The 54,979-nt window shown below is 69.3% G+C and carries 53 protein-coding genes and 8 pseudogenes (1 of these 61 cut by a window edge); 21 read left to right on the forward strand and 40 right to left on the reverse strand.

Going from position 1 to position 54,979, the window contains the following annotated elements; genetic code table 11:
* Positions 1–842, reverse strand: an 842-nt coding sequence (locus ACNPQM_RS20710) for an IS110 family transposase (RefSeq protein ID WP_418085192.1), incomplete at its 3' end; no start/stop codon positions are given.
* Between the two features lie 439 nt (positions 843–1,281).
* Here ACNPQM_RS20710 and ACNPQM_RS20715 point away from each other — a divergent pair.
* Positions 1,282–2,496 (forward strand): IS110 family transposase, encoded by a 1,215-nt coding sequence (locus ACNPQM_RS20715; protein WP_418085193.1) that lies wholly within the window; start codon positions 1,282–1,284, stop codon positions 2,494–2,496.
* 123 nt (positions 2,497–2,619) lie between these two features.
* Here the strand turns inward: ACNPQM_RS20715 and ACNPQM_RS20720 are convergent, their stop codons facing one another.
* Together ACNPQM_RS20720 and ACNPQM_RS20725 are read right to left on the reverse strand one after the other, a co-directional pair.
* Positions 2,620–3,087 (reverse strand): SRPBCC family protein, encoded by a 468-nt coding sequence (locus ACNPQM_RS20720; protein WP_418085194.1) that lies wholly within the window; start codon positions 3,085–3,087, stop codon positions 2,620–2,622.
* A 211-nt stretch (positions 3,088–3,298) separates the two neighbouring features.
* Positions 3,299–3,460: pseudogene (locus ACNPQM_RS20725) on the reverse strand (ATP-binding cassette domain-containing protein); the annotation flags it as partial.
* 184 nt (positions 3,461–3,644) lie between these two features.
* On the opposite strand from ACNPQM_RS20725, the gene ACNPQM_RS20730 reads away from it, so the two are divergent.
* The 4 genes and pseudogenes from ACNPQM_RS20730 (at position 3,645) to dpgD (ending at position 6,333) form a co-directional block, all read left to right on the forward strand.
* Entirely contained in the window at positions 3,645–4,073 is a 429-nt protein-coding gene (locus ACNPQM_RS20730) for a cold-shock protein (RefSeq protein WP_418085195.1), read from the forward strand.
* A 349-nt stretch (positions 4,074–4,422) separates the two neighbouring features.
* Positions 4,423–4,974 (forward strand): annotated as a pseudogene (locus tag ACNPQM_RS20735) (MBL fold metallo-hydrolase); the annotation flags it as partial.
* A gap of 94 nt (positions 4,975–5,068) precedes the next feature.
* Positions 5,069–5,530: pseudogene (locus tag ACNPQM_RS20740) on the forward strand (enoyl-CoA hydratase/isomerase family protein); the annotation flags it as partial.
* A complete protein-coding gene (gene dpgD, locus ACNPQM_RS20745; RefSeq protein WP_418085268.1) occupies positions 5,527–6,333 on the forward strand; it encodes an enoyl-CoA-hydratase DpgD in 807 nt (268 codons plus the stop codon). The pseudogene ACNPQM_RS20740 and the gene dpgD, both read left to right, overlap by 4 nt.
* Positions 6,334–6,603: 270 nt before the next feature.
* Here the strand turns inward: dpgD and ACNPQM_RS20750 are convergent, their stop codons facing one another.
* Positions 6,604–7,935, reverse strand: a complete 1,332-nt coding sequence (locus ACNPQM_RS20750; protein WP_418085196.1) for an endonuclease domain-containing protein — start codon at positions 7,933–7,935, stop codon at positions 6,604–6,606.
* 566 nt (positions 7,936–8,501) lie between these two features.
* On the opposite strand from ACNPQM_RS20750, the gene ACNPQM_RS20755 reads away from it, so the two are divergent.
* Entirely contained in the window at positions 8,502–9,179 is a 678-nt protein-coding gene (locus tag ACNPQM_RS20755; protein ID WP_418085197.1) for an HdeD family acid-resistance protein, read from the forward strand.
* 562 nt (positions 9,180–9,741) lie between these two features.
* Here the strand turns inward: ACNPQM_RS20755 and ACNPQM_RS20760 are convergent.
* Entirely contained in the window at positions 9,742–10,479 is a 738-nt protein-coding gene (locus ACNPQM_RS20760) for a VOC family protein (protein ID WP_418085198.1), read from the reverse strand.
* 233 nt (positions 10,480–10,712) lie between these two features.
* Here ACNPQM_RS20760 and ACNPQM_RS20765 point away from each other — a divergent pair, with 233 nt between their 5' ends.
* Positions 10,713–11,183, forward strand: a complete 471-nt coding sequence (locus ACNPQM_RS20765; protein WP_418085199.1) for an aldo/keto reductase — start codon at positions 10,713–10,715, stop codon at positions 11,181–11,183.
* 129 nt (positions 11,184–11,312) lie between these two features.
* Here the strand turns inward: ACNPQM_RS20765 and ACNPQM_RS20770 are convergent, their stop codons facing one another.
* Positions 11,313–12,200 (reverse strand): helix-turn-helix transcriptional regulator, encoded by an 888-nt coding sequence (locus ACNPQM_RS20770; RefSeq protein WP_418085200.1) that lies wholly within the window; start codon positions 12,198–12,200, stop codon positions 11,313–11,315.
* Positions 12,201–12,433: 233 nt separating this feature from the next.
* Here ACNPQM_RS20770 and ACNPQM_RS20775 point away from each other — a divergent pair, with 233 nt between their 5' ends.
* The 4 genes and pseudogenes from ACNPQM_RS20775 to ACNPQM_RS20790 form a co-directional block, all read left to right on the forward strand.
* A complete protein-coding gene (locus ACNPQM_RS20775; RefSeq protein WP_418085201.1) occupies positions 12,434–13,450 on the forward strand; it encodes a zinc-dependent alcohol dehydrogenase family protein in 1,017 nt (338 codons plus the stop codon).
* Positions 13,451–13,513: 63 nt separating this feature from the next.
* Entirely contained in the window at positions 13,514–13,678 is a 165-nt protein-coding gene (locus ACNPQM_RS20780) for a hypothetical protein (protein WP_418085202.1), read from the forward strand.
* A 64-nt stretch (positions 13,679–13,742) separates the two neighbouring features.
* A complete protein-coding gene (locus ACNPQM_RS20785; protein ID WP_418085203.1) occupies positions 13,743–14,063 on the forward strand; it encodes a carboxymuconolactone decarboxylase family protein in 321 nt (106 codons plus the stop codon).
* A 39-nt stretch (positions 14,064–14,102) separates the two neighbouring features.
* Positions 14,103–14,333, forward strand: a pseudogene (locus ACNPQM_RS20790) (cupin domain-containing protein); the annotation flags it as partial.
* A gap of 252 nt (positions 14,334–14,585) precedes the next feature.
* On the opposite strand, the gene ACNPQM_RS20795 reads toward ACNPQM_RS20790, so the two are convergent.
* Entirely contained in the window at positions 14,586–14,879 is a 294-nt protein-coding gene (locus tag ACNPQM_RS20795) for a hypothetical protein (RefSeq protein ID WP_418085279.1), read from the reverse strand.
* Between ACNPQM_RS20795 and ACNPQM_RS20800 the strand changes: the two genes are divergently transcribed.
* The 3 genes and pseudogenes from ACNPQM_RS20800 (at position 14,779) to ACNPQM_RS20810 (ending at position 16,871) form a co-directional block, all read left to right on the forward strand.
* Entirely contained in the window at positions 14,779–15,849 is a 1,071-nt protein-coding gene (locus ACNPQM_RS20800) for an MFS transporter (RefSeq protein WP_418085269.1), read from the forward strand. The two genes, ACNPQM_RS20795 and ACNPQM_RS20800, sit on opposite strands and share 101 nt — an antisense overlap.
* 81 nt (positions 15,850–15,930) lie before the next feature.
* A pseudogene (locus ACNPQM_RS20805) lies at positions 15,931–16,092 on the forward strand (transposase family protein); the annotation flags it as partial.
* A gap of 200 nt (positions 16,093–16,292) precedes the next feature.
* Positions 16,293–16,871 carry a GNAT family N-acetyltransferase gene (locus ACNPQM_RS20810; RefSeq protein ID WP_418085204.1) on the forward strand — a complete coding sequence of 193 codons (579 nt, stop codon included), beginning with the start codon at positions 16,293–16,295 and terminating at the stop codon, positions 16,869–16,871.
* Between the two features lie 163 nt (positions 16,872–17,034).
* Here the strand turns inward: ACNPQM_RS20810 and ACNPQM_RS20815 are convergent, their stop codons facing one another.
* Positions 17,035–17,286: a hypothetical protein gene (locus ACNPQM_RS20815; protein ID WP_418085205.1), complete on the reverse strand. Its 252-nt coding sequence runs from the start codon at positions 17,284–17,286 to the stop codon at positions 17,035–17,037.
* A 167-nt stretch (positions 17,287–17,453) separates the two neighbouring features.
* Between ACNPQM_RS20815 and ACNPQM_RS20820 the strand changes: the two genes are divergently transcribed.
* Complete coding sequence (locus ACNPQM_RS20820; RefSeq protein WP_418085206.1) at positions 17,454–18,134, forward strand: phosphatase PAP2 family protein; 681 nt, start codon at positions 17,454–17,456, stop codon at positions 18,132–18,134.
* 7 nt (positions 18,135–18,141) lie between these two features.
* Here the strand turns inward: ACNPQM_RS20820 and ACNPQM_RS20825 are convergent, their stop codons facing one another.
* The 21 genes from ACNPQM_RS20825 to ACNPQM_RS20925 form a co-directional block, all read right to left on the reverse strand.
* Positions 18,142–19,515 (reverse strand): glutamate-1-semialdehyde 2,1-aminomutase, encoded by a 1,374-nt coding sequence (locus ACNPQM_RS20825; RefSeq protein ID WP_418085207.1) that lies wholly within the window; start codon positions 19,513–19,515, stop codon positions 18,142–18,144.
* Positions 19,516–19,522: 7 nt separating this feature from the next.
* Positions 19,523–20,074 (reverse strand): dTDP-4-dehydrorhamnose 3,5-epimerase, encoded by a 552-nt coding sequence (rfbC, locus tag ACNPQM_RS20830; protein ID WP_376345352.1) that lies wholly within the window; start codon positions 20,072–20,074, stop codon positions 19,523–19,525.
* Entirely contained in the window at positions 20,071–21,303 is a 1,233-nt protein-coding gene (locus ACNPQM_RS20835; protein WP_418085208.1) for a polysaccharide pyruvyl transferase family protein, read from the reverse strand. Before ACNPQM_RS20835 ends, rfbC begins: the two co-directional genes overlap by 4 nt.
* The gene (locus tag ACNPQM_RS20840) at positions 21,300–22,247 is read right to left on the reverse strand and encodes a glycosyltransferase family 2 protein (RefSeq protein WP_418085209.1); all 948 of its coding nucleotides are present in this window, start codon (positions 22,245–22,247) and stop codon (positions 21,300–21,302) included. Before ACNPQM_RS20840 ends, ACNPQM_RS20835 begins: the two co-directional genes overlap by 4 nt.
* Entirely contained in the window at positions 22,244–23,533 is a 1,290-nt protein-coding gene (locus ACNPQM_RS20845) for a hypothetical protein (protein WP_418085270.1), read from the reverse strand. Before ACNPQM_RS20845 ends, ACNPQM_RS20840 begins: the two co-directional genes overlap by 4 nt.
* Positions 23,534–23,538: 5 nt before the next feature.
* Positions 23,539–24,861 carry a DUF4910 domain-containing protein gene (locus ACNPQM_RS20850; RefSeq protein ID WP_418085210.1) on the reverse strand — a complete coding sequence of 441 codons (1,323 nt, stop codon included), beginning with the start codon at positions 24,859–24,861 and terminating at the stop codon, positions 23,539–23,541.
* On the reverse strand, positions 24,849–25,874 hold the full coding sequence (locus ACNPQM_RS20855; RefSeq protein WP_376345359.1) for an NAD-dependent epimerase/dehydratase family protein: 1,026 nt from the start codon (positions 25,872–25,874) through the stop codon (positions 24,849–24,851). Before ACNPQM_RS20855 ends, ACNPQM_RS20850 begins: the two co-directional genes overlap by 13 nt.
* Positions 25,875–25,877: 3 nt before the next feature.
* Positions 25,878–26,525, reverse strand: coding sequence for a PIG-L deacetylase family protein (locus tag ACNPQM_RS20860; RefSeq protein ID WP_418085211.1), 648 nt, complete (start codon positions 26,523–26,525; stop codon positions 25,878–25,880).
* On the reverse strand, positions 26,522–27,352 hold the full coding sequence (locus tag ACNPQM_RS20865; RefSeq protein WP_358859127.1) for a glucose-1-phosphate cytidylyltransferase: 831 nt from the start codon (positions 27,350–27,352) through the stop codon (positions 26,522–26,524). The genes ACNPQM_RS20860 and ACNPQM_RS20865 overlap by 4 nt, the downstream gene beginning before the upstream one ends.
* Positions 27,349–28,623, reverse strand: coding sequence for a class I SAM-dependent methyltransferase (locus ACNPQM_RS20870; protein ID WP_358859128.1), 1,275 nt, complete (start codon positions 28,621–28,623; stop codon positions 27,349–27,351). Before ACNPQM_RS20870 ends, ACNPQM_RS20865 begins: the two co-directional genes overlap by 4 nt.
* On the reverse strand, positions 28,620–29,894 hold the full coding sequence (locus tag ACNPQM_RS20875) for a glycosyltransferase (protein WP_418085212.1): 1,275 nt from the start codon (positions 29,892–29,894) through the stop codon (positions 28,620–28,622). The genes ACNPQM_RS20870 and ACNPQM_RS20875 overlap by 4 nt, the downstream gene beginning before the upstream one ends.
* A gap of 2 nt (positions 29,895–29,896) precedes the next feature.
* Positions 29,897–31,129 carry an O-antigen ligase domain-containing protein gene (locus ACNPQM_RS20880; protein ID WP_418085213.1) on the reverse strand — a complete coding sequence of 411 codons (1,233 nt, stop codon included), beginning with the start codon at positions 31,127–31,129 and terminating at the stop codon, positions 29,897–29,899.
* A 1-nt stretch (position 31,130) separates the two neighbouring features.
* A complete protein-coding gene (locus ACNPQM_RS20885; RefSeq protein WP_418085214.1) occupies positions 31,131–32,651 on the reverse strand; it encodes a right-handed parallel beta-helix repeat-containing protein in 1,521 nt (506 codons plus the stop codon).
* A gap of 8 nt (positions 32,652–32,659) precedes the next feature.
* Entirely contained in the window at positions 32,660–34,612 is a 1,953-nt protein-coding gene (locus ACNPQM_RS20890) for an alginate lyase family protein (protein ID WP_418085215.1), read from the reverse strand.
* Positions 34,609–36,789, reverse strand: a complete 2,181-nt coding sequence (locus tag ACNPQM_RS20895; protein WP_418085216.1) for a bi-domain-containing oxidoreductase — start codon at positions 36,787–36,789, stop codon at positions 34,609–34,611. Before ACNPQM_RS20895 ends, ACNPQM_RS20890 begins: the two co-directional genes overlap by 4 nt.
* A 25-nt stretch (positions 36,790–36,814) precedes the next feature.
* Entirely contained in the window at positions 36,815–38,743 is a 1,929-nt protein-coding gene (gene asnB, locus ACNPQM_RS20900) for an asparagine synthase (glutamine-hydrolyzing) (protein WP_418085217.1), read from the reverse strand.
* A gap of 2 nt (positions 38,744–38,745) precedes the next feature.
* Positions 38,746–40,266, reverse strand: a complete 1,521-nt coding sequence (locus tag ACNPQM_RS20905) for a Wzz/FepE/Etk N-terminal domain-containing protein (RefSeq protein WP_418085218.1) — start codon at positions 40,264–40,266, stop codon at positions 38,746–38,748.
* Positions 40,263–41,660 carry a Wzz/FepE/Etk N-terminal domain-containing protein gene (locus ACNPQM_RS20910; RefSeq protein ID WP_418085219.1) on the reverse strand — a complete coding sequence of 466 codons (1,398 nt, stop codon included), beginning with the start codon at positions 41,658–41,660 and terminating at the stop codon, positions 40,263–40,265. The genes ACNPQM_RS20905 and ACNPQM_RS20910 overlap by 4 nt, the downstream gene beginning before the upstream one ends.
* Complete coding sequence (locus ACNPQM_RS20915; RefSeq protein WP_418085220.1) at positions 41,657–42,922, reverse strand: glycosyltransferase family 4 protein; 1,266 nt, start codon at positions 42,920–42,922, stop codon at positions 41,657–41,659. The genes ACNPQM_RS20910 and ACNPQM_RS20915 overlap by 4 nt, the downstream gene beginning before the upstream one ends.
* Complete coding sequence (locus ACNPQM_RS20920; protein WP_418085221.1) at positions 42,912–44,231, reverse strand: nucleotide sugar dehydrogenase; 1,320 nt, start codon at positions 44,229–44,231, stop codon at positions 42,912–42,914. The genes ACNPQM_RS20915 and ACNPQM_RS20920 overlap by 11 nt, the downstream gene beginning before the upstream one ends.
* Before the next feature lie 73 nt (positions 44,232–44,304).
* Positions 44,305–45,783 (reverse strand): sugar transferase, encoded by a 1,479-nt coding sequence (locus tag ACNPQM_RS20925; RefSeq protein ID WP_358859139.1) that lies wholly within the window; start codon positions 45,781–45,783, stop codon positions 44,305–44,307.
* A gap of 599 nt (positions 45,784–46,382) precedes the next feature.
* Here ACNPQM_RS20925 and ACNPQM_RS20930 point away from each other — a divergent pair.
* The gene (locus ACNPQM_RS20930; protein WP_418085271.1) at positions 46,383–46,601 is read left to right on the forward strand and encodes a hypothetical protein; all 219 of its coding nucleotides are present in this window, start codon (positions 46,383–46,385) and stop codon (positions 46,599–46,601) included.
* Positions 46,522–47,256, forward strand: a pseudogene (locus ACNPQM_RS20935) (PP2C family protein-serine/threonine phosphatase); the annotation flags it as partial. The gene ACNPQM_RS20930 and the pseudogene ACNPQM_RS20935, both read left to right, overlap by 80 nt.
* Positions 47,257–47,418: 162 nt before the next feature.
* Here the strand turns inward: ACNPQM_RS20935 and ACNPQM_RS20940 are convergent.
* From ACNPQM_RS20940 to ACNPQM_RS20980, 9 genes are all read right to left on the reverse strand, one after another.
* A complete protein-coding gene (locus ACNPQM_RS20940) occupies positions 47,419–47,592 on the reverse strand; it encodes a CsbD family protein (RefSeq protein WP_418085222.1) in 174 nt (57 codons plus the stop codon).
* Between the two features lie 16 nt (positions 47,593–47,608).
* A complete protein-coding gene (locus ACNPQM_RS20945; RefSeq protein WP_418085223.1) occupies positions 47,609–48,016 on the reverse strand; it encodes a gas vesicle protein K in 408 nt (135 codons plus the stop codon).
* Entirely contained in the window at positions 48,006–48,254 is a 249-nt protein-coding gene (locus ACNPQM_RS20950; RefSeq protein WP_418085224.1) for a gas vesicle protein, read from the reverse strand. The genes ACNPQM_RS20945 and ACNPQM_RS20950 overlap by 11 nt, the downstream gene beginning before the upstream one ends.
* Positions 48,251–49,066, reverse strand: a complete 816-nt coding sequence (locus ACNPQM_RS20955; RefSeq protein ID WP_418085225.1) for a GvpL/GvpF family gas vesicle protein — start codon at positions 49,064–49,066, stop codon at positions 48,251–48,253. The genes ACNPQM_RS20950 and ACNPQM_RS20955 overlap by 4 nt, the downstream gene beginning before the upstream one ends.
* A complete protein-coding gene (locus ACNPQM_RS20960) occupies positions 49,063–49,509 on the reverse strand; it encodes a gas vesicle protein (RefSeq protein ID WP_418085226.1) in 447 nt (148 codons plus the stop codon). Before ACNPQM_RS20960 ends, ACNPQM_RS20955 begins: the two co-directional genes overlap by 4 nt.
* Before the next feature lie 82 nt (positions 49,510–49,591).
* On the reverse strand, positions 49,592–49,843 hold the full coding sequence (locus ACNPQM_RS20965; protein WP_259930026.1) for a gas vesicle protein GvpG: 252 nt from the start codon (positions 49,841–49,843) through the stop codon (positions 49,592–49,594).
* Between the two features lie 9 nt (positions 49,844–49,852).
* Positions 49,853–50,566 (reverse strand): GvpL/GvpF family gas vesicle protein, encoded by a 714-nt coding sequence (locus ACNPQM_RS20970; protein ID WP_418085227.1) that lies wholly within the window; start codon positions 50,564–50,566, stop codon positions 49,853–49,855.
* 3 nt (positions 50,567–50,569) lie between these two features.
* The gene (locus ACNPQM_RS20975) at positions 50,570–51,034 is read right to left on the reverse strand and encodes a gas vesicle structural protein GvpA (protein WP_418085228.1); all 465 of its coding nucleotides are present in this window, start codon (positions 51,032–51,034) and stop codon (positions 50,570–50,572) included.
* A gap of 87 nt (positions 51,035–51,121) precedes the next feature.
* Positions 51,122–51,517 (reverse strand): gas vesicle protein, encoded by a 396-nt coding sequence (locus ACNPQM_RS20980; RefSeq protein ID WP_418085229.1) that lies wholly within the window; start codon positions 51,515–51,517, stop codon positions 51,122–51,124.
* Between the two features lie 465 nt (positions 51,518–51,982).
* Between ACNPQM_RS20980 and ACNPQM_RS20985 the strand changes: the two genes are divergently transcribed.
* The 3 genes and pseudogenes from ACNPQM_RS20985 (at position 51,983) to ACNPQM_RS20995 (ending at position 52,861) form a co-directional block, all read left to right on the forward strand.
* Entirely contained in the window at positions 51,983–52,138 is a 156-nt protein-coding gene (locus ACNPQM_RS20985; protein WP_418085272.1) for a DUF6131 family protein, read from the forward strand.
* Between the two features lie 73 nt (positions 52,139–52,211).
* Positions 52,212–52,433: pseudogene (locus tag ACNPQM_RS20990) on the forward strand (LLM class F420-dependent oxidoreductase); the annotation flags it as partial.
* 143 nt (positions 52,434–52,576) lie between these two features.
* Positions 52,577–52,861: a Rieske 2Fe-2S domain-containing protein gene (locus ACNPQM_RS20995; protein WP_418085230.1), complete on the forward strand. Its 285-nt coding sequence runs from the start codon at positions 52,577–52,579 to the stop codon at positions 52,859–52,861.
* Between the two features lie 34 nt (positions 52,862–52,895).
* Here the strand turns inward: ACNPQM_RS20995 and ACNPQM_RS21000 are convergent, their stop codons facing one another.
* Positions 52,896–53,285, reverse strand: coding sequence for a VOC family protein (locus ACNPQM_RS21000; protein WP_418085231.1), 390 nt, complete (start codon positions 53,283–53,285; stop codon positions 52,896–52,898).
* A 158-nt stretch (positions 53,286–53,443) separates the two neighbouring features.
* Here ACNPQM_RS21000 and ACNPQM_RS21005 point away from each other — a divergent pair.
* Positions 53,444–53,805, forward strand: a pseudogene (locus ACNPQM_RS21005) (LysR family transcriptional regulator); the annotation flags it as partial.
* Between the two features lie 673 nt (positions 53,806–54,478).
* Here the strand turns inward: ACNPQM_RS21005 and ACNPQM_RS21010 are convergent.
* A protein-coding gene (locus tag ACNPQM_RS21010; RefSeq protein WP_418085232.1) for an SRPBCC family protein crosses the window boundary here: on the reverse strand, positions 54,479–54,979 show its 3' end. 567 nt of this gene lie beyond the right edge of the window; the window shows 501 of its 1,068 coding nt (coding positions 568–1,068); the start codon falls outside the window, past its right edge — the gene reads right to left on this strand; it ends in the stop codon at positions 54,479–54,481.

The following is a 54,979-nucleotide window of genomic DNA, read 5'->3' on the forward strand; positions in this document are numbered from 1 at the left end:
CGGTCGGACGAGTGCACCAACGCCACCGCGTCAGCCCGGAACTCCGCCGGATACCTGTATGTCCCCACTCGGGACCCCTCTTCTCCCTGGACCACCCATGATCCAGCCTCCGAGATGTCCACGATCAGGGGGGAGGCCCCGACAGCCTCGGCTATCCGCTTTTGGAGTTCGTCGATCTCCTCGGTCAGGTGCCGGATGCGGCGGGCCAGCAGCCTCAAGGTGTGACGGGCGGCCCCGGCCGGCCCGCTCGCGTGCTGGGTGTCGAGGTTGGCACACCGCTTGAACAGGTGAGGGTTGCTCAGCCCGGCCAACGACTCGCGTAGGGCGGAGTCAGCTGAGACCAGGACGCTCTTGAGCTGGTTGATCGCCTGGGTCCTGGACTTGATGGCGGACCCCTTCGCCAGCTTGAACAGGCGGAGCATCTCGACTGGACCGTCGCCGGTCTTCGCCGCTGCGGTGGCGCGTCCGGTCAGCACGGCGCGGGCGGCGGCCTCGGCATCGATGGCGTCGGTCTTGCCGTGGCGGCGTCGGGCGGCCTTGTCAGGCTGGTTGACCTCGGTCACTTCGATGCCCTCGGCGCGCAGGTGACGGGTCAGAGCGGCTCCGTAGGAGCCGGTGCACTCGACGCCGGCCCGCCTCAGCACGCCGAATGACTGTGTCCAGTCGAGGAGTTGCCGATAGCCATCGGCGGTCGCGGGGAAGCTGCGACCGTCCAAGGCGGCGCCGAGCACGGTGATGACGGCTGCGGCGTGGACATCCTTGTGAGTGTCCACGCCGAGCAGGACGTCCTCGGCGACTGCTGGAACGTGACATGGGGCGGTGGACTGCGTGATGCTGGTCAAGGTTGCCTGCCTCCTGATCGCCTCGGGAACCGGTGGCCGTCGCCGGGCCGGCGGTGGTCAAGACTGTGACGGTGCCTGTCGCGAAGGCGCCTATCGGGACACATCCCCTGCCCGGCGGCAGCGATTACCGCCCCGAGCAGTGGCTGACAGATCAAACTCAAGGCACCAGGGCCAGTCGTATCGCGAGTCAGGCCACCGCCCGGAGCGGCACCTGAACATCCTCCTTACCTTCTTACTTGGGTTCGTCCTGGTCCTTCGTATGATCGGGAGGCCCAGGGGTTCCGGGTGTGGCTGCCATCCTCATGCCGTTGGTGTGGCTCACTGTGATTGGCCGCCCGGAACCCCGCGACGACTCGGCCGCTCATTGGGATGCGCGAACTGGATCGCTGTGTAAGGACACGTCGGCGAGGTCGTCTGCTGGGACATGTGACGGACGGCGATGGAGGTGGACGTGCCCAGACTGTGGGCCGGTACGGACGCGGGCAAGGCAGAGCATCACTGCACGGTGATCGACGCGAATGCCCGAGTGCTGCTCTCGCGACGCGTGGCGAACAATGAGCCCGAGCTGCTTGAGCTCATCGGCGACGTGCTCGGCCTGGGCCGAGACGTGACCTGGGCGGTCGACCTGAACTCCGGCGGGGCCGGGCTGCTGATCGCGCTCCTGGTCAGCCACGGGCAGACGGTCCTCTACATTCCCGGACGCACCGTTCACCACGCCTCCGGAGCCTACCGGGGCGACGGGAAGACGGACTCGAAGGACGCCTTCATCATCGCCGACCAGGCCAGGATGCGGCATGATCTGCAACCGCTGGCCGCGGAGGACGAGATAGCGATGGACCTGCGGATCCTCACCGGGCGCCGCTTCGACCTGACCGCCGATCGCACCCGTGCCATCAATCGTCTGCGGTCCCAGATGCTGACCTACTTCCCAGCCCTGGAACGCGCCTTCGAGTACAAGACATCGAAGGGGGCACTGGTGCTACTGACCGGCTTCCAGACCCCGGCCGCCCTGCGCAGAGCCGGCAAGTCGCGTCTTGCCACCTGGCTGAAGAATCGCAAGGTCCGCAATTCCGCGGCCATCGCGGCCACCGCACTGGAGGCCGCCGAGTCCCAGTACACCGCTGTCCCTGGCGAGAAGATGGCTGCCGCGATGGTGGTCCGTCTGGCTAAGGAGGTGATGGCCCTTGACGAGGAGATCGCTGACACCGACCGGCTCATCGAGGGCCGGTTTCGCGAGCACCGGCACGCCGAAGCCGTCCTGAGCATGCCCGGCATCGGCACCCTGCTCGGCGCCGAGTTCATCGCCTTGACCGGCGGGGACATGGACGTTTTCGGCAGCCCCGACCGGCTCGCCGGCGTCGCGGGACTCGCCCCCGTTCCCAGGGATTCCGGGAAGGTCAGCGGCAACCTGCGCAGGCCGCACCGCTACAACCGACGACTCCTGCGGCTCTTCTACCTCTCCGCCCAGGTGGCAGCCCGCTGCTGCCCCGTCTCGAAGACCTTCTACGACCGCAAGAGAAGCGAGGGGAAGAACCACAAACAGGCCGTCCTTGCCCTCGCCCGCCGACGCCTGAACGTGCTCTGGGCCCTCATACGAGACCATCGGACGTTCGAGGTCGCCCCACCTCAACACACCGTCACAGCAACACCATGACGCGATCACGAATCGTCAGCCACCCGGCTTGACAACCTGATTGGGAATCACAGTCGTATCGGGCTGCGACGGCACGGTGCCTGGTGAGCCGGTTGGCTGGCCCCCGGTCGCAGCCGACCTGAGTCAGCCGGCCCCTTCGACGTAGGACGCCAGGTTGGCCAGTGAGGAGGCGATCCCGGCCTCGTGTGCCGCTGGGTCGATGCCGGGTGGCACGTCCGTGGCGGTGACGGTCACCTCGGTCCCGTCACCGGCGGCAGCAAGGTGCCAGGTCATCGTCATGGTGCCCGCGTACGACGGGTCATCGGCCTCGAACACCGCTCGCTGCACCACGCGCTCCGGTGGCACCAGGTCGGCGAACGCGACATTGACGACATCCGTCGCATCTGAAGTCTTGCCGGGGCTGTCGGTGGGGTCGAGGTAAGTGAGGACCATCCGGAACCCGCCACCGGGCCGGGGATCCCACCGCTCGACCTGTCCGCGCATGCCGTCCGGCGGCAACCAGGCCTCGAGGGACTCCCGGTCGACGAGGGCGCCGTAGACAGTCGCCGGTGGTGCGGCGATCACCCGGCTGGCGCGGTCGGTCCTGTCCATGGCCCGAGTCTAGGGCCGAGGAGGCTCTCTAGGCCCATCCTCATCGAACGACAAAGAAACCAGCGCCAGGCGTCAGGACGGGACCAACAAGCTGCATGACACGCCGATCCACAGGTCTTGAGTATTCCTCTCCCAGGTCTGCTGGTAAGCCTTGTCAGACCATTGGGCGGGTAGCCGCAGGAAGGCGCGGTTGTTCCGATCGTTCCATACTGAGCAGCGTCGACTTACCGCTGCCCGAAGGCCCCATCACCGCCACCGCTTCACCGGCACGAATCTCCAGCGACACACCGTCGAGAGCGACGGAGTCGCCGAATTCCTTGCGCACTTTGTCGAGCTGTACGACGACCTGCTCCGAGCTGCCTTCAATGGTCATGGAAAAGACGCTAGAGGCTGCAGGACGAACCGGTCATCAATTAGGGGAAGTTACCTCCCGGCCGCATCAGCCCGGGGATGTAGGTCCGGCGACGGAGCATACCTCGCGGGGTGGATCCGGTGGAGCTACGATCCGGCGAGTGGTGTCCGGGCAAGGGGCCCGGTCCTGTTGGGGGTTGGTTGGCATGGTTGCCGGACGTGTTGTGCGGTTCGACGGAAACCGGGGTTACGGGTTCATCGCTCCCGAGGCGGGCGGTGAGGACGTCTTCCTGCACGTGAACGATCTGCTCATACCCGAGTCGTACCTGCGCCCCGGGCTCGAGGTCGAGTTCGAGGTGGAGGAGGGGGACCGCGGGCCGAAGGCCTCCTCCGTGCGGCTCGCGCATGGGGCCGAGGCGCCGCTCGCCGTCCCGGCGCCGACCCGGGCCGCGCCTTCGGCGAGGAACTTGGCCACGGAGGACCCGACGTGCGACGTGCTCGATGCGGAGGAGTTCTCCCGGGAAGTCACCGAGCTGCTGCTGAAGGCCGGTCCGCGCCTGACCGCGGAACAGATCCTGGAGATCCGGCACGAGTTGCTGAAGTTCGCCGAGAGCCACGGCTGGACCGAGGACTGATGGCGCGCCGCACAGCGCGGCAAGGAGTGACAACGGAATAGCCCACGGTGCCCGATGGCGCCGTTCAACTGAGTTGGTGCGTCAGTTGAACGGCGCCGTCGCCATTCCCACGGGGTTGTTCGGGTTGTTCTGCACACCGGCCGCACGTCATAGTGCTGCGGGCAAGCACGGCCTTTGCCGAGGCGCGTGATCGCGACGGTGCCCTTGTCTCCAGATTTCGCTCGGTCATCCAGGAAGGTGGGGTACATATGGCTGATGAGCCGTTGTTTCTTCGGTCGAAGGCGATAGTCGAGCCGCTGTGGACCGCTTTTACGCGTGGTTCCACACCGTTGCTCCGGTACAGGCGTCGATGAATCTGGCATTTCTACAGGTGCCGATGCTCGAGTCCTATCTGCAGTCGCCGCAGGTGCATATCGCGGCCAGCCACAATCCGGAACTGCGCGGCGGCTTCTTCGTCAACATCGGCGAGGAGCAGAGCGACCAGGTGCGGCAGCTCCTCGACGACATCAAGCGGGACCGGGCCGACATGCTGCGGCTCGCCGACGCGATCGCCCAAGGCCAGGAACTGCTGCGGGCGAACGCCACCGGCTTCGACCTCACCCCGCTGTACCCGAAGCTGCCCGCCGAGCTCGGCGGACTGGTCGAGCTGGCGTACGACACCGACAACCAGGCGGCGGTACGGTTCATCGAGCCGCTGGTCTACCAGAGCCCGGTGTACACCGAGGCCAGGCAGTCGGTGCAGCTGTCGCTGGAGCCGGGCGTGGAGCGGCCGTTCATCCTGAGCACCCCGCGCCTTCCCTCGCCGGACGTCCTGGAACTGCAGATCCCCTTCCGCCACCCCGGACTCGAGGCGCTGTTCAAGGCCCGGGTGAACCCGACGACCCTGAGCCGGCTGCGTGAGGAACTGGAGCTGAACGACGCTCAGGCGGCGCAGCTCACCGGCCTGCTGAGCCCGACGCCGAGCGTGTCGAAGGACCGCCACATCGACGGCGGCGTGGGTCGCCGCGGTCGACACGTTCGCCATCGGCGGCGGCATGCAGCTGCTGTTGGTCTTCGACCACGTACTGGCCGCGTCCGACGCGTACCTCAGCCTTCCCGCCGCCCGCGAGGGCATCGTGCCGGGAGCCGGGAACTTCCGGCTCGGGCGGCACACCGGGCCCCGGATCTCCCGCCAGGTGATCCTCCAGGGACGCCGGATCTGGGCGACGGAACCCGACGCGCGTCTCCTCGTCGACGAGGTCGTGGAACCCGGGGACATGGACAGCGCCGTCGAAAGGGCGGTCGAGCGGCTCTCCGCGCCCGCGGTGCCCGCCAACCGCACCATGCTCAACCTGGCCGAGGAGCCGCCGGGGGAATTCCGGCGCTACATGGCCGAGTTCGCGCTGCAGCAGGCCCTGCGCCTGTACGGCGAGGACGTCATACAGAAGGTGGGCCGCTTCGGCGGTGGTGCCTCGTGACGGAGACTCCCGGCGGTCCCCGCGTCCGCTACGAGAAGAAGGGCCACGTCGCCCACGTCACCCTCGACCGTCCCCACGTCCTGAACGCCATGGACACCCGGATGCACGAGGAACTCGCGGTGATCTGGGACGACGTCGAGGCCGACGACGACGTCCGGGTCGCGGTGCTCACCGGAGCCGGCGACCGCTCCTTCTCCGTCGGACAGGACCTCAAGGAACGCGCCCGGCTCAATGCGGAGGGGGCCCCGCCGACGACCTTCGGCAGCCGGGGCCGGCCCGGCTGGCCCCGGCTGACCGAAAGGTTCACCCTCTCCAAACCCGTGGTGGCCCGGGGCAACGGATATGCCCTCGGGGGCGACTTCGAACTCGTCCTGGCCTGCGACATCGTCATCGCGGCCCACGCCGTGTTCGCGCTGCCCGAAGCACAGCTCGGACTGGTTCCGGGTGCCGGCGGTGCGTTCCGGCTGGCGCGCCAACTGCCGCTCAAGGCCGCGATGGGGTACCTGCTCACCGGGCGTCGGATGATCGCGGCGATGGCCCAGCACTTCGGGCTGGTCAACGAGGTCGTGATGGCCGACCAGCTCGACCGCCGTGTCGAGGAGTGGACGAACGACCTGGTCCGCAGCGCCCCGATCGCGGTACGCGCCATCAAGGAAGCCACCCTCGCCTCCCTCGACATGCCGCTCGAGGAGGCGTTCACCGCCCGGTACACCTGGGAGGAGAAGCGCAGGGACAGCGACGACGCGGTCGAGGGCCCACGCGCCTTCGCGGAGAAACGCGACCCGGTCTGGTCCGGCCGCTGATCGCACCACCAGCCGCCGCCGAGGCCCTCGCAGGACCCTTGAAGGCTCCGGCGGCGCAGCGTCCCCGACAGGCGAGGCTGATCGGACGGAACGCGACGGTCCGTTGCAGTGACCCGTTCCCGGCGCCCTCGGTGACAAGCAGCGCCGATTTTGTGACGCGCACTGTGCCGTGGGACTCTGCTGCGCATTTCGCTGCGGCGTGCGGGGTGACCGTGTCGGGCGCCAGCAGCTGCGAGGTGACGGTGAGGTGTCAGGTCTCTGGGTGCCCGCTCAAAACAGTGCCAGGTCCTCGCCGCTGGTGTCCGCGATGACTGGCCGGAACTGGGCAGGGAGGCCGTCCAGGCGGTCAGGTCCGGCCGCGGCGGCCATGGCGGGGGCCGTCTCGGCCAACCAGGCACGAAACCGCTCGGCGGCTTCGCGGTAGGGGACTCGCGCCAGGACACGGTGCTCGCCGGACGGGCAGAAGTCGACGGCGACAGTTAGCAGGCAGGAACGGGGCGCGTTCTGACTGCCCGTCCAGGACACGCGCAGGACACCGCAGGGCTTGCGCCCGCGGGGGGCGCGGTGGGTCGGGCGCAGCGATCGGCAGGCTATATGGGCGGTCCATGCGGCGAGGTGCGGCAGGGGCAGAGTGGTGCGTGCGCGGCAGCCGGGGCAGCGGTGCCAGTGGCGGAGCCAGTCGTCGGTGTCGGTGTGGAAGAGGCGTGTGTAGCGGTTCGCCACGCGGATGTCGTTGCTGTACAGGTGGTCGGGGCGTTCCTGTGTGTTGCAGGACTGGCAGACGGGGGCGCGGACGTAGCCGTGTTCGTGGCAGTGGTCGAGCACGGTGGCTGGCGCGGTGCGGCAGACGGCGCACGCCCATCCAGCCACCCTGCGGGAGGTACCGGGCTTCCTGCTGAGCACCGAATACAGCTGGCCTTCCAGCTCTTTGTTGTACGGACGCAGGGAGGCGGTGGGGCCCTCGGGGCTCGTCTTCTGCCGACCGCCGGGGTCTCGGGCCTGCCGGGGGTGGGAGGGCGGCTCGGTGACGGCTGTGCTTGCCTGGCGGGTCCGTGCGGCTTGCACCCACTGCGTTTCGGCGTGCTCGGCCGCGTCCAGCAGCCTGACCACAGCACGCGGCAGCCACCACGTGCGCTGCGTCCCGTCGCGGGTCTGCTCCACGAGCATCTGTCGCCAGTCGATCCCCGCCAGATGGTACGGCCGGCCGACTGCCCGCTCGGGGCCGTCCAGCTCCTGCAGTTCCCCCATGATGCGCTGGCGCCAACGCAGCGGCGTTTCCTCGTTGCACTCCTGCCTCGGCGCCCCACGAAACGGACCGATGCGGACCAGGTCCTGCCGATCCATCCGAACCGCGTTCAGTTCCGCGGCCGCCCGGCGCACCTCAACCTCCGGAACACTCCATTGACTGTTGCTCACCCTCACCGTCGCCACCACATGGCCGCCGAGCAGGACGTACCTCACCTGGGCACGGGCAGCAGAGCAGGTGAATGCCCCGGAAGCCGTCGGCACAGCACTGTCGGCCGTCAAATCGACCCACAGAGCGTCCGCGGCAACCAGGGTGATCAGGCCGTCCGTGCGACCCGGCATGACACGATACGACATACCGACAGGCTAACGGCCTGCAACGCAGCATTCGAAGGGCCAGCGAACGGGAGACAGCGGGGCCAGAGGAACTGCGACGCTACTGGGACCTGGCCTTCACCCTGCACTGGGAGGCCGCGAGGAGCGCCCCCGAATCGGAGGCCGAACGGTGCGCCGGCGTACTGGCGTGGTGCGGCCGAACTCGTTGACTCGCTGCACCCCGGCATCCGGTGGCCGACGCACGCTGCGCGTGGAGAGCGGGATCACGGTGGCGCCGACCGCCACCTCCGCCCAGTCGGCCAGTCTGCTCGGCCCCACCCGCGCCGGGCTGCTCGGGGCAGGTCACTTCCTCAGTCCCGCCACAGTGTCGTACCACCTTGGCGTGCTGGACCAAGGGGGTCCCGTCGCCCGCCCCCGTTCCAGATGGGCGGTGCTCTATCGCCGCATGCCCGCGGGTTCCCGGCTGGCAGGAACCGGTTGGACACGGCCCGCTCACCGGCCCCGTTCACCGGGCCCCGCGCCTCCGCCGTCAGCCGAGTGGACCGGCGAAGGTGGCGGGGCGCCCGTGCCCGGTACAAGCATGGACCATGACCGACGCACCGAGCGGCTTCCCCCGGGGACCGGAATACAACGACCGCCATGCCCATGCCGCGAGTGACGTGCATGCGCCGAAACCGCCCTCGGGCTACATGGAGCCACCCTTCGAGGGGTTCCTGCACCACCTCTCCCGCACCGCCTGGCAGGTCGTCCTGATCACCGGCATCGCCTCCCTGATCCTTGGGATCGTGATCCTGGCCTGGCCGGGCCCGTCCTTGCTGGTCGCGGGGATCCTCTTCGGCATCTACCTCATTCTCAGCGGCGCGCTCCAACTGGCGGCCGCCTTCGGCACCCACAAGGCGACCTCGCTGCGTGTCCTGGCCTTCATCAGCGGCGCCCTGTCGATCCTGCTGGGCCTGTTCTGCTTCCGGGGTCGCTTGGAGTCGATCCTGCTGCTCGCGTTGTGGATCGGCATCGGCTGGCTGATCCGCGGAATCACCCATACTCTGGCCGCCGTTCACGACCCCACCATGCCCGCGCGCGGCTGGCAGGCCTTCCTCGGCGTCGTCACCTTCATCGCGGGGATCGTGCTGATCATCTCGCCGTTCAACTCGATCGCCGTGCTCACCCTGGTCGCCGGCTGGTGGCTGGTCGCGGTCGGCATCGTCGAGATCGTGACGGCGCTCCGGCTCCACGGCCGTGCGCAGCGGATCCCGCGTACGGTATGAACCCTGTGCAGTGCGTCAACTTCGTGCCGTACAGATAGCCGAGAGGGCGGTTCTCGGGGTCGACACGCTGAACGGTGCGTGCGTCGCCGGCAGATGCCCCATTGCGAGCCCAACCCCGAAGCACCCACGCACCGCTCGTCGGTATGCCTGCCCGCGGCTGCTTCTGGTGCTCGTCGCGCTGGTGCTCGCCGTTGGTGCGCACGCGGAGGCGGTGGAGGGCGACCGTCCCGTGGCGGCCGGACCATGGAGCGGAGCGTCGGTCGTGCGACCTGTTTCTCGATGAGCAGTGCCGGCTTGGGCGGCAGGAGGACGGGGGACGGCGTCCCCGGCCGAGTGCCCGGCCGTGTCGGCTGTCCAGGGTGGCCGAAGGCCAGCACGTAGCGCCGTCGTAGGCGCCGGGGCCGTACGGGCACCGGCGCCTATGACGGCCCGCTCGTGGCCTTCCTGGCGTCCAATGACGCGCCCTGGATCACCACGGGCACCATCCCGTTTCCGGCGGCATGCGCTGACGCCACGCGGTCTTCGCCGCTGACCCGAAAACGGCCGGAGCCGTTGCTCAAGATCAGCGAGGGGCGAGGAGGCAGAACTCGTTGCTTTCCGGGTCGGCCAGAACCGTCCAGGAGATTGCGGACTGGTCGATACCAGGGTCGGTGGCGCCCAGGGCGCGTAGTCGGGCTTCCTCTGCTGCCAGGTCGTCACCGGGGTAGGGGCAGACGTCGAGGTGGACTCGGTTCCACACGCTCTTGGTGTCGGGGGTGCGGAGGAACTCCAGGTAGGGGCCGACGCCTTTGGCGGAGCGCATGGCCGCGTGGTCGTCGGTGACCTCGTGCAGCGTCCAGTCCATCGCCTTGCCCCAGAACCGGGCCATCCCTCGTGGGTCGGTGCAGTCGACCACCACCGCGGCGATCGGCCCGGTGTCCCGGTAGATCTGACGGGGCTCCAGGACGCAGAACTCGTTGCCCTCAGGGTCGGCCATGACTGTCCAGGGGACGTCGCCCTGACCCACGTCGGCGAGCGTCGCGCCGAGATCCTTCAGACGCGCGACCAACTCCGCCTGATGGGCGGTCGAGGTGGTGGCCAGATCAAGGTGCACCCGGTTCTTCACTGTTTTGGGTTCCGGGCGGGCGACGATGTCGATGCAGACGGCCACGGGGTCGGGGTAGACGAAGCCCACGGGTTCGAGGTTGGTCACGCCGGGTCCCTCGCTGTCGACACCCCAACCGAGTGCCTCCGCCCAGAACCGGCCGAGCGCAGAGTCGTCCCGGGCCTTCATATTGATCTGCACGAGTCTTGTTGCCATGCCGCAGATCCTAGAAGCTGCCGCCGGCCTGGGCCGTCGCGATCAGACATGTGCTCGACCCGGTACTGCTCATGGTCGCCCTCGTCGAGACTGTGCGAGTCCTTGTGAACGAAGGCGAGGCCCGACCACGTCGCCCGCATCCGACCGGCCAGTGACACGGAGCCCCAATTTCGACGGCTCGCTCAAGGGCTGTCCTGTAATCCCTGGTCGATCAGCGCGCGGCGTCGGATGCGGTGCATCGCAGGCGGAGGGAGGACGTGCTCCCCACCGTGCGCCGTCACGGCATGGGCACGCTCACCTACAGTCCGCTCTCCGGCGGCTGGCTCTCGGGCCGCTACCGCAAGAACGCCTCCGAGGGCCGCGCCTCCGCGGCGCGCCCCCAAGCCCGCTTCGACATGAGCACCCCCGCCAACCAGCGCGAGCTCGACGCCGTCGAACGGCTCGCCGCCCTGGCGGAGAAGTCGGGCCTCACTCTGATCGAGCTGGCTGTCGCCTTCGTCATCAACCACCCGGGCGTCACCTCGGCGATCATCGGCCCGCGCACCATGGAGCAGCTGGTGGCGTTCCTGCCCGCCGTCGCCGTCACGCTGTTTTCCGACGTGCTCGACGCCATCGACGAGATCGTCGCCCCTGGGGTCACGGTCAACCCGGTCGACAACAGCTACGGCGACTTCGCGCTGCGGGCTGACCAGCGGCGACGCTGACATCATCCGGCCCAAGGCCCGGGGCCGGATCGCCTCCGGGATGGCCCGGGTCTCCTTGCCGGCTCTGGCTCCCTGGAAGAGGCGTCGCCACTCTTCCGGGACTGCGGGCGCGCCGCGGGGAGAAGGAGGTCAGTTCTCGCGCGGCCGCCCGGCGAGAGCTTCCTGTGTCGCGGCCCAGGAGGCGAGCAGGCGCAGGCCCTCTTCGGAGGGTGAGCCGGGTTCGGCCGTGTAGATGGTGACGGTGAGGCCGGGTTCGGCCGCCATCTCCAGGCCCTCGTAGGCGAGGGTGATATCTCCGACGGCCTCGTGGTGGAAGTTTTTGGTGCCGGTGCCGTGGTGGCGGACGTTGTGGGCGCCCCAGCGGGTGCGGAAGTCGTCGCTGCGGGTGGAGAGTTCACCGACGAGGTCGTGCAGCTCCTTGTCGTGGGGGTTGCGGCCGGCCTCGGTGCGCAGGATTGCGACGGTGACGTCGGCGGCCAGGCCCCAGTCGGGGTAGAAGCGGCGGGCAGCGGAGTCAAGGAAGGTGAAGCGGGCGAGGTTCGCCTGGTTGTGGGGGCTCGCGTAGACGTCGCTGTAGAAGGCGCGGGCGAGGGCGTTGGTGCCGAGGATGTCCATGCGGCCGTTGCGGACGAAGGCGGGGCCTGCGGTGATCGCGTCGAGAGTCCACTGCAGGCTCCGGTGCGGGGTCCACTGCCGGGCGGGGCGTCGGCGTCGGGGGCGGGTGAGGGTGTCGGAGCCGTCGGCGGCCTGGGCCAGATGGAGGAGGTGGGCACGTTCGGCGTCGTCGAGCTGGAGGGCGTGGGCGACGGACTCGAGGACGGCGGGGGAAGCACCGGCGAGGTTGCCGCGTTCGAGCTTGGCGTAGTACTCCACGCTCATGTCGGCGAGGGCCGCGACCTCGCTGCGGCGCAGCCCGGGGACGCGGCGCCGGGTCCCGGAGGGCATTCCGGCCTGCTCGGGGGTGATCTTGGCTCGCCGCGAGGTGAGGAACTCGCGGACCTCCTGTTGGTTGTCCACCCTTCGACCGTACGCGCAGCGGGCCGCATGAGGGATGTACTGCCGGTACACCCATCGACGGTGACTGGCTGGCCGCCACCAGGGGCGGTTACCTGGAGGACGTGGCGCTTTCCCCGGCCGTCCGTCGGCGGGGAGGGGGCCGCCCGACCTCGGCGCGGTCGCCTCGCGACCCGGGGACGGTCGTACGCGGACCGCTTACAGCGGTCCTACTTCACGTGAGCAAAGGAACCCTCATGCGCGGCGCAGTGATCCATGCCCCCGGTGACGTCCGCTTCGAGACGCTGGACGAACCGAAGATCCTCCACCCCACCGACGCGGTCATCCGCACGGCCGTCACCTGTGTGTGCGGCTCCGACCTGTGGCCATGGCGTGGCCTGGAGCCGATCGGCGACGCCCATCCGATGGGACACGAGTACGTCGGCTTTGTCGAGGAGGTCGGCTCCGAGGTCACGGCCGTGAAGCCGGGCCAGTTCGTCGTCGGCTCGTTCGCGACCTCGGACAACACCTGCGCCAATTGCCGTAACGGCTTCCCGTCGAACTGCCTGCACCGCGAGTTCATGAGCACTTGCCAGGCCGACTACGTCCGTATCCCCAACGCCCAGGGCACCCTGGTCGCCACGGACGAGGTGCCGGGTGAGGAGCTGTGGCCCGGTCTGCTGGCCGTCTCCGACGTCATGGGCACCGGCTGGTGGGCCGCCGACGCCGCCGAGGTGAAGCCCGGATCCACCGTCGTGGTCGTGGGCGACGGGGCGGTCGGCCTGTGCGCGGTGATCGCCGCCAAGGAGATGGGCGCCGAGCGGATCATCGCCATGAGCCGCCACGAGTCCCGGCAGAAGCTGGCCCGCGAGTTCGGCGCCACCGACATCGTCACCGAGCGCGGCGACGAGGGCATCGCCCGGATCAAGTCCCTCACCGACGGCATCGGCGCCGACAGCGTGCTGGAGTGCGTGGGCACCGCGCAGGCCATGCAGCAGGCGCTGCACTCCGCCCGCCCCGGCGGCAACGTCGGCTTCGTCGGCGTCCCGCACGACGTCGCCATCGACGGGCAAGAGCTGTTCTTCTCCCACGTCGGCCTGCGCGGAGGCCCCGCCCCCGTGCGCCGCTACCTGCCCGACCTCATCGAACGCGTCGTGACCGGCCGGATCGACCCGGGCAAGGTCTTCGACCTCGCCCTGCCCCTCGACCAGGTCGCCGAGGGCTACAAGGCCATGGACGAGCGCCGAGCCATCAAGGCACTCCTCAAGCCCTGACCCCGCACCATTCCGCTTCCGGTGCCGAACGCCCCCTCGCCCCGCTCGAGGAGGACTACCAGCATGACCACGTTCGCTCTCGTCGGTGCCGGTCCCGGCCTGGGGCTGGCCCCGCCCGCCGCTGAGCACGAAGCACGAGCTGCGTCACATGCGCGCCCAGGGCAGCGGAGCGATCGTGAACTGCTTCTCCCCGGGCGGCCTGTCGACGGCGGCTACGTCGCCCAGTGACCACCGAGCCGACGAGCGGCTTCCCCCGGCGGGGCCGACCCGCTACGCATCAAGGAGTGACAGCATGCCCAAGCAGTCCGCGCCCAAGGAGCTGGAGGCGATCGCGCCCAAGCTCGTCGAGGTCACCAACGAGGTGCTGTTCGGTGACGTATGGGAGCGCCCCGGGCTCTCACCGCGCGACCGCAGCCTGGTGACCGTCAGCGTCCTTGCCGCGCTCTACCGCAGCGAACAGCTGCCCTATCACCTGGGCGTGGCGATGGAGAACGGCCTGAGCGTCGAGGAGCTCTCCGAGGCCATCACCCACCTGGCCTTCTACGCCGGCTGGCCCAACGCCATGACCGGGATCAACAAGCTCAAGAAACTCACCGATGAGCGCGACGCCTGACACCCGCACGCCACTTCCCCGCAGCCGCACAGCAAGGACACCGACGGTGTCGGCCTCGTCGGCACCCGTGACGGCGACGTCGTACGCGTCAGCGCCGGCCAGACCGTCAAGTGCCCGCCCGGTGAGGAGCACTGGCACGGCGGCACCGACACCACCCTCATGGCGCACATCGCCATGGTCGTCGGCGATGCCGACCGCGACGGCACCACCTGGCTGGAACCCGTGACCGACGAGCAGTACGCCGCAGCGCTCGCCACCACCACCCGCTGAGGGCCGCTGGGACGGTTGGAGCTGAGCCTGTCCAGGTGAGGGGCGACCGTGCCCCTCACCTGAACTTGTACGGACCGGGAGTCCCGGTCCTGCCCCATGGTCCGGGACGCTGATCCGCTCGTAGCAGCCGCTGCTGATCGGGCCGACACCTTTCCGATGACGCATTGAGCGGACTGCGGCCACCCCTCACTGGTTGGGGGCTGATTGTTGGTGTCGGGAATCTGCCAGAGGATGGTGCCCGTTCCTGCTGGACTAGTGGTCACACGCTGAATGTGATGTCCAACTCAGGACGGGATTCATGTCCACAGCAACCACCGCTTCTGTCCAAGCTCCTGCACCGCCGGATCGCTCGGCTTCGGTTTCCTGGCTGGCTGTGATTTCGGTGATGCTGGGGATCTTTTCGATCGTCACCACTGAAATTCTGCCGATCGGCCTGCTGACCTCGATCGGATCGAGTTTCACCATCTCGGACGGAATGGCTGGTCTCATGATGACCATGCCAGGATTCCTGGCCGCAGTTTCAGCCCCCTTGGTCACGGTGGCCACGGGGCGTATCGACCGGCGGGTCATGCTGGGTGTGTTCATCCTCTTGCTGGCGCTGGCCAATTTCCTGGCCGCCATCGCACCGAACTATTGGCTGGTCCTGGTCTCCCGCGTCATGGTGGGGGTCACCATCGGCGGCTTCTGGTCCATCGGAGCCGGGCTCGCCGGCCAGTTGGTGCCTGCCGAATCCGTGGGCCGCGCGACCTCGGTGATCTTCTCTGCGGTACCGCTCGGCTCCGTACTCGGGGTACCGCTGGGCACGTTCATCGGTGACATCGCGGGCTGGCGGACGGCGTTCCTGGTCATGGGCGGCTTCACGCTGGTCGTCCTCGCCCTGCTGTTCCTGGTCGTTCCGCCGCTCCCCTCCGACCAGGCGACGCGCCTCGACGTCCTCGGCGGCATGCTCCGGAGCGTCAACACCCGCTTCGCCCTGGTGATGACCTTCCTCGTCGTGCTCGCTCACTTCGGCACGTACACGTACGTCACTCCCTTCCTGGAGCAGGTGACCCGTGTGAGTTCGGCTCTCATCACGGTCTATCTGCTCGTCTACGGAACAGCCGGAATCGCCGGCAACTTCCTCGGCGGATCAACTGTGGGGCGCTATCCGCGAGCGACTTTCGCCGCGGCCGCCGCGTTGATCGCCGGTGCGACCCTGCTCCTCCCGGTCCTCGGCCGGTCGGACGTGGGAGCGGTAGCACTGCTGATCGTCTGGGGCGTCGCGTACGGAGCCGTGCCGGTCTGCTCGCAGACCTGGTTCGCCAAGGCTTCGCCCGACTTCCCCGAGGCGTCCTCTGTCCTCTTCACCGCCTCCTTCCAGGCCACCATCTCCATCGGAGCCCTGGTCGGAGGGGCCGTCCTCGACCACTCCTCGCCCTCGACAGTCATGGTGCTGGGCGGATTGGCAGCTGTCCTGATGGTGCTGGTGGCCTGGGCCCACTGGGCGGGGAGGCTCCCCTGGCCCAAGGCTTCATAGCCACACCGTGTCAGGTACAGCCATCCTCCTCGGCACGTGCCCCACAGCGTTTGCCTTCTCGTCGGGTCGCGCCGCCTCACCGATCCCTTCGGGCGGCTGCTGTGGGCCTCACCCGCATTGCCTGGCTCCACCCACGACCTGACCGTCGCCCGCACCCACGGCATCGTCGAGGTACTCACCTTGGCCGGCCGCAAGTGCTGGGCCGACAAGGCATATCAGGGCGCCGGCGGTTTCATCCGGGTGCGAATGGCCGCAGTCGCCTGCTCCGAGCTCACGGTCCCGCCTGGCACAGGTTGTCGACCGTCCACGGGCGTCCGGCTACGCCCTCTGGGGCGCTCGGTCGCGCCGATGAGCGGACACGTCTGCCAGCCCGCCGAGAAAACCCGTTGCGAGTGACCCACATCGGATGTCTGATTGATCGGCCACCGATCAGGGGAGGGAACATGAGGACGTCGCTGCTCACCCCCTCGTTGCACACCGCGCGCCTTCGACTGCGCGCCTTCGAGGACGCGGATGCGAACGACCTCTTCGCGTTGCACAGCAGCGCCTACGTGCTGCGCTACTGGGACGCGCCACCGTGGAGCGAACGCGTGCGAGCGGAGAAGTTCATCACGGCTTGCCGGCAGATGGCACAGGAGGGCACCGGGGCGCGGCTGGCCGTAGATCGTGTCTCCGACGGGGCGTTCATCGGCTGGTGCAGCCTGAACAGGTGGAATCCGGAATACCGCAGCGCGTCGCTTGGCTACTGCTTCGATGATGCAGCGTGGGGCCACGGCTACGCGACCGAGGCCGCGCGCGTTCTGCTGCGGTGGGCATTCGACACGCTGGACCTCAATCGCGTCCAAGCTGAGACCGATACGCGCAACGTGGCTTCTGCCCGCGTGCTGGAGAAGCTCGGCTTCGTGCGTGAAGGGACGCTGCGGGAAGACTGTGTCGTCAACGGCGAGGTCTCTGACTCGTGGGTCTACGGGCTGATCAGGCGGGAGTGGCAGCCGTCGTCCGAGCCGGTTCCCGCCCACTGAGTTCCGTCGCTTTCCGACGGGACATTCGTGGCCGTTGGTGAGCAAGGCCAGTTCACGGGTGGGGATGTGAGGCAGTGGCCGACGAGGTGATCCGGAACCAAAATTCGCGGAGCTTTGACCCGCGGACTATCCAACGGCGGTTTGCCGCGACCGCATTGTATTGTCAGTTCTCGTGGGCGCGGCATCGCGGTAGCGGCGGGGGCGACATGGCGTAGGTCCCGACGCGGGGAGGTGCATCGCATCTGTCGGGATGGTCTGCCACGGTGTGCGGCGGGTAGTGCACGCGCTCATCGGCCCGCGCGGTGGTGGTCGCGACCATGCCGTTTCGGATCTGCCCGCGGGAGCCGGGGTACTGACGGGACACATAGGCCGTGGCGTGCCCGGACTTACGGTCACCGGAGTCGTCCGGGAACAACGCCCCGCCGTCGTGGGGCGCGGTCGGAAACAGGAAGGCGCTGATTCATGGCTGCCCACCGGTCCGATGAAGGGCCGCACCTTCACCCTGCCTCAAGAAGTCAAGACCCGGAACACCATCCACCGGTCACGGCAAACCATCGCAGGTCGACCGGACGCGGTGGGAATGTGACCGGCCGGCCGGCGCCCGCGGTGCTGCCCCCATCGCTGCGCGCGTGGCTCGGGCTGATCGCGGCCCTCGCCGCGCTGGTGGTCGTCGTGCTCGGGGTCCTGTACGCCGGCCACAGCGAGCCCGGCAGCGTGGACGTGTGGATCCAGTCGGCGGCGGACGGTGTGCGGTCGCCGTGGCGGAACATCGCCCTGGCCATGAACTTCTTGGGGGAGCCCATGGGAGCGGCGACGCTGGTCGTGGCCACCGTGACGGGCTGCCTGCTGCTTCGGCTTCCTCGCGCAGCGGTGCTCATCGTTGCCGGCGTCGCCATGGCCGTGGGGGCGGCGACTCTACTGAAGCACCTGGTGGGCCGCACCATCCACGGCGACAACCTGTCCTACCCGAGCGGGCACACCGCCTTCCTCACCGGGCTCGCCCTCGTGGTGGCGCTGCTCGCGACCGGCCTGCTCGGCCTCGGCAGGACGGCCGGCACGTTACTCGTCCTCGCCGCGGCGCTGGTTGCCGGCGCCGCCATGGGCTGGGCGCAGGTCGCCCTGGGCGCGCACTACCCGACCGACGTCCTCGGCGGCTGGTGCACCGCGCTGGCGGTGATTCCGGCGACCGCGTGGCTGGTCGACCGGATGGCTGACCGGCTGGTCGATGGGATGGCCGACGCCGGTCGGCGGGAGCGTCGCTGACGTCACGTCACGCCAGGCGGCGGAATACGGGCTTCACCGGTCGTCCGGCCAGCCAGGGGGTGGGATCTGCGGCGTCCAGTGCCTTCCGGTACACCGCACACGCCTGGGCCACCACGGCGACGGTGTGATCGATGTCGGCGTCGCTGAGCGCGCTGCTCACCACGAACGACGGGGCCAGCACCCCGCCCGCGAGGAGCCTGCGCAGGAACAGGGTGCGGTACTGCTGCGACGGCTGCCGGTTCTCGTCGAGGGTGGCGAAGACCAGGTTGCTGGCCCGGCCTTTGACGACGATGTGGTCGCCGACGCCCATGCCCGCCGCGGCGTCGCGGACACCGGCGGCCAACCGCTCGCCGAGGGTGTGGAGCCGCGCGGTGACGCCCTCTTCGACGTAGGTGGTGAGCACGGCCATCGCGGCGGCCAGCGAGTGCGTTTCCGCACCGTGCGTGGTGGACAGCAGGAACACCCGGTCGCCGGAGTGACGCAGCCCGCCCCGCTCCATCAGATCGCGGCGCCCGGCCAGCGCGGAGATGGCGAACCCGTTGCCCAGTGCCTTGCCGAACGTGGAGAGGTCGGGGACGACGCCGTACAGGCCCTGGGCGCCCGCCTCGGACCAGCGCAGGCCGGTGATCATCTCATCGAAGATCAGTAGGCAGCCGTGCCGGTCGGCCAGCTTGCGCAGGCCGGCGAGGTACCCGGGAGTGGGGTCTTCCCTGCTCGAACGAAGTTGAGAGCTTGGGGAAGGCTCGGTGTGACCGGCAGGTTCGAGGATCAGACAGGCGACCTCGTCCTGGTACCGGGTTAGCAGCTCCTCCGTGGCGGCCAGGTCCCCGTAAGGGAACGCCACGGTGAGATCGGTGGTCGCCGCCGGAATACCGGCGGACATCGGCGTGGTGCCGATGAACCAGTCATCGACGGAGAAGAACGGATGGTTGCCGCAGATGGCCACCCGCGGGCGCCCGGTGACGGCGCGGGCGAGTCGCACTGCGGCGGTGGTGACGTCGGAGCCGTTCTTCGCGAACTTCACCATCTCGGCGGTCGGCACCGTGGCCAGGAAGCGTTCCGCGGCCTCGACCTCCACGATGGACGGCCGTACGAAGTTGCTGCCGCGGTCGAGTTCCCGCCGCACCGCCTCGATCACGCGTGGGTGGGCGTGGCCGAGGCTGACCGACCGCAGGCCGGAGCCGTACTCGACGTAGCGGTTGCCGTCGATGTCCCACACGTGGGCACCGCGGCCGTGGCTGATGACCGGGGCCAGGTTCTCGGGGTACTGGTCGTCGCCCTTGGCGTAGGTGTGTGCGCCTCCGGGGATCATGGCGTGCAGCCGTTCGTTGGCGGCCCGCGAGCGGGGCAGGAGGAGTTCTTGGGTGTCTTCGGTTGGCACGTCGGCCTCAACTTTCTTGGTGTTTGAGGACCTTGGCGAGGCTTGGTGCCTCCCGGTCCCGCTGGGACATCGATGTGACCGGTAGCGGCCAGGGGATGGCGAGTTCCGGGTCGTCGAAGGCGATCGTCACGTCCTCGGCGGGATCGTGCGGGCGGTCGATCCGGTAGGAGGTGTCGGTGGTCTCGGTCAGGGCCTGGAAGCCGTGCGCGCAACCTGCCGGGATGTACAGGGTCTTCTGCGTCTCGTCGGACAGCTCGAAGGAGGCCAGGTTGCGGTAGGTCGGCGAGTCGGGCCGCAGGTCCACGACGACGTCGAAGATCTTTCCGTACGAGCACCGCACCAGCTTGGCCTCGCCGGCGCCGGAGCGCAGGTGCAGGCCGCGCAGCACGCCCCGGACCGAGCGGGACAGGCTGTCCTGGATGAAGGAGTCCGGGTCGAGGCCCACCGAGCGGACCACGTCGGCGTCGAAGGTGCGGCAGAAGAAGCCGCGTTCGTCGGCGTAGGGCGTCGGCTCGAACAGGTACGCGCCGGTGATCTCCGGTACTTCGGTCGCTTTCATGACGTCTCCCGCTGGGCGTGGGCGTGGTCGGCCGCAGGGAACAGGGCCGCGGTCAAGGAGTTGAACTGGTGCTCGAGTCGCTGGACGGCGGCCAGGTTCCGCTCGGTGAGGGTCTGCCGCAGCTCGGCCGACCTCTTCTCCAGCTCCCGGAACTGCTCGAGCAGCCGGTCGGCGTCGACCTCGCGCGCGGGGTGGCAGTACGCCTCAAGCCCCATATGAGCCATGAGCGCGTCGCTCTTCGCCGCGTAGCTGAGTGCGAGCGTCGGCGTGCCGACCTTCAGCGCGCAGATCAGGTTGTGGTACCGGGTCGCCACCACGGTGTCGGCAGCCGCCGTCTCGTTCATCAGGTCGGCCAGCGAGGCCGCCTCGGCAGCGGTGACCAGCGGCGAGTCCACCGCGTCGAGGATCGCGGCGACCACCGGCGCGTCGCACGTGTCGCCGGTGAGCAGCCGGACCGGCCTGCCGTCCTCGACCAGCGCGCGGACGAACCGGATCGTCCCGTCGAGGTAGCGCCGGTGGATCTCCTCGGCCCGGGCGCGGTCGTCGTTGCCGCCGTGGAAGGCCATGACACCGACGGCGACCGGGCCCGGCGGGTCCGAAGGCGCGCTCGCCCGCGGCGTCGGCAGGGCGAAGGCGAGGTCCGGGTAGACCTCGTCTCGCGTGGTGTCCACGCCCATCGCCCGCATCGCGTCGCGGGACAGGGCGTCCCGGTACGACCGGTAGCCGGCCAGCCGCGCCGACCAGCGCACGAGGGTTCGGGTCGGCCGGTTGCCGATCGCGGCGGCCCCGACGCCGACCAGCGCGACTCCGGTGCCGAACAGCCGGCCGGTCGCGCAGAGCAGGAACAGCGAGTACGGGAAGCCCCACGGCCGCAGCGGCAGCGTGGCCTCCAGGACGCCCATGCCCGGGACGATCACCACGTCGTGCCGGCGCACCCAGGCAGCGGTGCGGAAGACGTCGACGAGTTTGCCCAGCCCCTTGCCCACGATCGCGCTCGCACGTGACGCGGTCCGGTACTCCCCGCGGTACCAGTGCAGCCGCGTCGCGGGGATCCCGAACCGGGCCGTCACAGCCTCGGGCCCGCCGCACAGCGCGTCCACGGCCGCCTCCGGGTGCCGCCGCCTCAGGTACCCGAGCACGGCCTCCAGCGACCCGTCGTTGCCGAGGTTGCCGGAGCCGAGCAGACCGAACACCCCGATGCGCACCGGAGTTCCGTCCGCGGCCGTCATGCCCGCCTCCCCTCACGGCCGGCGACCAGGGCGTCGACGGAGACGGTGAGCCGGTCCGGGTCGACCGGGGCGCGGTCCTCGACCCGCTCGCCGGCGCCCGGCCGGACCCGGCTGGTCATCCACGCGGCCAGGTGCTTGTAACAGGCGCGCCGGTCGGCCGGGGACAACGGCGCCCGCCGGATCGCCGCGACGAAGCCCCACACGTACTCGGCAAGCAGCCGGGGCGTCGGGTGCAGCAGACCGGCCCGGCGCGGGTCCAGATTGACGCACCGGGAGCGCTTGGACGGGTTCGCCCGCTCGGCGCGGGTGGGATGGTCGCGCCGGAAGTACAGCAGCTCGGGCACTTGGTGGAAGGGCCCGTGCAGGGTGATCTCGGCGACGAACGTGCGGTCCGCGTGGTGGTAGCTGTCGTGCGGCTTCACCCGGCGCAGCACGTCGGCCCGCATCACCCCGTAGAAGTCGTCGCCACCGGGCTCGAACAGCAGACTGCGGAAACGCTCCGGCGCGTTGGGCGAGTCGGTGGCGAGCCCGTACTCGTACGGGACCTTCACCTGGCCCTCGCCGTCGATGACCGCCTGGCCGCTGTGCGCGAGGATCACGTCCGGCCGCTCGTCCAGCGCCTGAACGCAGCGCCGCAGCAGGTCCCGGGCGTACAGGTCGTCGTGCGAGGCCCATTTGAACAGTTCGCCGCGGCACTCGGTGAACACGTAATTGTGGTTCGGCGCGGCGCCGATGTTCCGGGGCAGCCGGAGGTACCGGATGCGCGAGTCCTTCGCGGCGTACCGGCGGCAGATGTCCTGGGTCCCGTCGGTCGAGGCGTTGTCGGAGATGACCAGCTCGAAGTCCTCGCAGGTCTGGCCGAGCAGGGCGTCGAGCGACTCGGCCAAGTACTCCTCGCCGTTGTACACGGGCAGGCCGATGCTCAGCCTGGGTTGCGCGGTCATGACGTCCTCACTTCGCGGATCGGTGCTTGAGCGTGCTCGCGCAGGGCGGACCGCAGTTGCAGCCACCACACGGCCGAGCCGCTGACGGTCGCGGCGGCGGCCCCCCAGGCCGAGCCGACCGCGCCGCCGGCGGCCGCGCCGCCGAGCCCGCCGCCGACGTAGCAGGCGGAGGCGAACAACTGGCAGCGCAGGCTGCGCCGGGCCGCGCCGAGCGCGCGCAGCCCGGCCGCCGCGCCGGTGCCGAGGCCCGCGCCGGCGACGCCGAGGCTGATCGGCACGATGAGCTGGGAGGCGGAGTGCCAGACGTCGCCGAGCACCATCTCGCCGAGCCGGCCGGGCACCAGCAGAAGCGCCGAGCCCCAGAGCAGCGCGCCGACAGCCTGCCCCCCGCCGAGGAGCAGGCAGAACCTGCCCAGTTGGTGCGGGGCCTGCCGCAGTACCCGTGCCGCCTCCGGGACGGTGACCAGTGAAAGCCCCATGAGCACGGCCAGGAACGGGCCGAGCAGGAGCTCGGCGCCCCGCACCGCACCCACCGCGCCGACCCCGACGATCACGCCGAGCCCGTACGCCCGCAACTGGCTCGCGCCACTGAGGCTGACGTTCTCGACCAGGTACCGGTAGCCGAGATCGCGCTGCTCGCGCAGCCACCCGCGCGCCTCGGCCATCCGGGGCCGGATGCCGGACTGGACGCAGCCGTACCCCGCGGCCACCGTGGCGGACGCGCCCCAGGCGAGCACGAAGGCGGCCACGGTGCCGACGCGGGCGGCCACCACCATGGCCGGGACGAGCGCGACACCCCACACGACGTCGTTGAGGAACGCCTTCCGCCCGGTGCCCGCGGCGAAGAACGAGTACCGCCAGGCGTCCTGGAGCAGCAGCCCCGGCAGCATGACACCGAGGGCGGCGAACGCGGGCCCGATCCGGCCGCCGAGGCCGAGCCCGGCCACCAGACACACCGCGCCGAGGACGCCGCCGACGCCGAGCGCGGTGCCCGTCGAGCGGCCCACCGCCCCGCGCCAAGCCGCGCCGGGCGGGCCGCTGAAGCGCACCGTGAGCGGATCGGTGGCCAGCCCGCGGGAGACGTTGAGCACCACGCCGTACGTCACCCAGGCGAGGCTGAACACGCCGAACGCGGTCACCCCCAGCGAGCGGGCCACGTAGATGCCCACCGCGAAGTTGCTCACGCTGGAGGCGGCCTGGTCGGCCAGTCCCCAGGACAGCCGGCCGACGAGGGCCCGCTTGGCGGACCCGGCCGGTGCCCTCGTCTTCTCCCCCTCGATGGTCATCGGCGTCACGTCTTGATCAGGTCGGCGTCGCGCAGGGCACCGGCCGCGGCGGCGACGGTGTCGAACGGCAGCCCGGACCGCTCGGCGACGTCCAGCAGACTGTGCTCGCCGTCGGAGAGGTTGAGCACCCACAGCATGGCCATCTGGGCCTGCTTGGTGTCGCTGCGGCCGCCGAGAGCGTCGTACAACCCGCGCCGGCCCAGCTGCGGCTCGCCGTAGGGGCTGAGGTTGACGTACCGCCGGTTGCGGTCAAGGAGGGCGAATGCCTCGCGGCAGAGGGCGAGCGTGTCGGCCATCGCCTCCGGGGAGACGAAGTCCAGGTTGTCCGCCGAGGTGTGGTACTCGGGGTAGCCGGCGTACGGGGTCCGGCTGAGCGAGCCCACACCGAGATCGAACCCGGGCGAGCAGAACTGCCGCTCGTCGTAGCCGTACGGAGTGAACTCGGCGACGTGGTGCGGGCGTTCGGAGGCTTCCAGCACATGCCGCATCACCCGGTCGATCTCCGCGTTGCCGCGTCTGCTCTGTTTGTACGTCAGTTGGCCCGGGTCGCCGGCGCAGGCCAGCACAAGGCCGTGCTTGACCCTTCCCCCAGCTCTCGGCTCCGATCGAGCAGGGGATACCCCATTCACCCGCTCCGCGTTGCGGGCTAGCCAGGTGATCGCCCCGATGGTGCCGGGCGCGTAGATGAACCGGTAGGTGTAGTACGGCGTTTCCTGCGCCAGCGCTCGGGCCAGGAATGTGGCCACCGCGATGCCGGCCAGGTTGTCGTTGGCCAGCGACGGGTGGCAGACGTGGCAGGAGACGATCACCTCGTCGGTGACCTGCCCGGGGACCACGTGCTCGGCGTAGGTGAGGTGGCCGTCCGTGAGCGTGGAGTCGATGCGCACCTCGTACTCGCCGTCCGGTAGCGCGTCCAAGGTCTTCTGGGCCAGGCAGAACCCCCATTCCGGCGTGTAGTAGCTGGTGCGGTACGGCACCCAGGCCGGGTGGTCCGGCAGGGTGTGCAGGTGCGCGCGCAGCTCGGACAGCGGCATGGTCGCCGACACCGGCACGCTGTAGCCGAGCACGTGCAGGCTGGACGCGGCGAAGTCGACGACCCGGTTGCCGGCGGGGTCGGCGATGTACGCGTCCCGGATGTTCCACTCCTGCGGCACCGTCCAGTCGAGCACTTGAGTCCCGGTCGGCACCTCGTTCACCTGCAGAGGGATGTACTCGCCGACGATCTCCAGGGTGGCGCGCACACCGTCGCCGGTGATGCTCCGGCACAGCGGGTACAACCGCTCCACCAGCGCGTGCATCTCTTCGCCGGCCGCGGTCATCGGCGCCACCGCAGGGTGTCGTCGACGGCGCCGGCGTCGGACGCCGCGCGCAGCACGGCCAGCCGGGTGAAGCGTCGCTCGAAGTCCTCCCGGTTCAGCCCGTGCTTGCGGTAGGCGTCGGCGAGTTCGAGCGCGCCCTGCTTGACCGTCCACTCGCAGTCGAAGCCGGGCACCGCGGCGCGGAACCGGGAGAAGTCCACCCGGTACGACCGCGGGTCGGCGCCGTTCTCCCCGGTGATCACCACCTTGGCGCCGGACACCGCCTCGGCGACCTGCTCGGCGATCTCGGCGACCGTGGCGTTGTTGATCTCGCTGCCGATGTTGAACGCCCGGTCGTGCACCGCCTCGCGCGGCGCGACCAGCGCGGCCGCGAAGGCCCGCGCGATGTCGGCGGCGTGCACCAGCGGGCGCCAAGGGGTGCCGTCGGAGAGCACAAGGACTTCGCCGGACAGAAGGGCGTGCCCCACCAGGCTGTTCAGCACGATGTCGGCGCGCAGCCGGGGCGAGTAGCCGAAGGCGGTGGCGTTGCGCATGAACACCGGACTGAAGTCGCCGTCGCAGAGCTCGTGCAGGTCGTCCTCCACCCGCACCTTGGACTCCGCGTACGGCGTCACCGGCCGCAGCGGGGCGTCCTCGGCCACCAGCTCGTCGCCCCCGGCGGCGCCGTAGACCGAGCAGGTCGATGCGTACAGGAAGCGCCGCACTCCGGCGTCGCGGGCCAGCCGGGCCAGCCGCACGGACGCGTGGTGGTTGATGTCGTAGGTGAGCTCCGGCGCCAGCGATCCCAGCGGGTCGTTGGACAGCGCGGCCAGGTGGATCACGGCGTCCACCCCGGCCACGTGTTCGGCCGTCACGTCGCGCAGGTCCACCCGCCGCGTCGGCGGGTCCGCGGGCGTCGGGCCCAGCACGCAGTCGGCGAACAGGCCGGCGTCAAGACCGACGACCTCGTGCCCGGCGGCCGCGAGGACCGGGGCCATGACGGTGCCCAGGTAGCCCTGGTGCCCGGTCAGTAGTACGCGCAAGGTTCATTCCCCCAGGTCGAGAGTGAGTTTGGTGACGGCGAACGCCTCGGCGTAGCGCGCGTTGCTTTCGATACCGCGGATCCGGGCCAGCCCGAGGAAGGCCTCCCGGTCGTACCAGGGCCGGTGCTGCTGCGAGGGGTAGTGCTCCTGCAGCAGCCGCCCCTTCTCCTCGGCGATCTCCGGTGCCAGCGGCTGGTACGCCGCCGGACGGCCGAGATCGCCGTCCCACTTGACGATCTCGTAGCCGAGCACGAGGTGGTCGCGGAACGCGGTGGTCATGAGCTTGGCCAGACCGCGGTGGTCCTGGTGCGCGTCGTCGGTGCGCGGGGCGAGGACGAGATCCGGCTCCGTGGTCGCGCGCAGCTCCTCGACCGTGCCCTTGGCCTCGTCCCAGTGCGCGGGCAGCCGGCCGTCCGGCAGCTTGTGCACGGTCAGCCCGAGGTCGGCGCCCGGGCAGAAGGCGGCGAGCGCGGCCCGCTCCTCCTGTTCCCGCTCGCTGCCGCCGCCGCTGAGCACCAGCGCGTCGACTCGGAGGCCCGGATGCGCGCGGCACAGCGTCAGCAGCGTGCCGCCGGCGCCGATGGCGATGTCGTCGCAGTGCGCGCCCACCGCGACGATTCTGTTCAGGCGCCCGGCCCCGAGCCGGATCACGCGGTGCCCGCCCCGGCGCCGGCCCGGCTCTTGGGCACGCCCGCCCCTGTGTCGCCGTGCTCCCACACGGCCCACGGGCGGTCGCCCCGCGCGAAGGCGTCGTCGAGCGCGGCCCGCTCCTTCACGGTGTCGGTCGGCTTCCAGAAGCCGCGGTGCTGGTGCGCCACCAGCCGTCCGCGCTTGGCCAGTTGGGCGCAACCGTCAGCGACCAGGTCCCCGTTCTCCGGGATGTGGTCGAAGACCTCCTGGCGGAGCACGAAGTAGCCGCCGTTCTCCCACAGCGGCATGTCACTCACCGCGGTGATGCCTCCCACCAGGCCGTCCTCGCCCAGTTCCACGCAGTGGAACGAGGACTGCGGCGGCACCACCATCATCGACGCACCGGCGTCGCGCCGGGCGAACCGGTCGATCATCTCCGGCAGCGGGGCGTCGGTGAGCACGTCGGCGTAGTTGGCGAGGAACATCTCGTCGCCGTCCAGGTGGTGCCGCACCCGTCGCAGCCGCTCCCCGATCGGTGACTCGATGCCGGTCTGCGCGAACGTGATCGTCCAGTCGGCGATGTCGGTGGACAGCAGCTCGGCCCGCCCGCCCCGCAGCACGAAGTCGTTGGACGTCGTCTCCTCGTAGTTGAGGAAGAAGTCCTTGATGTGGTGAGCCCCGTACCCGAGGCACAGGATGAACTCCGTGTGTCCGAAGTGTGCGTAGTAGCGCATGACGTGCCAGATCAGCGGCCGCGGGCCGACCATCGCCATCGGCTTCGGCACGTCGTCGGAGGCTCCGTTGCGCATACGCATCCCGTAACCGCCGCAGAACAGGACGACCTTCATCGCTTGACCTCGACAATGCTCAGTTCCGGAATGGGAAACACGAGTCGGCCGCCCCATTCGTGTACGAAGGACAACTGCTCGGTCAGCTCGGCCCGCAGGTTCCACGGAAGGACCAGGACGTAGTCCGGCTTGTCGGCGGCGATCCGCTCGGGTGCCAGGATCGGGATGCGGGTGCCCGGCGTGAACCGGCCGTGCTTGTAGGGGTTGCGGTCGACCGTGTACGGGAGCAGGTCGGGCCGGATGCCGCAGTGGTTGAGCAGGGTGTTGCCCTTGCCCGGGGCGCCGTAGCCGACGACCGTCTCGCCGCGCTCGGCCGCCTCGATGAGGAACCGCAGGAGGTCCCGGCGCACCTTGGCCACCCGAGCGGAGAACTCGGTGTACCCGGACAGCTCCTGCAGCCCGGCGGCCTTCTCCCGGTCCAGCACGTCGGCCACCCTTCCCCAAGCTCTCGACTCCGCTCGAGCAGGGGATACCCCATCGGTCGGCTCGCCGGCCACCTCGGCCGGCCGGGCCCACAGCCGGATGGATCCGCCGTGCGTGGGCAGCAACTCGACGTCCACGAGCGCGAGTCCGCCGCTCGCCAGCGCCCGGATCGCGGACGCGACCGTGTAGTACTGGAAGTGCTCGTGGTAGATCGTGTCGTACTGGTTCTCCTCGATCAGGGTCAGCAGGTGCTGCACCTCGATGGAGACCCAGCCGTCGTCGGCGACCAGGGCGCGCAGCCCCTGGGTGAACCCGACCACGTCGGGGATGTGCGCGTACACGTTGTTGGCCACGACCAGGTCCGCCGGGCCGTGCTCGGCGCGGACGGCCGAGCCGGTGTCCGGGGACAGGAACTCCGTGAGCGTGGGCACACCCGCGTCCCGCGCCGCGGCGCCGACGTTCACCGAGGGCTCGATGCCGAGGCAGCGGATCCCGCGGTCCACCACATGCCTCAACAGGTACCCGTCGTTGCTCGCGACCTCGACCACGAAGGCGTCGGGGCCGAGACCCAGCCGCTGTACGGCGTCGTCGACGAACGTGCGCGCGTGCTCCACCCAGGAGGTCGAGAAGGAGGAGAAGTACGCGTACTCCGTGAACGTCTCCTCCGGCTTGATCAGCGGAGGGATCTGCGCGAGCCAGCAGTCCGTGCAGACCCGCAGGTGCAGCGGGTACGCCGGTTCCGGCTGGTCCAGTTGGTCCGCGGCGAGAAAGCTCTCACACGGCGGGGTCGCCCCCAGATCGACGACGCTCCCCATCGCCGCCGAGCCGCAGAGTCGGCATCGTGTCATTTACTGCTCCCATCTCTGCTCGCGCGGGTGCCCCGCCGCGAGCCAGCGTTTCCGTTCCCTACCGGCGGCGGGCTGTCCCCGCCGCCGGACCGACCCGCGATCGCGGTGCGGTATTCCTCCACCAGGCGCTCCAGCCCGACGGCCGGGCTGAAGTGCTGCTCGTAACGGCGACGGGCCGCCTGGCCCATCTCCCGGTTGCGGTCCTGTTCGGCCGTGATCCGGCGCAGGCAGGACGCGAGCGAGGCGGGCTCGCCCGGCCGGTGCAGCAGCCCGGTCGCCCCGTCCTCGACGAGTTCGACGAAGGCGCCGTGACCGGCGGCGACGGCCGGGACCCCCGCCGCCATCGCCTCCACGACCACCAGGCCGAACGCCTCCAGCCACGTCGAGGGAGCCACCACGGCGATCGACCGCGCGATCGCCTGCCGGCACTCCGCCTGGTCGTACAGGCCGACGTAGCGGACGTCGTCCCGGTCCGCGGCCCAGGCGGTCACCTCCGGCTCCAGCGGCCCCGTACCGGCGATCACGAGGGGGACGCCCACCCCGCCGTCGGCGGCGAGTTCGTCCCAGGCGGCCATGAGCAGCCGCACGCCCTTGGCCTCCGCGAGCCGGCCGAGATAGAGCAGATGCTCGCCCGCGCCCGAACGCAAGGCGCCCGGGTCGGGCACGAAGTTGTGCTTCAACGCCAGTCGCTCGGCCGGCATGCCGGCCCGCACCAGGACGTCGCGCTGCGCCGCGGAGATGCAGAAGAACCGCTCCACGCCGGACCACCACCGCCGTCGGTTGACCGACATGCTGACCGCGAGCGGCACCGTAGCCAGCCGGGAGTTCCGGTAGCAGCCGTGCCGGACGGCGGGCAGCGGAGCGGACCCGACGCACTCGGTGCACGGCCGGCCGTCCCGCTGCAGCGTGCCGGGCGGGCAGACCTGGGTGTAGTTGTGCAGCGTGGCGACGGCGGGCACGCCGGCGTCAGCGCAGGCGGCCAGCACCGCCGGCGACAGAAGCGGGAAGACGTTGTGGACGTGCACCACGTCCGGCCGCTCGGTGCGAAGCCGGGCGGAGAGCTCCGCGCGGACCGCCGGGTTCCACGGCACCAGCAGCGGTACCGCGACCTTGCTCAGCAGGGATCGGGCAGCGATGTCGTCGCTGCGCCGCTCGAACACTTCGACCCGGTGGCCGGCCCCGCGCAGCAGTGCCACCTCCTGGTCGACGACCTTGTTCTCCCCGCTCGGCTGCGCCGAGGCGTAGCGGTTGTGCACCACGAGGACGTGCATGCTCAGGTCACCTCCGATCTCTGGGCCGATCGCGGGACGCGTCGTCGAGGGATTTCGGGCGTCGAGAGGGGAGTGGCCGCGGCAGGTGCCGCCAGCAGTGAAGCGGCCACCGCCAGATGCAGCAGATACGGCGAGGCGTCGCCCAGCCCGGCCTCGGTGTACGACGCGATCGCGCAGTAGCTGATCAGGAAGATCGCGCAGGCTCTCGACAGCGACGGTGGCCGCAGCAACGCGACGCCGCCCAACACGATGATGATCGCCGCCACCAAGGCCACGCCGGTCATACCCTGCTCGTTGTAAACGGCCAGCCAGCTGTTGTCGATCGGCAGCCCGCCGAACGACTTGTCGCCCAGGCCCGCGCCGAACAGGTACTCCGAGGTCGTCCGGGGTGCTGTCAGCAGGGCGTGCCAGACCTTTGCCCGACCGGTGAGGCTGGTGAAGTACTCCTGGCTCTGTCCGCGCAGGAACCATGCCTGCAGCGCGGAGGCGAACCCCACCGCCGCCACCGCGGACACCAGCACCGCCCAGGCGAAGAACCGGCGGGCGGCGGCGCTGGTCAGGACGAGCGAGCCGATCGCCAGCACCAGCCCGATGAGCAGGCCGACCGTGGCCGTCCGGGTATGGGTCAGCGCGAGCAGGACGAGTGACGGCACGATGACCACCGCCGCGCTGGCCTTGTCGGTCCGGCGGCCCAGAACGAGCAGCACGGTAAGCCCGATGATCACCGCGGCGTACTGTCCGATCTGCGGCGGGGTGAGCGGCCACAACGCGCCGACCAGCCGCCCGCCGTAAGTCTCGGGCATGGCCGCGCCCGGTGAGATGACCAGGCCGGCGGCCACCGACCCGAGCACCGCGAAGTACATCCGGATGTGGTGCCGGACGAACGTCAGGCCGCCGTCCCACCAGCGGCTGAGCAGCCACAGCGTGCCGACGAAGAGAGCCAGCCGGGCGCAGCGGAACAGCGCGCCGAACCCGGACTCCAGGTTCGCGCTGGAGATCACGCTCAGCACCAGCAGCAGGGTGAGCAGGAACACGAAGGCGCTGGCTCGGATGCGCAGCCGGAGATTGACTGCGAGCACCAGCGAGAACGCGGCGACCAGCGAGCCCATGGTGACCATCTGGATGAGGGAGCGGGGCAGTGGAATGATGGTCTTCGCCCCGGCGGAGCCGAGCGTGTTGAGGATCAGCAGCCCCCAGACTGTACCGACGATCTTCGGTGTGTGGTCCGTGCTCATCTCAATCACCGTCCCCTGCGCGGAAGGTGCTGCCCGCGTCCTGCTGGTACGGCGCGCCCTGCCACTGCCCGGAGTTGAGGATCCGGCTCGGGTCGTGGGCGACGAATTTCCATGGTCCGAGGTAGACGTTGTCGTGCCAGCGGTTGTGCTGCTTGCTGGTGATCGCCTCGGCCACTCGCTCGCCCTGGTACGGCGACCAGTCCGGATAGGTGCCGTAGTTGGCCAGCACTGCCATTCGGTCGCACTTCACCGTGCAGTCGACGTCGGATTTGTCCAGCACGAAGCGGTTGCCGTGGATGTCCACCCGCTGGGTCTTCCACCGGCAGTCGGCGTAGAGCGGTGCGGTGGCGATCGCCGGCTCTGCGCAGCGGTCGGTGTTCTTCACCAGCAACGTGCAGTCACCGGACGAGGTATTGGCCGGGCTGTTGCAGAACCGGTCGGCGTTTTCCCACAGAGTAATCCCGGACCAGTTGTTCTCCAGCACGTTCCGATAGATCTCGATCTTGTCCGTGCGGGCTGGGATCCGTGGTTCGCCGCCGGACTCGGACACGTAGATGGTTGCGAACGGGAAGTTGTCGCCATGCTCGGCGTACTTGCGGCCCTCGACCCAGTTATTCCGCCGGATCGTGTTCTTCCGGATGACCGCGTTGTAGCTGGTCTCGTAGATCAGCGCGGCACCGTCGTTTTCCTCGAGCACGTTGTCCTCGATGCGGAAGTCGTTGTTGTTGGTGTCCGCCCACAACCCGGTTCCGCGGTTGTCGTGCACCCAGTTGCCGCGTACGTCGGCGCCGTTGACGGCCCAGAACTTGATGCCTCCGGTGCAGCCGCAGCCCTTCCGCCGCTGCTCCCAGTCGTCGGTGTTGTTGCCCACGATCTCGTTGCCTTCGACCACCAGGCCGCTGATACGGCCGGTGGCCTTGTACGCGTTCATGCCGTACTGACCGTTGTCGCGCAGGCAGCTGGCGCGGACCCGCTGGCGGGCACCGGCCATCAGCCCGGCGCCGGAGTTGTGCTGGATCGTCGCGTGCTCGATCACCCACTCGTCGGCCGAGTCATGGTTGACCACGCCCTCGTCGGGCGGCGCCACGAAACGTTGCACGGTCAGGTAGCGGATGGTGACGCTGCGGGCTGTACCGCCGAACGCGTACTGGTTCTTCTTCCGGCCGTCGAGCACCGCGCCCGGCGCACCGAGGTAGCGGTTCCCCTCCTTGGGGATGACCTGGGCGTAGCGGTCCGGGTCGAGCCTGTGTTTGCCCGGTCGAAGCCAGAACGTGGTGTTCGGGGGGCTGCTCTTGGTCTTCGCTGCCAGGTCACCGACCACCGCGGGGTCGACGGTCACCGCGCCCGCCGGCGCCCTCGCCGGCCCGGCCGCGGGCTTGGCGCACACCCGGACCACGGGCGTGGATGGCGCAGCGGCCGGCTTTGCCCCGGCGCCCGGCGTGCTCTCACAGCCGGGCGCCGCCAGCAGGGCCAGCGCCGGCGGTACCGCCGCCAACGCCCAGTGCTTCCTCTTGATCCCCATGCGCACCCCTAGCCGCGGAACCTGAGTACGGTGGTGAACCCCTCCGCGCCGTCGGCGAAGCCGGTGCCGACCAGCGTGGTGGTGGGTTCCTTGCGCCCGAAGCCGGCGGAGTACCAGCCCAGCGGCGGGTCACTCTCGCCGCGATGCGCCCGCCAGCACAGCTGCCCGGGCAGGTCGAGCGCCGCGGAGCGGTCCTCGCCGTCCCGGGTCCAGGTGAGCACTGCCCGGTTCCCCACCAGGTCCGCGGCGATCGCCGGGCCGAGGTGGAACGCCAGGTGCACGGCCCGGCGCGGGCCGCGCACCTCGTCAACCACCCTCAGCTCCTGGCTCGCGGCCGTCAGATCCACCTGGCGGCGGTGCACGGAGCGCTGGTAACCGTCGTGCTCGGCGCACCATCGGACCGTCCCCCCGTCGGAGGCGCCGGATGTGTCCGCGACCAGGACGTTGCTGCGGGCATGCCGGGTCCACAGGAACGGGCCGCCGGAGACGGACTGGTCACCGCCATCCAGTTGCAGGGTGTTGTGGCCGAGGGTCGACCGGAAGTACTGCCGCCACTCGGGCTGCCCGTGGTAGCAGAACGTCCCCGGGTCGGCGAGCACGTCGACCCCGTCGTGCCGGACCTCCACGGACAGCGCGTCCGCGTGCGCATGCGCGGCGATGGACAGGAATCCGTGCGGACCACCGTCGCAGCGGCACCAGATCTCCGCCGGGCCACGCAGGATGGTCATGCCCGCGTCGGCGAAATGGGCCGGTCGGCTTGCCGGGCGGGACACGGCCGGTGCGGTGGGCCGGATGAGCGCGGCCAGCAGCGGGGTGCGCACATCGGTGCCGGTCACCGCCGGCCACCAGTCGAGCCGACCGAACACCGCGTTCCCGGTAGCCAGCAGCGAGGCCCAGCGGTCGGTGCCCGCGCCGTCCACGACCAGCCCGTGCCCGTCGTCCGCGTCCCCCTGGCGCGGCGGCCGTAGCCGGCTGTCCACGATGGCCGCGAGCGCGTCGGTCATCCGCAGCAGCACCAGCCGGATCGACGCGGGGACCGGCCTGCCTGCGGCATCCGCCTCGGCCACCGCGGCCAGGCCGAGCTCCAGCACCAGTCCGTGATACTCGGTGGCCAGCTCGCGGTTGAGGCCCGAGTCGAAGGTGTTGCCGCGCAGATGCCGCTCCAGCGACCGCAGCGCGTCGGCTCGCCAACGCGCCGAGGAGGGGAACCACCCGAACGCGCAGGCTGCGGCGAACTGCCCGGCGGCCTCGGCGATGACGTGGTTGTTCGCCGAAGACCCCCGGCTGGGGAAGGCGGCCAGCCAGCGCTGGTGGTGCCAGATCTGCTTCACCGCCACCGGGTTGCCCTCGAACAGCCCGGCCGCGCCCGGCCAGCCGTCGAGCAGCCGGCGAATCCACACCCAGGACAGCAGCCGGATGCCCAGCTCGATGCCGCTGATCCAGTGCACCCCGCGCAGCGGTCGATTGGCCGCCCACCACGACCGCAGGTGCGCGGCCACTCGCTCGGCGTACCGCTCGTCCCCGGTGATCGCGTAGGCGGCGGCGAGCACGGTGAGGTACTGATGCCGGGACAGCTCCCAGATCTGCTTGATGTCCCCGACCGCGTCCTCGTTCCGGTACGGCACGTCGAAGGCGTAGCCCGACGGAGCCCGGCGCCCGGTCTTCGGGTCGCACCACCAGTCCGGGTCGGCCAGGTCGTCGCGGACCACCCCGAAATATTCGGCGTGCCCGTACATCAGCCGGTCCGCCTCGGCGATGAGCCGTTTCGCCGCGTCCGGAGGTACTGCGGCGATCGTCCCGGCAGGCAGGACCGCGGTGAACCGGGCGCCCGTCACGCTCGGGCAGTCCGGCCGCGCCGACCGCCACCGCCGTCTGCGCACTGCGTCGCCCACCCGGCCGCCGACCTCCTGCGGCCCCATCCGGGAAAGGCGCCGCAGGTACCAGCCCGCGCTCATGGTCATCGCGGCCTCTCCAACGTCACCGGCGCGCCGCAGGCCAGGCCGGCCTGTACGGCGAGGGTGGCCGCTGTGGTGGCGGCCAGCGACTCCAGCGGCACCGGCATCGGCCCGCCGGTCCGCACAGCCTTGATGAACGCGGCCAGCTCGGCGGACTGGCCCTTGTCCCGGGCCTTGGGCAGCCGCGAACTGACCCACCGCTTGCGGCCGTACACCGAGGCACGGACGAAGTCGTCGAGCCGCAGCACTTTGTTGTACGCGACGAGGTCCAGCGTCTCCTTGGGGAAGCTGGGCGCGCCGGTGGTGACGTAGCTGATGGTGGCGGTGGACCCGTCCGGGTAGTGCAACACGACCTGCAGGTCCTCGTTGCCGGACGTGGCGACCGCGTACACCGAGACCGGGTCGGCATCGAGCAGCCAGCTCGCCGTGTCGATGAAGTGTCCACCCTCACCGGCGAAGCGCGAGCCCTCGGTGCCCTGTTGGAGGTACCAGCTGCCGTGCTGCAGCCGGCCCGCGTTGACCAGGTAGCGGAGGCTCGCCGGACCGGTCCGGGCGCCGAACCGCTTCCTGGCCTCCTGCAACAGCGGCGCGAACCGACGGTTGAAGCCCACCTGCAGCCGGTCGTTGCCGGACTCCTCCACCGCCGCGAGCACACCGGCCAGCTCGTCCTCGGTGAGCGCCAACGGCTTCTCCACGAACACCGTCTTGCCGGCCAGCAGCGCCCTTCGGGTCAGTTCGGCGTGCGAGCTGTGCCGGGTGACGACGAACACCGCGTCGATGGACTTGTCGCCGAGCACGGCGTCGAGATCGGTGGTCGCCTCGGCGAAGCCGAACTTCCGCTTTGCGTTGGCCGCGGACAGCGCCGTCGTGGTGACGACCGTGGACAACTCGACACCGTCGCGTTGTGCCAGGTGCGGCAGCAGCATCGACGTCGCGTAGTTTCCCGCGCCGACGAACGCGAGGCGCACCGGCGTCTTGGCGGACCGGGCTGGGGTGGGCGTTCCGCCGCTGCGTCGCACCGCGGGCACGGCCACCGCCGGGGCCTCCGGTTCCCCCGCGTGTTCGGGGTACCGGAACAGCACAGCCACGGCCTTGAGGTCGCCGTCCTTCAGGCGCTGGTACGTCTCGACGGCGTCATCGAAGTCGGCGATGTGGGAGACCAGGGGCTCCACGTCGACGCTGCCCCGGGCGAGGAGATCGAGGAAACACGCCAGGTTGCGGCGCTCGGTCCAGCGCACGTAGCCGATCGGGTAGTCCCGCCCCTCGAGCTCGTACTCCGGGTCGTAGCGCCCGGGGCCGTAACTGCGGGAGAACCGGACGTCGAGCTCCTTCTCGTAGTACGCGTTCCACGGCAGGTCCAGGCGGCACTTGCCGATGTCGACGACCCGGCCGCGGTCCCGGCAGAGCCGGGCGGCCAAGTCGACGGGCTGGTTGCTGCCGCCGCCGGCGGCCAGGTACACCTGGTCCACGCCGTGACCGCCGGTGAGTTCGGCGACGACGGCTTCCACGGCCGCGGACGCGGGATCGCCGCAGGCCGCAGCACCCAGGCGCTCGGCGAGCTCGCAGCGCACCGGGTCGGGGTCGACTCCGACGACGCGGACCCCTGAGGCCGCAAGGAGCTGCACCACCAGCTGCCCGATCAGCCCGAGGCCGATGACCAGCGCCACATCGCCGAGTTGAGGCTCGCCGCGGCGGACGCCCTGCATCGCGATCGACCCGACGGTGCCGAAGGCCGCGTGCCGCGGCGCGAGGCCGTCCGGCACCCGGGCGTAGAGGTTCTTCGGCACCCAGTTCAGCTCGGCATGCAACGCGTGCTCATTGCCGGCGCAGGCCACGAGGTCGCCGACCGCAACGTCGTCAATCCCGGTGCCGACCTGCTCGACCACCCCGCACAGCGAGTAGCCCAGCGGCGTGTAGGAGTCCAGCTTGCCCATCACTTTGCGGTAAGTGGCGGGCACCCCGTTGGTGGCCACGCTCTGCATGACCTTGGCGACCTGGTCCGGCCGGGAGCGGGCCTTGCCCAGCATCGACATGCCGGCCTCGGACACCTTCATGAGCTCGGTCCCGGTGGAGATCAGCGAGTAGGTGCTGCGGACCAGCACACCGCCCGGCTTGCACCCCGGCACCGGCACGTCGAGCACCGCCAGCTCGCCGCTCTTGTAGTTCTGCACAACCTGTTTCACCCGAGCTCCTCTTGTTTCAACGTCGTCAAGCCGCTTGGCTCTGGCCGGAGCCAGAGGTCGCGTCGCGATACCAGTACTCGAGCGTCAGCACATGCCACAGATGCTTGGAGAAGTCCCGCTGCCCGGCGGCGTCCTCGGCGACCATGCGCGCCAGCGCGTCGCGGCGCAGGAACCCGGAACTGACGAGCATGCCGTCGTGCACCACCTCGCGCACCAGCGGTGCCAGATCCCGGCTCATCCAGGCGCGCAGCGGGGCGCTGAACAGGCCCTTCGGCCGGTACACGATCTCCCGGGGCAGAATCGAGGTGGCCGCCTCCTTGAGGACGGCCTTGCCCTGTCGTCCGACGATCTTGCGATCGCCGGGCACGGCGAACGCCGCCTTGACCACCTCGACGTCCACGTACGGCACCCGCACCTCGGTCGACGCGGCCATGCTCGACCGGTCGGTGTACGTGAGGTTCAGGCCCGGCAGGAACATCCGGGCGTCGCCCAGGCACATGCGGTTGACGAAGTCGTCGAGGTCGTTGTCCTGGTAGATGTCCGCATGCTCGGTCAGCACGTCCTCGACCGTCCCGGCCAAGTCCGGATTGACCAGGGCGAGCAGCTCCTCCTGGTCGTACATGGTGTAGCTGCGCCGGAACGCGGTCTCCTCCGGCAGCTCGGCGAAGGAGAGGAACCGCTTCGCGAAGCGCACCGACCGGTACCCCCGGCGGGCCGTGGCGACCGGCAGCCGGTCCACAGTCGCGGACAAGCCGCGCCGCAGGGGTCGCGGGATGCGCTGGTAGCGCAGCGCAAGCAGGTTGGCCAGGTGCTTGCGGTAACCGGCGAACAGCTCGTCGGCACCCATCCCCGAGAGCATCACCTTGACCCCGGCCTCTCGTGCGGCCGAGCAGATCAGGAACGTGTTGATCGCGGCGGGGTCGCCGATCGGCTCGTCCAGGTCGTACGTCATCTGCGGCAGCAGGTCGAGCACATTCGGAGCGATCTCGATCTCATGCAGGTCGACGCCGAACCGCTCGGCCACCTGCCGGGCATAGCGCAGGTCGTCCGGCATCGCCTCGAACTTGGCGTCCTCGGCGCGGAACCCGATCGTGTAAGCGGAGATCCCGGGGCGGTCGCGGGCCGCCAGCGCGGTCAGGTAGCTGGAGTCAAGACCGCCGGAGAGGAAGGTCGCCACCGGTACGTCGGAGAGCAGGTGGCGCCGAGTCGACTCCTCGACGATGGCAGCCAGGTCCGGCCGTTCGCCGCTCCGGGCCCGCTCCTGGCCCTGGGCGGCGACGTCCCTCAGATGCCAGTACTGGCCGAGCTCCACCCGGCCGTCGGGCCGGCACCGGAGCCAGCTCCCTGGCGGCAGCTTCTCCGCTTCGCGGAACGCACACCGGGAGTCCGGCACCCAGTAGTACAGCAGTGAGGCCACCAGCGCCGCATGGTCCACCTGCAGCGACCTACCGGTCACGGCGGCGAGTGCCTTGAGCTCGGAGGCGAACACCAGCCCCTCGCCGCGCCGGAGCAGGAACAGCGGCTTGATGCCGAGCTGGTCGCGGGCGAGCACCAGTTCACCGGTGCGCTCGTCGAAGATCCCGAACGCGAACATGCCGCGCAGCCGGGGCAGGCAGTCCGTGCCCCAGCGCCGCCAGGCCTCCAGCAGCACCTCGGTGTCGGAGGTACCGCGGAAACGCACCCCAGCGGCTGCCAGCTCGGCACGCAGCTCGGGCGCGTTGTACAGCTCGCCGTTGTACGTCAGGACGAGGCCGCCCGAGACCATCGGCTGGGCGCCGGTGTCTGACAGGTCGATGATGGCCAGCCGGCGGTGCCCGAGGTGCACTTCGCCGTCACCGACGGGATGGCTGTACCGGCCCGCTCCGTCCGGACCGCGGTGGGCGAGGGTCTTGGTGAGCCGGTCGGCCACGACCTTCCCGTCCGGCCATCGGTAAGTGCCTGCGATGCCACACATGTCTACCGCGCCTCCTGGTCGCTGTCCGGGACCCGTGCCGCCCACATCGGCAGCCGTTCAGCCCGCCGTCGGCCCGTCCCCTTCTGTCGGGCCAGCAGCTCGTTCTGGCCGCGCAGCGCGGTGTGCAGCCCGTCCCACAGCGTGCCGTCGGTCCGGTCACGCGGATCGGGGTCGATGAGCACCACACCGATCACCGGAATACGCTGGTCCGCGAGCTGCCGCGCCACGGTGTGCAGCCATGCCGCGCTGCCGTGCCCGGCCCGCACCACGAGCACGGTCTGCGTGCCGAGGTACTGGAGGTCGGTCCACGCCGTGCCGGGCGCCACCGAGCCGACCCCGACCCTGCGGTCCTGGTGCGACACGGGCGCGGCACGCTCGCCGCTGACCACGGTCGGGTCTCCTGGTTTCTGGCGGCGGCCTGCGAGCTGCGGGCGGGGCAGACCATCGATGATGACCACTTGCCCCTCCGGCGCCAGTGCCCTGGCGAGGTCCAGGGCGATCACGCTCGTGCTGCGCGCACACCCAAGTTCCAGCAGCGACACCGGTTCCGCGGAGCTGCGCACGGTGCGGGCCAGTGACGCGGTGAGCCGTTCGCGTGCCGCCCGGATCCGTCGGCGCTGCCACAGCCTGCCCGACCGGCGGGGCAGCTCCGCGATGACCGAGGCGCCCAGGTTCGCCGCGATCTCCCGGCGCAGCACGGGGCGGTCCGCCACCACCGCGCCTACCGCGGCCACCGCGAGCCCGAGGATGAGCCCGAGGACGAGCCCGATCGCGGCATTGGTGACAGCAGCCCTGGGCATTGAGTGCCGCACCGCGCGCGGGGTGTCCACGATCTGTGTACGGGCGATGACCTTGGGCGTGCCGATGCGTGCCTCCGCGGCGCGCTGGCCGAAATCGCTGATCCGCTCGGTGAGTTCGGTCCGGCGGGCGAAGAGGGACTCCAGGTCCGCCGACGCCGTCGGCCCACTCTTCGGCGATCCGTTTCTGATCGCCTTGTTGACCTTGGCGAGATCGTCCCGCATTCGGTCACGCTGGTCGAGCAGGGCCTTGGACTCGGCGTTCGCGGCTTCCTGCATCCGCCTCAGATGGTCCGCGACGAACGCATCGGCCAGCGCCTTGGCGCGGGCCACCGCTTCCGCATCGCTGTCAGCCGTCACATTGATCTGCAGCAGGTTGTTGGTCAAGCCGATGGCCTGGTAGTTCCGCATGAAGTCCTCTGGTTTTTCCGGGGAGTCGAGGGACTTCAGGGCCTTGTCGGCGATCCGCGTGGTTTGCAGCAGCGCGATGTCGGTGCGGATCAGCGTTCCGGGGTCGTTCGGCTGGTCCTCCTGATGCGCGACCAGCACCTTGGTCACCGCGGTCGGCGGCGATGGCAGCAGGACCGCCACCGCCGCGCCGACGAGCAGCCCCAGCAGCGCCATGGAGCACCAGAGGCGGCGCCGCCTCCGCACCGCCACTACCAGCGCCTGCAGGTCCAGCAGCGGAGCGGCGGCCGACGACTCCGAAGATGTGCTCGTCGTCACCTTGAACCTCCCGTTGCGTCGCCGCCCACCACGAGCGCCGGCATGGCGGCATTTCGAGGACGGCCGACGGATTGCGTCGAACGGACCCGGACCGTGCCGGCGAGGACGATGCCGACGACCTCGTGCTTGGCGTCCGCACATGCCTCGGCGATGCCGGCGAGGTCCCCTGCGGTCCAGCTGCCCGCGCTGAGGACGACCAGGGCACCGGACTCGTTGTCGCGGTCCGGCACCATCGGCTGGGACACCGAAACCTCCACCACCCGCAGCACGGGGTATCCCCTGCTCGAAGAGCTTGGGGAAGGATCCCTCTCGGCCTCGGCGGCGAGCTGTCCGGCGGCCCGGCGGGCGATCGTGTCGCCGTCCGGGACGACAACCAGCAGCCGCCGGGGGGCGGGCAGTTGGTCCCGGAGGCGGGCGCACACCCGCCGGTAGCGGATCTGTCTGCCGGCCTCGTCGCCGGACGTCTGCGGGGTCGGTAGGTCCCACCGGGTGTCGACACCGAGGAGTCGGCGGATCCGGGCCCGTTGGCCACGGTCTTCCGGCCGGTGCGCGGGCCGTTCATCAGGTACGTCGACGGTGCCGAGCAGCGCCGAGCCCAGTGCCGCGGCGATCTCCGGTTGGGTGCGCAGTCGGCGGTTCATCCGGGCGGCGGTGAGATGGCCGATGACCGCGAGCAGGAAGAACAGCAGCGCCCCGGCGACGATGAGCTGCATCCTCGTCGGCGGCGCCTCGCCGGTCGGCCGGGCCGCCGGCCCCATGACGACCATGTTGGCCTTGCCGGTCGCCGGGTCGGCCTGGTCCAGCTTGGTGATGGCCTCCTGCAGTGAGGTGCGCAGCTTCTCGAGCTCGGTGCGGGTCTGCACGCTCTCCACGGTCTGCCCCGGATCGGCCGCATTGGCCAGGTCAGTGATGCGGCGGTTGGTCTCCACCGCCTTCTGCCGCAGCACCTCGGTCCCCGTAGCCGCGTCGAGGTCGGTGCTGCCGCCTGCGATCCGCGCGGCGAATTTGATGAATTGCTGGGCCATTTGGTCGGAGAGCTGCTGCGCGCGCTTCGGGGTGTCGGCTGTACCCGAGATCTTGATGATGTTCCCGTCGGCGGCCTTGGCACTCACTCGATCCCGCAGTTCGCCGCCGCTGACGCCCTTCCAGCCGAGCTTGGCGGCCGCGCGGTCGACCACCGACGAACTGGTCGCGATGTCCACCTGAGTCAGCAGCTCGCGCTCTTCCCACTGCCCCGGCAGCAGTACCGATGCCGACGCCGTGTACCGCGGCGGGAACACCACCGAGGCGCCGTAGCCGACGAGCGCGCCCACCACGGCGAGGACCGCGAGAAGCCGCCACCGTCGACGGAGAATCCGCCCGATCGTGACCAGACGGATCGTGTCATCGCTCAACTGCGCTGCCTCTTCCCCGTTCGGACCGGGTCGCCCGTCGACACCGGGGTGTGGTCACGGCAGGCGGCGGCGTAGGCAGCGAGCAGCGACGCTTGCGAGTTCCGCCAGGAAAGCTGCCCGCTGACCCGCTCCTGGCCGATCTTGCCCATCCGGGCCCGCTGCTCCGGATCGTCAAGGAGCAGCGCGATGAGCTTGGCAAATTCGGCCTCGTCGTTGGCGGGCGCGTAGACGGCGGCGTCACCGGCGGAGACGCGCGCCTCCTTCAGGTCGAACGAGACGATGGGCCGGCCCATTGCCATGTACTCCAGGACCTTGTTCATGGTCGACACGTCGTTGAGTGGATTGCGCGGGTCGGGGGAAAGGCACACGTCCGCGGTGGACAGGTAGCGCACCAGGTCAGCGTCCGGAATGCGCCCGGTGAACTGCACCTGCTCACCGAGCTCGAGCCGCCGGGACAGCTCCACCATCGCGTCGAAGGCGTCGCCGGAGCCGACGAACACCGCATGCCAGTCGGTCCTCCCGAACTCGTCGCGGAGCTTCGCAAGCGCCCGCAAGGCGTAGTCGACGCCGTCCTGAGGGCCCATGACGCCGAGGTAGCACAGCAGATGAGGCTTGTCGCGCTTCAACTCCGGCTCGGGCGGCACCGGTTGGAATCGGTCGGTCTGGGGCGCGCTGCGCACCACGAAAACGTCCGATGGCCGCCGACCGCCACGGCGCACCGCGACGTCCCGGTAGCTCTCGTTCGTGGCGAGCACGACGTCCGCGGCCCGGTAGGTCAGCCGTTCCAGCGCGCACACGGCGCGATAGAGCAGATCCTCGCCGCGGTCGAACCGGGAGAGGTACAGCTCGGGTACCAGGTCGTGCTGGTCGAAGACGAACCGCGCCCCGCGCCGCTTCATCCACAGCGCGGGTAGGAACAGCAGGTCCGGCGGGTTGCAGGCGTGCACCACGTCGACCGGGCCGACCTTGCGGGCCAGCCGGACCGTGTGCCACAACGCCGTTCCGTACTCCCGCAGGTAGCCGGCCGGCCCTCCGGTGGCCGCGCGCAACGGGTAGCGGTGGATCCGCACCCCGTCGATCTCCGCCTCCGGCTCCGTGTCCCGCTTACTCCCCTGGGGACAAATGACGTGCACCTTCCAGCCTGCGTCGCGCAGTGTCGTGCACTCCTGCCACACCCGCCGGTCGAACGGCACCGACAGGTTCTCCACCAGGATCAGCGCGCGCCGGTCCGCCCGGTCGCCGCTGGTCGTGTTACCAAGCAAGGCCCATGTACCCCGGTTCGGCCCGGCGCGTCTCGGCGTCGGGAAGGTGGATGAGGTCGACAATCACCGGGCCGTCGGCGCCATGGGGCAGCGCCGACAGCACGGCCGGATCCCTGGTCCCGACGAGGCACACCTCGGCGTGCTCAAGCACCTCGTCGACGGAATCCGCGAGCAGCTGCGCGAGGTGTGGCAGCCGGGTCTCGATGTACTCGCGGTTCGCGCCGAGCAGCCGGGAGAGGCTCACGTTGGCGTCGTAGATCCGCAGGTCGTAACCCTTGCCGAAGAGCCTCTCCGCCAGCTCGACGAGCGGGCTCTCGCGGAGGTCGTCGGTGCCGGGTTTGAAGGACAACCCGAACAGGCCCGCCCGGCGCTTGCCGGTGCGCTCGACCAGCTCCACCGCGCGCTGCAGATGGTCGGAGTTGGAGGGCAGCACGTGGGAGAGGATGGGCACCGAGACATTGGCCCGCTGCGCCGTGTGGACCAGGCTGCGCAGGTCCTTGGGCAGGCAGGAGCCGCCGAAGGCGAAGCCGGGCCGTAGGTAGGCGGGGCTGATGTTCAGCTTGCGGTCGGCCAGGAACACGTCCATCACCTGGTGCGAGTCCACCCCGAGCGCCTGGTACACCGCGCCCAGCTCGTTCGCGAAGCCGATCTTGAGGCCGTGGAACGCGTTGTCCGCGTATTTGATCGCCTCGGCCGTCGGGATCGGTACCCGGAACACCTCGCCGGGCAGGCCGTCGTACAGCGCCAGCACCGCATCGCCGCTTGCCGGGTCGAGCTCACCGATGACGGTCTTGGGCGGGTCGAAGAAGTCCCGCACGCTCGTGCCCTCGCGCAGGAACTCCGGGTTGACCGCGACCCCGATGTCCATCCCGGCCGTGCCGCCGACGTACTTCTCCAGGATCTGTACCAGCAGGTTCAGGCAGGTGCCCGGGATCATGGTGCTGCGGAACACCACGGTGTGCCAGCCACCCCGCTCGGCCAGCGCGGCGCCGATCTGCTCGGTGACCCGCTCCAAGTACGTGGTGCACAGGCTGCCGTTGGGCTCCGACGGCGTGCCCACGCAGACCAGCGAAATCTCGCTGCCCATGATCGCCTCGCGGACGTCGCCGGTAGCGCGCAACGCTCCGGTCCGCACGACCTCGGCGATGAGCTCGCCGATACGCTCCTCGACCACCGGGGCCTTGCCGTCGTTGACCAGGTCGACCTTCACCTGGTTCACGTCCACTCCGATGACCTCGTGACCCATGCTGGCCAGGCACGCGGCCGACACGCAGCCCACGTAGCCAAGCCCGAAAACGCTGACTCTCATGACCCGTTCCTCTCCCCAGGCAGGCCCTCCCGGCCTGCGGTCCGGGCGCCGGCCGGACGGCGACCCCCGCGCATCAGTAGGCCCCCTGCCCGTAGAGCACCGCACGCAGCGTCTTCCACAAGATCACTGTGTCCAGGGCGAGCGACCAGTCCTCCACGTAGCGCAGATCCAGCCTGACCGCCTCCTCCCACGCCAGGTCGCTGCGTCCGCTGATCTGCCACAGGCCGGTGAGCCCGGGCTTGACCAGCAGCCGCCGCCGGATGTCCGGGCCGTACGCAGCGGACTCTCCCGGCAACGGAGGCCGCGGACCGACGAGCGACATCGATCCGGTGAGCACGTTGAAAAGCTGCGGGAGCTCGTCGATCGAGTACCGGCGCAGCACTGCTCCCACCCGGGTCACCCGCGGATCCCGGCGGAGCTTGAACAGCAGGCCGGCGCCCTCGTTGCGGTCGGCCAGTTCGGCACGTGCCCTGTGAGCCCCGGCGACCATGGTGCGGAACTTGAGAATGGTGAACTCGCGGCCGTCCTTGCCGACCCTGCGCTGGCGGTAGAACACCCCACCCCGACTGTCCACCAGCACGAGCAGCCCGACGAACACCATCAGCGGCGCGAAAAGGATCAGCAGGATTGCCGCGCCCATCCGGTCGACGACCCCTTTGACTGCCCGGCGGCCCCCGGTGAAGGTCGGCATGCTGACCCGCAGCAGCGGGATCCCGAGCACCGCGTCGATGCGCAGCCGCGGGCCGGCCACCTCCATCAGCACGGGGGCCACGACCATCTCGGCGTCGCTGCCTTCGAGGTTCCAAGCAAGCCGCTGCAGCCGGTCCGGTGACCAGTGCGGGTCCGGTGCGACCGCGACGACACGGTAGCCGTCGCGGTGGACGTGGCCCGCGACATCCGCCAGTCGGCCGACGACCGGCACTCCGTCCAGTTGGTCACCGTCGAGCCCGAGACCGTCCGTCGTGCACACCGCATCCACCCGCCAGCCGAGGTGCGGGAACTTGCGGGTTCGGGTGACCAGGTCGCTGACAGTGGCCAGGCTCCCGGCAGCGAGCACCGGTCGCAGGCACCGTCCTTCCTTCCGCTGTTTGTGCAGCCAGAGGCGCAGCAGATACCGCTCCGTCATGGTGATGAGCGCGATCGCGGGGATCGCGACGAAGATCCAGAGCTTGATGTTGCGCGAGGCGAGGGCGATCCCGCCGAGCGCCAGTACGACGGTCGCCGCGAACAGTGAGCGTCCGAGCCGGCGGAATTCCTCGGCGCCCTGGCCGAGTACGGCCGGAGCCCACGACCGGCTCACCGCAAGCGCCCCCAGCACCAGCAGCTCGGTGCCGAATGCGAGAATGCCCCACTTCTCATGCCAGTTGGCCGCGTCCCGGACCCCGAAGAAGTTGCCGATGGCCGCCACCACGAAGGCGGTGGCCACGGTATCGCTGGTGATCACGGCATGGCGGTACCGCTGCTCCCATTCGATAGCGGGCTGTCTGATCGCGTCGTTCGCCAGACGCTCGCGCGCCGACGAAAGCGGGCTGACTAGTCCCCCTTGCCGCACAGAACCCCCCAGGTCCCCAGTGGCTCGACGTGTTCGCCCGACACTGCTCCTCCTCCCGGGAGGCCCACGCCCCCCGCACTGTCCCTCCCTTCGGGAGGCCTACGCCGGCCACGTGACATCCCGGCTAGGCCCGGACCGTGCGGCCCGAGCGCTGATCGGTCCCGGCGTGACGCCGAGAGCGCACACTTTGGCCCGATCGCCTGATTTGCGGCAGACACCTCGATGCGTGTTACGAAATGCAGACATTTACGTCACACACGCATGCAATTGGCACGCATTCAACTACCCGGGTGCCCGTCAATCACTGACCACTGCATCCACCCGCTCGATACGGGCACACTCGGCACAGCGCGCGCCACGCCAACCCGCGCGCACCACGGCTCACCCCTGCGAGACCGGCGCGGAATTCTGTAACAGTCGTCGCTCGACCGGTCTCGAACGGGCTTTCTGCTACCCGGAGAAAGGAGAAAGAGGGTTCTACCTTCCTGCCGTCGCCAGCCGACGACCGCCGATCATTGCGCGGCGGACACAACGGTGGGTGCGAGTCGCGCGCTGCCGCTTGGGCGGCCGACAAATCCGGAATGCTCGAGGAAACATCAATGGCTCGTCCACCTGCGCTCAAGCTCGCCGAGGTCCTAGCGGAAATCCGGATGAGTGCGTCGGCCTTCTACCGCCTACGCGCTCGCGGTCAGGCACCCCGAATGATCAAGCTGCCCCATGGTGAATTGCGCTGTCGTCGCAGGGGGCACCTACGACTACAGCCTCGACCACGCCACCCTGCATCTGGCCGTCACCGACGCCATGGGCCACGACGTTGACGCCTCCCTCATCGCCTCCCTCCTGGTCAACGCCTCCCGCGGCGCCCGCCGCGCCGAGGAGGACCTTGCCGAACAAGCCCGCCAGACCAATCAGGCCCTCCTCGACCAGGGCGGGGGCGCCTTCGCCACCGGCCAGCTCCTGCGCATCGCCCTGGACGGGTCCGGCGCACAGCTCGTCAACGCCGGCCACCCCTGGCCACTGCGCCTGCGCGATGGCACAGTCGACGAAGTACGCCTGGACACCGACCTGCCCTTCGGCGTGCACGCACCCGGCCGCTACCGGGTCCAGGACCTCGACCTTGACCCAGGCGACCGCCTGGTGCTCTACACCGACGGCATGCAAAAACGCCAAGCGGAATCCGTCGACCTGCCCGACATGATCCACAACACCGCTGGCGACCACCCCCACGAGGTCGTCCGGACCCTGACCCAAGCTGTCACCGATGCCTGCCACGGACACCCGGCAGACGACGCCACCATCGTGTGCCTGGACTGGCACGGACCCCAGCCCGCTGGCCGCACGCCCAAGCCGGAGCCGACAGGTAAGCACTGCCGCGCCCCGTGCGGCCCGGCCGCGCACTCGGCGCCCCGGGTGCCCGATCGACGAAAGACCAGTCGGCGAACCTATGGGGCTGGGTCAGAGGCCCCGAGGTAGTTCGCGCGGTCCTCGTCGTCGAGCTCGAAGGCGCCCTCAGGGATGATGCAGAACTTATCGCCCTCAAGGCCCGCCATCAACAGGAACCCCCGTCGTCGTACAGTGGAGGCGGCCTCGGCCGCGAGGGGGTGCGGCAGCGGGCCAGTGCTACATGTCTTTCTTTCAGTGCCTGAAGGTGTCCTTGCCCTTCTCCACTGCCTGCTGCAGTTTGCCCTTCATCTTTTGGGCCCTCCCCTTTCCCTCCAGCCGTTCGTTACCCACGGCCCGCCCGACCGTTTCCTTTGTTTTCCCCTCCGCGATTTTGCCAATGTTCTTGGACTTCTTTCCGATACCCATGTCGCTCTCCCTGGGCTCATTCGGGTGGTGGCAGCAGCGTTCCGAGAGGCCCGAGATCCAAGTTGAGATCTTGCATGGAAAGGTCGTATCGAGAACAGAGTTCAATCATACGACTGTGCAGAATCATCAAAGTTGCTCCGAGGCGCTCCTCCTGTTCCTCAGTGAGGTCTCCTGCGTCGACCCGCTGAAGGGCCTGGCGTTCCATGAGCTGTCGTAGCAGCTCGACGAGTGTGAGTACGAGTTTGATCAGGTCCCGTTCCACTGTGTCCGGATCGGTAGTGATCCGCTGGGCCGGCCTTCGCACCTCCGCACCGCCCCGGGGCAGGATGTCCTGCGGCACTGCGGGCAGCATGCGGAAGGCGCGGGCGGCGGCATCGGCGACCTCGTCCAGGCGGCTTCCGGGCGGATGGACTTCACCTGTCATGGTCGTCTCTTATGGGTGCTGAGATGGCATGCCACGGGGAAGGATTCTGTTCGCTGATGGAGACGATCAGCGCGCGCAGCGATATGCGTACGAGGTCGATATCGGCGATGGAGAGCACGACATCACCGGTGAGGACCACGCCTCCGCTGAGCAACCGGTCCAGCAGGTCGATCAGTGCGATCTGCCGTTGCGGCAGCGGCTCCTCCGGCGTGGCCTCCGACCTGCTCGCCGCCCTCACGGCGTGGCCCCCTTCAGCGGTTCGGCTTCGGCGAGGGTGGCGAAGGAGTACGGGGCCCACGGCCCGGTGACTTCGACGCGTACCCCGGGTAGTCCTTCTGCGGCCTGCATGACATCGGCGCGGAAGTCTTCGGCCTGTTGCAGCGGCACAAGGTAGGCGTCGTTGATGACGTTCTCTCCCGGCCCGCGGGCGAGTTCGCCTTGCTGCGGCCGGTGCTGGACGCGATCAACCGCATAAGCGCGGGCGGCGACCTCGACCCGCTCGGCTGCCTGTTCGGCGTCTCGACAGGCGTCTTCGCGGGCGTGTCGCTGTGCTCTTCGCTGGCTGAGGTAGGCCCGCCCGGGGCTCAGACCTGCATCTGTGGGTGGGCCTACTGGCCTCTCGGTCCCAGCGGCCGCTTCGACATAGATCTTGACGCCCCATTCCACCTGCGCTGCCAGGTCGGTCAGTCTGCCGGCAAACGCCTCGTGGCGGGTCCGGAGCATGAGTCGCACCCGCTCGTCGTCGAGGTATACCGTCGCCAGACGCAGTGGCAGGACGGCGGTGCGGGCGGCCAAGGCCTCAATCACCCGGTTATGGGCGCGGGCGACTGACTCCAGCCAGTCCAAGTCCTCAAGATGCGCTCGCAGCGCGGCTTCTTGGAAGTCTCGCTCGGGTACCGGGCTCACGGCGACCACCACATCGTCGCTGTGTTCGACACGCACGAGATGCACCGGCGCCTCCGCCACTCCAGGGAGCCCGGACAGAGCCTTCTCCAGCGATCCGTCGGCGTCCCGTGCTACGGCGTACGCATAGGAGATCGTGGCAGTCATGGCTCGTCCCGCCTCTCGCTGCGGGGGCTGGGCTCTGCTCGTTTGGTGCGTGAGGTGCGCCGGGGAGCCGCAGCGCGGCTCTCCTCGTCCCTGACCCGTGGCAGCTCACGGTCCTCGCGCAGCGCCGTGATTTCAGCCTGCAGCCGTTTGTTCTCCTCGGCGAGTGAGTGGTATCCGTCGTTGGCGCGTGACGACAGTGAGGGGTCGTGCTCCCACCAGTCAATGCCCATTTCCTTCGCTTTGTCCACAGAAGCGATCAGCAGGCGCAGCTTGATGGTAAGTAGTTCGATGTCGAGGAGGTTGATCTGGATATCGCCTGCGATGACGATGCCCTTGTCCAGGACGCGCTCCAGGATGTCGGCGAGATTGGCCGAGGAGCCCTGGCCATACGGGGCGGACCTGGACGGGAGGTCGCCCAGCCTCCTGGCGACGGGTTCGGTCACGACCGCTGCACCTCAATTCCCTGGTATCCCGGAGCTTTGACGGGAGCCCGTGGCAATGCGCCCGTTCCACCGGCTGCCGCTCTCAGGTATCGACGCCCTGGACATGGGCCCTGATCTCGTCCAGCCGGTCCAGCAACTCGTCCTCGCGCCGGTCGAAGGTTTCCTCGTCGATGTCTCCCGCTACGAGCGCTCGCTCAAGTGCGGCGAGTTCCCGTTCGACGGGTGCCGGGTCGTAGTACTCGTTCTCCGCGGCCTCGACGACGCGCTCCATGACCCAGGCCACGCCGCGCACCGGCGCCAGCGGAAGAGTCGCGAGTTGAGTCAGCAGTCCCATGAGGACTCCTTAGACGAAGCTGTAGGCGGGCAGCGGGCCGACCAATCGCAGGTCGAAGTCCTCGCCCAGTTCCTTGGCGATGTCCTGTTCCGCGCCGAGGAAGGTCTTCTCGTTGTCCCGCTCCACAAGGAAGGACACATTCAAGAAGTCGTTCCCGGTCGGCTGCGACGAGCGTTCTTCCCGCGCGAGTCCGCGCAGCGCATCGAGGACTGCGACGGCGAGCCGATCCTGCCGCGCCTGCACTTCTTGGGAGACCAGCTCCCCGAGGGCGAGCGGCAGTTCCGGGCTGCTGCGGCCGCTTCTGATCTCGTCGTTGAGCTCGCGTGCCTCGTCGGACTCCTGAAGGATCTGGCGCAGCAGCGCATCCTCGTCCTGGGCGGCCTTCAGGTGGTATTCCACGCAGCCCTCCAGCGCCCGCAAGCGTTCGCTGAAATTATCCGTGCGGTCCTCCAGGACCGCTCGTACAGCGTCGTCGTCCACGGTGGTGAAGCCGAACTGCAGCGGCAAAACGGTGCCGTCGGTCATCAGCTGTTCCTGGACGGACTGGTGTGCGCTGAGGTCTCGGCGTTTGGGACGCAGCTCCTCGGGCGCGTCGCTGACGACCGCGGACAGCATTTCGGTGCGCACCGTGCGTAGCGTTGCAGGCGGGTCCCCCACCCCGTGGAGGCCGTCCAAGCGCTGCGGATGGGTGGCCCTGACAATGGAATACACGTATACAGCCATGGTTCACTCCTCGCGGCGCCGGGCGGCAGTCCGACGCCGCGGCCGCTCTCGCCTCTCCTCGGGCTCCTTGCGCCTCTTTTCTGACTGATCGGCCTCCTCGTCGTCATGCCCTCCCTTCAGGGCATCGGTCAGCACCTCAGCGGCCCCACTCAGAGCACCCTTGACTTTCCCATGGGCACCGCCCTCGGTCACCTCGCCGACCAGGTCGGTCAGCTGAGACGGAGCCTTGCGGCCCTCCTCCAAGTCGAGGCGGTTGCAGGCCTCCGCGAAGCGCAGGTAGGTATCCACGCTCGCCACGACGATGCGGGCATCGATCTTGAGGATCTCGATGCCCACCAAGGACACACGTACAAAGACATCGATCACCAGGCCGCGGTCCAGAATCAGCTCGAGGATGTCGTAAAGGTTCCCCGACCCTCCTCCGCCGGCCCTGGAAATGGTTCCTCCGCCTTGCGGCACCATAGTCATGGTGCCTCCCTTCAGCAGCTCACCCGTGGCTCCGAACGAGGCCGTTTCCGTTCGACCGGCGAGCGGTGCAGCAATGGTGTTCCGGCCCTAGCCACGCGGGTCGATCTGGGCTCGGGTGTAGCGGCGGGTGCGCTCGTACGCCAGAAGTTCGCCTTCCTCGTCCAGCGTCACCCGGTAACTCGCCATCACACTGGTAGTGCTGGGGATACGCTCCAGCTCCAAAACTTCCACGTCCGCCTGCCAGCCGCCCTCCGTCGGCTTCACCGCCGAGACGGACTCGGGTGCTCGCCCCAAAAGCTCCTGGAGCTGCTCAGCCGCATACCGCATGGCCCGCGGGGCCGAAACCCGACGGGCCGCACGCTTCGTTTCGCTCGTGCGGCTGCTGGCCCGTCCCGTGCTGGTTTTTCTGGTGGCCTTCTTGACGGGCTTCTTGCTGGACTGACGCCGATCGCGTCCTGTCTCGTCCTCTTCGCCTACGGCCATGTTCCCGCTCCGGAATCGGAGACGTCATGATGCCCGCGTCACCTTCACAGGACGCCGTTCCATGATATACGGCCTCGGCTGACCGCATCTCGGAGCTCGCCCCGTTGCTTCAGCGCCGGGCGCAGCCTGCTAACCGCGTGCCGTAACCTCCCCACTGGCTGCATAGCGCCATCGCTGCCGCATAAGAAACGCTTTGAGTGGTGCGGTGGTGGGCGCGCTGTCCCCCAAGGAGGGAGTCGCTCCCACTGAAGCCCTGGGCGCTGATGACGAACGCAAACGGCGATCAGTATCATGCGCGTTTCACCAGTGGTGGAACGTCGGTGTTCACTCTTTTGACCTCTCCGACGGCCCACTGTCGGAGAACAGGTCATGGCAGGCGCATGCCCATTCCCTGAGCAGTTGCCCTTGCGGTACGCAGGGATCACAGTAAAAAAGGAGAGGGCATGTGTGAGATCGGAGCACATCGTGATCATTCTCGGAATTATTTTGCTTGTCGTCGGGTTCGTGACCGGGATCGCCATACTCTGGACAATCGGGATTGTTCTCGCGGTTATCGGGGTTGTCTTGTGGATCTTGGGGTCGCTGGGGCACGCGGTCGCTGGTCGAAGGCACTACTGGTAGCCCGGCAGAGTCTCGCCACTCAGCGACTTGTGGAGGTTTTCTCTGGCCCCTGGTTGGAGGCCGCCACAGTTTTCAGGTACCGCCGACCCCGAAACACTTCGGCAGGTCTCCGAACTGGTCACCGAAGGCATAGTCCGTGACAACGTCGTCTGCGGCGACGATGTGGATGAGCATGTGCGGGCGGTCCGCGCTTATGTGGAGGCAGACTTCGACGAGGTGTTACGTCAACCAGATCGGACCGGATCAGCAGGGGTTCTTCGACCTCTACAGCACCAGCATCCTGCCTCAGTTTCGTGATAGCTGCAGACTGATTCATGACCGGACGCTCCTCCGTCACGACGTGCACAACGGGGCACTCACATGTCCCGGTCAATGCGGAAGCCGAGGAGCCATGGCTACAATCCAGGCCGCGGTCGCCAAACACTTCGTCGCGACCGCTTGCGCACCAGCCACGTCGACTCGGTGAACGACATCTCGCCCAGTAGCGGAACCGTCGTGCAACTGCCGGGAAAACGGTGGGCGGTGTACCGCGACGAGGTGGGGTACGCCAGCGCGCTCTCTGCGCGCTGCACACACCTCGGTTGTCTGGTGCAGTTCAATGACGCCGAGCAAGTCTGGGAGTGCCCCTGCTACGGCTCCCGCTTCGCCACGGACGGTTCGGTCCTGCACGGCCCCGCGACCCGGCCGCTGGAGCCACATGAGGTTCCGGGCGCCAAGGACTAGCCAGCGGCTGTCCGATGGGTCGCCGTGTGGATCCTCAGGCGTCCTGCGGGTACCAGCGCAGTTCCACGGTGTTGCCGTCCGGGTCCTGCACATAGAGGGAGGCCGCGGTGCCCTGGGTGCCGAAGCGCTCGCCAGGACCGTCCAGCACCGTGAAGACGTCGGAATCGATGACCTGCTGCCAGTCGAGCGGCTCGACCACCAGGCAGATGTGGTCGACGTTGGAGCCCTCTGGCCGCTCGTCGGACGCCTCGACGAGGTCGATGATGGCGGTGGGGCTCACCCGCACGGACGGGAAGGAGACCTTGCCGGCCCGCCACTTCTCCACCCGCACCGGTTGCAGTCCCAGCGGGCCGGTGTAGAAGGCGAGCGAGCGCTCGATGTCGGCGACGTTCAGGACGAGGTGGTCGAAGGCAATCACGCGCATGGGCGTCTCTGCAGGGTCGGGTCGGCCGGGGCGCCGGTGGTGGTACGACGGGGCCGGCGGCTCCGGGCCTCGCCGGCCCGGGGCGGTGGCTGTTCGCTGACTGTCTTGGCCTGCCCTTGACTTCAGCATTGCCGAGCAGGCATCCATTGGTCCAACGCATGTTTGTCATCCGATCCATCGTGTTTCACATTGGATCAATGGAGATCTCCAGCAGATGCGCTACGGCCTCGCGGTAGCGGAGACCGCGAGCTTCACCCGCGCCGCCGAGTGGTGCCACGTCGTCCAGTCCGCGCTCAGCCACCAAGTGGCCCGGCTGGAGAAGGAGCTGAGTGCCCGGCTGTTCGAGCGGACCGGCCGCCGGGTGCGGCTACCGACCACTGCCGGAGAGGCGTTCCTGCCCGCCGCCCGCCAGGCCCTGGGGGCGGCTGAGCAGGCCAGGGCGGAGGTGGCGGCGGCCACCCCGTCGTATCGATTCGCACTGCTGCGGGGACATACGTACGCGACGTTGCTTGTGGACCTCGACCCGGCGACCGATCGATGTGCTGCCCAGCAGGGAAGCCGCGCCAGCGCCCGGTGGCTCGCCGACCATCCTGAGGTGGAGGTCATCTGCCAGGACCGCGGTTCCACCTACGCCGAGGTAGCTGTGGAGAAGACTGTGCCAGGACAAATGCACATGCGTTCGGTCCGCGTTCGCCGATACGGGCACGCCTCTTCCGAAGCGGACCATTCTTTGGCCCCGGACGGAACCACGGACGTCCGCGCCGCATCGTCGCCGGTATCCGCGAACGGCACCCGGTCGCGCACGAACTCCTCTCTCAGGGATGCCCCGTTGCGTGGAGTCAGCCGGGATTTGCAGCTCGACTACCACCCGGTCCGACGCCATGCCAGCACTCCAGATGTCGACGATCTGCTGGTCAAGGTCACCTCCCGCCGGACGCTGGTGGACGACTTGAAGCCGTACATCTACAAGCGGTTCGCTGAGGCTGTCACAACGCCGGCCTGCCAGATCTTCCGTGAAGTCCGCGACCAGCGTTTTCGAGGCGATCCGCCCCGCCGCACCGGACGATGCGCAAGCCGCGCAAAGAGTCCTGCGGTGGATCACGACCCATCTGGACAGACTGCGTGCCGACATTGGTGGTCTGCGGCCCCGAAACGGGGTAGACCCCTGCCTGAAGTCGACGTCAGTCACGGCGTCACCTCTGTCGCCGTTGCTTCCTGGAGGGGGTTACGTCCTCTTCCTCTCCTTCTTCCTCTTCTTCTTCCTCGTATTCGCCTTCTTCTTCGTCCTCAGGCTCGTCCTCAGCCTCGTCCTCAGGCTCGTCCTCAGCCTCGTCCTCGTAGTCTTCGTCCTCGGGCCCGGGCTCGTCGTCCTCGGGCTCCTCCTCCTCGTATACCTCGGCCTCGGACTCCTCGCCTTGTGCGTCCTCCTGCTCGCCAGCCTCTTCTTCTTCCATGGCGTCTTCGTGGGACACGACAACTTCACCGTCTCGGATTTCACCGCGCCAGCCCTCGGGCTCTTCCTGGGCGAGGGAGACGTATCGCTGAAAGTGCTTGAAGTCGAGTCGCATGCGGCGCCCTTGGGCGCGCCACAGGTTGCCCGTCTTCTCGAAGAACCCGGACGGGTAGTACTCCACGACCAGGACGATTCGAGTCAGGCTGGGTGCCAGCTCATGGAAGCTGACCGCACCACGGGT

The sequence above is a fragment of the Streptomyces sp. NPDC056231 genome (assembly GCF_048270745.1).
Taxonomy (GTDB): domain Bacteria; phylum Actinomycetota; class Actinomycetes; order Streptomycetales; family Streptomycetaceae; genus Streptomyces.

What these genes read in the sequence shown, in the direction of transcription:
- ACNPQM_RS20715 (WP_418085193.1), top strand. Translation starts at nt 1,282, where the DNA reads ATGGAGGTGGACGTGCCCAGACTGTGGGCCGGTACGGACGCGGGCAAG.
- ACNPQM_RS20720 (WP_418085194.1), bottom strand. Translation starts at nt 3,087, where the DNA reads ATGGACAGGACCGACCGCGCCAGCCGGGTGATCGCCGCACCACCGGCG.
- ACNPQM_RS20730 (WP_418085195.1), top strand. Translation starts at nt 3,645, where the DNA reads ATGGTTGCCGGACGTGTTGTGCGGTTCGACGGAAACCGGGGTTACGGG.
- ACNPQM_RS20750 (WP_418085196.1), bottom strand. Translation starts at nt 7,935, where the DNA reads ATGTCGTATCGTGTCATGCCGGGTCGCACGGACGGCCTGATCACCCTG.
- ACNPQM_RS20755 (WP_418085197.1), top strand. Translation starts at nt 8,502, where the DNA reads ATGACCGACGCACCGAGCGGCTTCCCCCGGGGACCGGAATACAACGAC.
- ACNPQM_RS20760 (WP_418085198.1), bottom strand. Translation starts at nt 10,479, where the DNA reads ATGGCAACAAGACTCGTGCAGATCAATATGAAGGCCCGGGACGACTCT.
- ACNPQM_RS20775 (WP_418085201.1), top strand. Translation starts at nt 12,434, where the DNA reads ATGCGCGGCGCAGTGATCCATGCCCCCGGTGACGTCCGCTTCGAGACG.
- ACNPQM_RS20780 (WP_418085202.1), top strand. Translation starts at nt 13,514, where the DNA reads ATGACCACGTTCGCTCTCGTCGGTGCCGGTCCCGGCCTGGGGCTGGCC.
- ACNPQM_RS20785 (WP_418085203.1), top strand. Translation starts at nt 13,743, where the DNA reads ATGCCCAAGCAGTCCGCGCCCAAGGAGCTGGAGGCGATCGCGCCCAAG.
- ACNPQM_RS20810 (WP_418085204.1), top strand. Translation starts at nt 16,293, where the DNA reads ATGAGGACGTCGCTGCTCACCCCCTCGTTGCACACCGCGCGCCTTCGA.
- rfbC (WP_376345352.1), bottom strand. Translation starts at nt 20,074, where the DNA reads ATGAAAGCGACCGAAGTACCGGAGATCACCGGCGCGTACCTGTTCGAG.
- ACNPQM_RS20835 (WP_418085208.1), bottom strand. Translation starts at nt 21,303, where the DNA reads ATGACGGCCGCGGACGGAACTCCGGTGCGCATCGGGGTGTTCGGTCTG.
- ACNPQM_RS20840 (WP_418085209.1), bottom strand. Translation starts at nt 22,247, where the DNA reads ATGACCGCGCAACCCAGGCTGAGCATCGGCCTGCCCGTGTACAACGGC.
- ACNPQM_RS20845 (WP_418085270.1), bottom strand. Translation starts at nt 23,533, where the DNA reads ATGACCATCGAGGGGGAGAAGACGAGGGCACCGGCCGGGTCCGCCAAG.
- ACNPQM_RS20865 (WP_358859127.1), bottom strand. Translation starts at nt 27,352, where the DNA reads ATGAAGGTCGTCCTGTTCTGCGGCGGTTACGGGATGCGTATGCGCAAC.
- ACNPQM_RS20870 (WP_358859128.1), bottom strand. Translation starts at nt 28,623, where the DNA reads ATGACACGATGCCGACTCTGCGGCTCGGCGGCGATGGGGAGCGTCGTC.
- ACNPQM_RS20875 (WP_418085212.1), bottom strand. Translation starts at nt 29,894, where the DNA reads ATGCACGTCCTCGTGGTGCACAACCGCTACGCCTCGGCGCAGCCGAGC.
- ACNPQM_RS20880 (WP_418085213.1), bottom strand. Translation starts at nt 31,129, where the DNA reads ATGAGCACGGACCACACACCGAAGATCGTCGGTACAGTCTGGGGGCTG.
- ACNPQM_RS20885 (WP_418085214.1), bottom strand. Translation starts at nt 32,651, where the DNA reads ATGGGGATCAAGAGGAAGCACTGGGCGTTGGCGGCGGTACCGCCGGCG.
- ACNPQM_RS20890 (WP_418085215.1), bottom strand. Translation starts at nt 34,612, where the DNA reads ATGACCATGAGCGCGGGCTGGTACCTGCGGCGCCTTTCCCGGATGGGG.
- asnB (WP_418085217.1), bottom strand. Translation starts at nt 38,743, where the DNA reads ATGTGTGGCATCGCAGGCACTTACCGATGGCCGGACGGGAAGGTCGTG.
- ACNPQM_RS20920 (WP_418085221.1), bottom strand. Translation starts at nt 44,231, where the DNA reads ATGAGAGTCAGCGTTTTCGGGCTTGGCTACGTGGGCTGCGTGTCGGCC.
- ACNPQM_RS20930 (WP_418085271.1), top strand. Translation starts at nt 46,383, where the DNA reads ATGGCTCGTCCACCTGCGCTCAAGCTCGCCGAGGTCCTAGCGGAAATC.
- ACNPQM_RS20940 (WP_418085222.1), bottom strand. Translation starts at nt 47,592, where the DNA reads ATGGGTATCGGAAAGAAGTCCAAGAACATTGGCAAAATCGCGGAGGGG.
- ACNPQM_RS20945 (WP_418085223.1), bottom strand. Translation starts at nt 48,016, where the DNA reads ATGACAGGTGAAGTCCATCCGCCCGGAAGCCGCCTGGACGAGGTCGCC.
- ACNPQM_RS20955 (WP_418085225.1), bottom strand. Translation starts at nt 49,066, where the DNA reads ATGACTGCCACGATCTCCTATGCGTACGCCGTAGCACGGGACGCCGAC.
- ACNPQM_RS20965 (WP_259930026.1), bottom strand. Translation starts at nt 49,843, where the DNA reads ATGGGACTGCTGACTCAACTCGCGACTCTTCCGCTGGCGCCGGTGCGC.
- ACNPQM_RS20970 (WP_418085227.1), bottom strand. Translation starts at nt 50,566, where the DNA reads ATGGCTGTATACGTGTATTCCATTGTCAGGGCCACCCATCCGCAGCGC.
- ACNPQM_RS20975 (WP_418085228.1), bottom strand. Translation starts at nt 51,034, where the DNA reads ATGACTATGGTGCCGCAAGGCGGAGGAACCATTTCCAGGGCCGGCGGA.
- ACNPQM_RS20980 (WP_418085229.1), bottom strand. Translation starts at nt 51,517, where the DNA reads ATGGCCGTAGGCGAAGAGGACGAGACAGGACGCGATCGGCGTCAGTCC.
- ACNPQM_RS21000 (WP_418085231.1), bottom strand. Translation starts at nt 53,285, where the DNA reads ATGCGCGTGATTGCCTTCGACCACCTCGTCCTGAACGTCGCCGACATC.